Source organism: Microcoleus sp. AT8-B5 (assembly GCF_036705565.1).
In the GTDB taxonomy this organism is placed as follows: Bacteria; Cyanobacteriota; Cyanobacteriia; order Cyanobacteriales; family Microcoleaceae; genus Microcoleus.
This window is the reverse complement of sequence record NZ_JAUBUY010000030.1, coordinates 1-57,671: the sequence shown is the minus strand read 5'-3', so window position 1 is coordinate 57,671 and position 57,671 is coordinate 1. Positions and strand designations below refer to the sequence as shown.

The window sequence follows — 57,671 nt, the reverse complement described above, 5'->3', positions numbered from 1 at the left end:
GCCTCGCCATAACGATAAGTTTCCTCACCCAGCAAGGCTTCTTTTTTGCCCTGAATGACGATGCCGAGAATAGGTTGATAGACAGCGTGCTGTGCGGCGGAAACAGAAGATTCTCGCATAAATTCCAGTTTGTCTATGTCTGTTTTATGAAAACCGTTTCCTTTGCCGTCGGTGTGCCGAGTTAGCAAGGCCGCCAGTTCTTGACACTGATTGCCGATCGCATCTTGATTTATTACTTGGTTGATTATTTCAATCGCCATGTGGTTTTCTCGACTAATTTAATCATTATCTTTTAAGCATTATAGAACATCTTTATCCATTCATAAAATCTTGCTTTGGAGGATTAGGCAATAAATTGCGAGGTCTGTGTATTCAAAACCCATGCTTTTACTCATAGGATGAACACATCTGAATGAAACAGTAAAAGGATAAGGCAATGACGAAAGACAAGACAAAAATCGCATTGGTAACAGGGGCGAGCCGAGGACTTGGCAAAAATACCGCTTTGACCCTTGCCACAAAACGAGTCGATGTCATCGTGACATATCACAACAGCGAGGAGGATGCCCAAAATGTCGTATCTGCGATCGAAGCGATCGGGGCTAAAGCTGTTGCACTGCAATATGTTTCTTTAATTAAAATCAACCTCACTTCAAGGAAAATATTAGCAAATCTATAAGCGAGGCAAAATCATGAACAAGCAATTTTTAACTTTCACCGTAGCGGGAGCAATATTTATGGTTTCACCTACCCGATCGCCAGAAACAGTTCTACAACCTTCTGAAACAATGACACGCCAAGAGCGGGGCGAAAAAGTTCTGAATAGTTTGTCAGGTGGAAAAGGTTTGCCACCGCATTTTGTTCAGCTTCAAAAAGATTTCCCAGAACTTGCTGACATGACGCTCAAATACTCCCTAGGCGATATCTGGGCTCGTGAGGTGCTAGATAATAAAACCCGCCAGCTTATATCACTTGCAGGGTTTGCGGCACAAGGCACAATGCCGCAATTCAAAGTTCACGCTCAATATGCCTTGAATTACGGTGCTACGCCGGAAGAACTGATGGAAGTTATTTATATTACCACAGTGACTTCCGGCTTTCCCCGCGCCTTGATTGCAGCAGGAACTCTCAAAGAGTTGTTTCAGGAAAATAATATCAAGTTCCCAGTAACATCACAAAAATAGGAGATATCAATGTCAAACTTAAATGGAAAGGTTATTATCATCACTGGAGCGAGTAGCGGAATTGGTGAAGCCACTGCTAAATTGCTTGCTAAAAACGGCGCGCGAGTGGTTTTGGGTGCACGTCGCACCGATCGCCTAGAAGCGATCGCCAAGGACATTCGTGCGGAGGGTGGAACAGTCGAATACCAGGCTCTCGATGTCACGCAACGCAGTCAAATGGAGGATCTCGTTCAATTTGCCCAGAGCAAGTTCGATCGGGTAGATGTCCTGATTAACAATGCTGGCATCATGCCTCTATCCGCACTCGAACAACTGAAAGTTGAGGAATGGGATAAAATGATTGATGTCAATATCAAAGGTGTTTTGTACGGCATCGCGGCAGCACTTCCTGTCATGAAAGCACAAAAATCTGGTCAGATTATTAATCTTTCCTCGATCGGCGGACACGCGGTTTCTCCTACTGCTGCTGTTTACTGTGCTACTAAATTCGCCGTTAGAGCCATCTCAGAAGGCTTGAGACAAGAAATTGGAGGCGACATTCGGGTGACGGTGATTTCTCCTGGAGTAACGGAGTCTGAGTTAGCCGAGAGCATCACTGATGAAACTGCAAGATCGGGAATGCAAGAATTCCGCAAAATAGCTATTCCTGCTGCTGCGATCGCGCGATCGATTGTATTTGCGATCGAACAACCTGACGATGTTGATGTTAGCGAAATTATTGTCCGACCAACAGCCAGCCCTTACTAAGTAGGTCAATTTAATTAAATCTAAAAGGCGAGGGTTATTAGATACCCAACTTCTTTTAAAAGTCGGGTATCTGGGTATTCTGAGTTTTTATGAGGACTTAGTTAGCTTACCAATTCCCCTTGCCAATTCCCAATTTCGCCTTACACACTTCAAAACTATTTCCCGTATCTTTGCCGTAAAATAAATTCCGCTAGTGCTAAATCAACGGGCGTTGTGACTTTCAAATTCGTCTCTTCTCCCTCCACAATTTGCACTGGTAAACCGCATTTTTCAAACAAAGCCGCATCGTCGGTAACTTCCCAACCTTTGTGTCGCCCTTCTTCGTGACACTGCTTTAACAATTTCACTTCAAATCCTTGGGGAGTCTGGGCTGCCCACAAATTGCTTCTGTCTGGGGTGTCTCGCACGATCCGACGCTTATCTACGACCTTAATCGTATCCTTGACCGGGACGGCGACAATCAAGCCCGGACAGGTCAAGAGGGCCTCTGCAGATCGATCGAACAATTCAGCAGTTGCCAAACACCTCGCGCCGTCGTGAATCAACACTCGATCGGCATTGGGGGGCAAAGCCTGCAAACCGTTGTAAACTGACTCTTGCCTGGTGGCGCCTCCTTGAATCAGTTCCACGGGCTTAACCAAAGATAAATCGCTCAGAATTGCTTTAAAATCAGGAAAATCGTCTGGCTGGCCCATGATGCCAATCCAGCTAATGTGCTGCGAAGCTTCAGCCGCAGCCAAAGTCCAACTCAGCAAAGGTTTAGAGAGCAAAGTCAGCAGCAGTTTGTTCCGCTGACTGCCCATCCGTCGCCCCGAACCCGCTGCAGGAATTAATAAGTGCATTTACTAACCGTTTTTAACCCAACTAGATATATATAATAAGAGCGTCCTGTACTTTTGAGTCAGTTGTTTAGCTGTCAGCCAGTAGCTTTTAAGGTCTAGAAATACTATAAGCTGATAGTTGAGAGCCGATCTCTGAGAGCTACCTCGATCAATAATAGCCCGATCGTTTATGATGCGAATACTAGCACTTGTCCCTGGCGGGATTGGCGACCAAATTTTATTTTTCCCCACTCTTGATGACCTCAAGCAGTCCTATCCCGACGCGCAAATTGATGTCATCGTGGAACCGAGGGCAAAGGGTGCTTACCGAGTCTGCAAATCCGTCAAAGAAGTCTTGACGTACAATTTCAAAGACCGCAACGCTATGGCAGATTTGGGCAATTTACTGGGCGTAATTCGCGATCGCGAATACGAAGCAGTTATTTCCCTAGGCCAGCGGTGGACTGTAGGGCTGCTGCTGTGGCTGACCGGCATTCCGCAGAGAGTTGGCTATTCGGGAACCAACGGTGCTCGATTTCTCACCGCTGCAGTACCGCTGAAAACTGAACAGTACGCCGCTTCAATGTACCATGATTTGCTGCAAGGATTTAACATTACAAATCCTTGTCCGGCGATCGCAATTAATGTACCAAAACAGGACATTCAGTGGGCGGAAGCCGAACAGCAGCGGTTGGGCGTAAAAGAAAGCGGCTACATTTTGATTCACGGCGGTTCCAGTCAATTAGCTGTGTCTAAAGGTATTGACAAAATTTACCCTACAGACAACTGGAAGCAAATAATTGAAGATTGTCAGCAGCGGCAGCCGAATTTGCCCGTTGTTGTTGTGAAAGGCCCAGAAGATGCAGACTTCGTGACAAAGTTAGTCGAGTTATGTCCGAATGTAAAAGTTATCTCGCCGGATGATGTCGGCAAGTTGGCGGCGACAATTGCTGCTGCTAATTTGATGATATGTACTGACAGTGCGCCGATGCACTTAGCTGTGGCGGTTCAAACTTATACAATAGCTTTGTTTGGCCCGACTGAACCGGCGAAATTGTTGCCAAAGAGCGATCGATTTTTGGGCATTAAATCTCCTACTGGCAAAATGGCAGACATCTCTCCTCAAGATGTTTTGAAGAAGGTTTGGGGCGGCTAATAACTAGGATATCTAAGTCAGGACACGGCACTGCCGTGTCCCTACAATTTAGCTGCTTTCCAGGCCCGGGGGACGAGGAAAGAAGTGGGGGATTTAAAACTCGATGTTAGTCTTCCAAATCATCCATCATCTGCTGCAATTCCTTCTTCTTTTGCTTGGCAAACTCAATGCTGCCCAAACTTGTCAACAATCCGCCCGAAGCAGTGAGAGTAGCCTCTGAGATTTTCTCACAAAATAGAAGTCCGATCCCTCCGAAAGTAACCATTGCCGATGCGGCGGTAACAAAAAGGGCCAGATTGTAGCTTTGGCGAACTTGCCGCAATGATTCTCGCAGCATTTCTTTCTTAATTTCGCTATAATCTTCATCAGGTTGCGAGTTGCCGAATAAGTTAAAATTCATAACTGTTTTCTCTCCAAAATAGTGATAATTTTTTGTTTCTACAATTACTCTACCGAAGCAAACAGCGAGACTCAAGGGCAGATAGGGCGAGTTTTAATTTGCGATATGCCCTCATTTTTGGGGCAGATAGGGCAGGAGATTACAAACTATCTGCCCTAGACAGAGAGAAGTATTTAAATATAGAATGTGAGTGCGATCAGAGTTACGGATGAATAATCATGAAATCTCGCTCCCGCTAGCCCCCATGCTATTTCATTTCCCCGAAATCCGCCAGGGAATGAATTCCCTGGCTAATAGCAGAAGTCGCTTAAAACCGACTAAAATACTAATTTTCAGTCCTCTTAAGAGGACTTTCGCTATGAGACAGGGAATTCATTCCCCGTCGGACTGTCGGACTCTCCCAAAATCCGCCAGGGAATGAATTCCCTGGCTAATAGCAGAAGTCGGTTAAAACCGACTAAAATACTAATTTTCAGTCCTCTTAAGAGGACTTTCGCTATGAGACAGGGAATTCATTCCCTGTCGGACTGTCGGATGATGGAATTAACTGAAAAACCAATAACAATAGCTAACAAATTACTATGCGCGACTCCGATAAAGTTCAATCGAGTGCAAAGGGAAAAGAGTATCTCCGAGAACAAATTAAAGAAAAAGATTTTACTCAAGAAAAATTTGCCCAACTCGCCAAAGTTTCCACCGACACGATTAAGCGCTTACTCGGTACAAAAGACTGCCCCAATGGCGTAGAAAGATGGTCAGTTACCAACATCGCTAAAGCATTAGGAATAGAACCCACAGATATTGTTGACCCAAAAGATTGGAATGCCGACAATTCGCTGCCACCAGAGTTTCAATCACTTATAGCAGAAAAAATTAAAACCTTTTGCGGCCGCCGATTTGTTTTTGATAATTTTCAGCAATTTGTCAGCGAAAATCCTCACGGTTATTTTACAATCATCGGGGATGCGGGAATGGGCAAAAGTTCGATCGTTGCCAAATACGTCTCCGAACATAAATCTCCCTGCTATTTCAATATTCTCGTCGAACGCCGCAACAGACCAGAATTGTTTTTGAAGAGCATTCGCCAGCAATTAATTGACCGCTATCAATTGCCAAATTCAGAAAATGCCGATTTACCAACTTTACTGGCAAAGGTGGCGGGAAAACTCACTTTGGGCGAACGTTTGGTAATTGCGATAGATGCACTGGATGAAGTCGAACAAGAAGCGGGAGAAAATCTTTTACATTTACCGACTACTCTGCCAGATCGGGTTTATTTCTTGCTGACGAGGCGACCCTATAACCTCGGAAAAAAGCGGCTTTCCGTATCTCCTGGAGTTTTGGTAACCGAGTTAGATTTAAGAGATGAAAAGTATGCTAATTATAATCAAGATGATATCAAAGAATATATTAGATTTGTTATAAATACCGATTCTGAGTATAATAATGGGCTGAGGAACTGGATTCAAAGTCGCAGCATTGCCGATACAGCTTTTGTCGAACAATTGGCAGACAAGAGCGAAAACAATTTTATGTATTTGCGCTATGTTTTGCCAGCAATTGTTAAGGGCGATTACAATGACTTAAGTTTAAAGCAATTGCCAGACGGGCTGCAAGAGTATTATCAAAACCACTGGGTGCGGATGGGGCTGGAAGCTAATCCCGGGCAATTGATGGAGATTGTCTTGTATATTTTGTTAGAGATTGGCATACCGATTCCCTTCTATATAATTACTGAAATTATCAAGGTCGAAGATGAATGCGAGCTGAAAAAATTTTTAGAAGATGAGTGGGTTGAGTATTTGAAAAAGCAGAATGTAGACGGAAAAATCTGCTACAGCATCTATCATGCGAGTTTCCTTGACTTTCTGAAAGCCCAACGAGAGATGGATTCAAAGCGTAAAATTTTTCAGGAAGTATATCAACGGATTGCTGAGAATTTAGAAAAAGGGATGGCGTGAGATGGGAGAATTTGCTGAGAAGTTAGAGGCCAAACCACTTTTCTTTCAACGTGCTTATCTGGGCAGCTTACTGCCAAATTATATCAAGTCTGGAAAATTAGGAAAATATTATGAAAAGCTGACAGATTTTAACTTCCTGATGGCAAAAATTCAGCATCCTGAGTTTGGAGTGCAGGCACTGATTGATGATTTCCATTTAGTTGACGATTCAGAAGCATTAAGTAACCCAGAGTACAACCCAGAAAAAGCAAAAGCTCTGAACTTGATTCGATCGGTATTGTGGAGATCATCGGATATTTTAGAGCGAGACAAAACGCAACTAGCAGAGCAATTGTGGGGGCGATTGGTACACTTTAAAAAACCACAAATTTATACAATACTGGAGAAAGTAAAGCAACAGAAAATAGGATTTTGGTTGCGTCCTTTGACACCTTGTTTAACTCCCCCTAGCAGGGAAGTAATCCGTACCCTCAAAGGTCACAGACACTGGGTAAATGCAGTAGCCGTCACTGGTGATGGCAAGCAGGCGATTTCTGGTTCCAGAGACAACACCATTAAAATCTGGGATTTAACAACTGGAGAGGAACTGCTTACTCTTACTGGTCACAGAAAAGTGGTAAATGCAGTAGCCGTCATTACTGATGCTAAGCGGGCGATTTCTGGTTCAAGAGACAACACTATTAAAGTCTGGGATTTAACAACTGGAAAGGAACAGTTTACTCTTACTGGTCACAGCAAATCGGTAAATGCAGTAGCCGTCACCGCTGATGGCAAGCGAGCGATTTCTGGTTCCGATGATAAAACTCTCAAAGTCTGGGATTTACAAACAGGAGAAGGATTTTTTACTCTTACTGGTCACAGCAAATTGATAAATGCAATAGCCGTTACTGCGGATGGTAAGCAGGTGGTTTCTGGTTCGAGAGACAAAACCCTCAAAGTTTGGGATTTAACAACTGGAGAGGAACTGCTTACTCTTACTGGTCACAGTGACTGGATAAATGCAGTAGCAGTCACTGCTGATGGTAAGTGGGCGATTTCTGGTTCGAGAGACAAAACCCTCAAAGTCTGGGATTTAACAACTCGAAAGGAACTGTTTACTCTTACTGGTCACAGCAAATCGGTAACAGCAGTAGCCGTTACTGCTGATGGCAAGTGGGCGATTTCTGGTTCGAGAGACAACACCCTCAAAGTCTGGGATTTAACAACTCGAAAGGAACTGTTTACTCTTACTGGTCACAGGCAATCGGTAAAATCAATAGCCGTCACTACTGATGGCAAGCGGGCGATTTCTGGTTCAGATGACAAAACCCTCAAGGTATGGGATTTAACAACAGGAGAGGAACAGTTTACTCTTACGGATCACAGCTACTCGGTAACAGCAGTAGCCGTTACTGCTGATGGCAAGCGGGCGGTTTCTGGTTCGAGAGACAAAACCCTCAAAGTCTGGGATATAACCACTGGAAAGGAACAGTTTACTCTTACGGGTCACAGATACCCGGTAACAGCAGTAGCCGTCACTGCTGATGGCAAGCGGGCGATTTCTGATTCGTCGCGCAACCCCTGTGTTGGTGAAAAGCTGAATCTTTCTGATATAAACAGCACCATTAAAGTATGGGATTTAACAACTAAAAAGGAAATGTTTACTCGCGAAGATAGCCGATTCTTGGAAAATGCACTAGCATTTACTGCTGATGGCAAGCGGGTGCTTTCTCGTTATTTCAAAAGCATCAGAGTCTGGGATTTAACAACTGGAGAGAACCTGTTGATTCTTGCTAATGAGAGTTCCTTGGTAACACCAGTAGCTGTCACTGCTGATGGAAAGTGGGCGATTTCTGGTTCGTGGAACTACATCACAGTCTGGGATTTAAAAACTGGAGAGAAACTGTTTATTCTTGCTGGTCACAGCGACTGTGTAAACGCAGTCGCTGTCACTGCTGATGGCAAGCACGCAATTTCTGCTTCGAGAGACAACACCCTTAAAATCTGGGATTTAACGACTCGAAAGGAACTGTTTACTCTTACCGAACACAGCAAATCGGTAAATGTAGTAGCCGTCACTACTGATGGCAAGCGAGCGATTTCTGGTTCAGATGACAACACCATCAAACTATGGGATTTATCGACTGGAAATCTCATTGCTAGTTTCACCCTTGAAAATCCGATCGCCTCTTGCGCGATCGCCCCCGATGGAGTCACAATTGTCGCAGGCGACGAATCCGGCCGCGTATATTTCCTGCGCCTAGAAGGGATGGAGGAACTAACATGAATTCCTCACCTCTGTCAACTCCCATCTATACCGCTGCTTACCCAAAAGAATTTCAGCAACTCCTGCGAGAAAAAACTGAGAATTTTGCAGGCCGCAAGTTTGTTTTTTCTGCGATATCCGACTTTCTGAACTCCCACAGCCGCGGTTATTTCACAATTGTCGGCACTCCCGGCTGCGGCAAAAGTTCCATCCTCGCCCAATATGTCAGGGCCCATCCTCGCAGTATCTATTACAACGCTGCAGTTGAAGGCAAAAATCGAGCTGAAGATTTTCTCGCTTCTGTCTGCACTCAACTGATTGACAAATACCTTGCCGCCAATGGGGAAACATCGGAAATTCTCAAGCTCAAATCTCAACTTCAAAATCTCGAATCCCATGATGGGAGTTGGTTTCTGTCTTTGTTGCTTCAGCAAATTAGCGATAAATTAAACGATCGACAAAAGTTGATAATAGTCATTGATTCCGTAGACGCGATCGCCCGCACCAGTCAGCCTCCCAGCACAAATCTGTTTTATCTGCCGAGATATTTGGGCGATCGTACTTATTTTATCCTCGCCCGCCGCCCGTTTTTGAGAGAGAAATCCGGTTTGTTAATTGAAACTCCCTCCCAAACTCTCGATTTAAGAGATTATCCCGCCCAAAATCGCGAAGATGCCCTGAACTACATTCAGCAATACCTATCAACCGCACCGGATTTAACTCAACCCGAATTCTGCCAACAACTCGCCACTGTCAGCGAAAACAATTTCATGTATCTGAGTCAGATGTTAAGGGCGATCGCCGAGAATTCACGCCCCGATGCTAATCTGGGAGAGTCCTCACTTCTCTCTGAACTTCCTCCCGGTTTAGCAGCGTATTATCAAAACCACTGGCTGCGGATGACAGGTGATGGCTTATCGGCGATCGACTTGTCTGCGATCAATGTTTTGGTAAAATCCCCAACAGGTTTGTCTGTAAGTGCGATCGCCAATATAATTGATCGGGATGAATACGATGTTGAAAAAGTGTTAGACAATTGGATCGAGTTCTTAAATAAACAAGAAATTGGAGGAGAAATTTGCTATAGTTTGTATCATAATAGTTTCCGCGAATGGCTAGGCAAACAATCTATTTTAGAATGATGATGAGGACACGGCGCCGTGTCCATTGGAGTCAACAAACACGTTAAACCGATAGTCCGACAGGGGTTGAAACCCCTGCCTCAAAGCTGAACTCCTCTAAAAGAGGACTAATGAATGAGTCAGTCCTCTTTTAGAGGACTTTCGCTATTAGACAGGGAATTCATTCCCTGGCGGACTGGCGGGTAGGCGGGAGGACTAGCCGACGAAAAGCTTAAGTAATATCAATTCCGATGCCACCGAGTTTTATATTATATCAAAAACAATACAACAATGAAACGAGCAGTATTTCTTGACAGAGATGGCGTCCTCAATATCGAAGCTGGTTACATTCACAAAGTAGAAGATTTGCATTTAATCCCCGGAGTCGCCCAAGCTGTACGCCGTTTAAATGACCAACAAATATTTTGCTGTCTGGTTTCCAATCAATCCGGCCCAGCGAGGAATTATTATCCGGTTAGCCACGTAGAAGCTTTGCACAAACGCCTTTGTCAGCTATTAGAAAATGAAGCAGGAGCCAAGTTAAATGCTCTTTATTACTGTCCTTATTTAAGCGCAGCAGAAGGCGGAACCAACCCAGAATTTACGCGCTATACAACCTGGCGAAAACCCAATACGGGGATGTTGGTAGCGGCCGCTTGGGAACAGGATTTAGATTTGCGAAATAGTTTTATGGTGGGGGATAAAGCGACTGATGTTGATATGGCTCACAATGCCGGCTGTACTGGTATTTTGGTGCAGACTGGTTACGGGGAAAGCGTGTTGAGTGGGGAGTATCAGCACCATACTAAACCGGATTTTATTGCAGCAAATTTAGCGGTGGCGGTGGAGTGGATTTTGCAACAGTTTGATTAGTGTTTGTAGGGGCATTTAAGTTTTTTGCCGTTGAGTCGAACAGGAAAGTGCTACGTAAGGAAGGGCGACGGTGAAGGTTGTACCAACGCCGATTTTGCTTTCGCAGGCGATCGCCCCTCCTTGCAATTCCACAGCTTTTTTAACAATTGTTAATCCCAAACCATTACCTTTAATTTTCCCACTATTCTTGCAGCGGTAGAACATTTCAAATATTTTCCCTACTTCGGTTTCTGGGATGCCGATACCTTGGTCTCGGATACGTATAATTAGTGAGGGAGAGTTAATTTTTGTAAATTGGGAATTGGGAAACAAACACTGAGGAGACAAGCAGAAAATAGCTTCTTTGTCTCCTTCGCTTGCTGGACGGCATTCCAATTCCAAGGTGACTTGCCCGCCGTTGGGAGAATATTTGATGGCATTGACGATTAAGTTAGAAATAATGCCGTGCAGCAATTGTTGATCTAATATTGCACTGGTAACATCTGACGGGATTAATGTTAGTTTGTGCTTGGCTTCATTTCCTAACTGCAATTGAGCGAGCAAGTCTTGACAAAATTCGACTAAATTTATCGGTAATGGATTGCATTTGAGTTGGCCTGCTTCTGCTCGACCCATAAACAGCATATCATCGATTAGCTGGTTCATCTTTTGGGTAGCTGAGTGCACCAGCCGCAGGGTTCTAACTTGGGATTCGTCACTGCTGCGAGTTCGATCGAGAAGTTCCGCAGAGATTAAAATCGCGTTGAGGGGATTCCGCAATTCGTGAGCGGCCATTGAAATATACTGGTTTTGGCGGTGCGATTTTTCTTCCACCGACTCTCTGACTGCTTCCGCGGCTTTGAGAGATTCTCGCATCTTGGTTTCGATTTCGTGTCTGTGCAGGGCAATCTCGATCGCCACCCGCAAATCATTTTGTTGAAATGGTTTGATAATATAACCGAATGGATCTGTAAGTTTCGCTCTTTGCAGCGTTTGATCGTCGGCATAAGCTGTTAAAAATATTGTCGGCACATTCCTATTAGTTCGGATTTTCTCGGCTGCTGTTACCCCGTCCATGTCACCTTTAAGCACGATATCCATCAACACTAAGTCGGGCGGGTTTTCGATCGCTTTTTTAATTGCTTCTTCTCCTGAAGAAACTGTAGCTGTTACTACATATCCCAGTTTTTTTAATCGACCTGCTATGTCTTGGGCTACAATAACTTCGTCTTCTACAACCAAAATTTGTATAGGGTTCATTTTTCGTTAAATACGCTGCCGATAATTTAACTCTTGGAAAATCAGACTGTAGCAGGTTCCACGCTGACTGTCAATGGCAATACTCGCCTCTAATTGGTAAGCCAACATTTTTACTAATCGCAATCCTAATGTTTCAGTATTTTCCAAGTCAAAATTCGCCGAAAATCCGCGACCGTTATCTTGAATAGTTAAATGAAATTGGGAATTATTTATTTCATGAAAATTGATATATATTTCACCAGCAAGACTTGAGATAAAGGCATATTTTAAAGAGTTAGAAACCAGTTCGTTAATAATTAAACCGCACGGAATTGCTGTTTCTATGTTTAAATAAATGGGGTCAACTTTGAGATTAAATTTGATTGAAGTGTTGCCGCAACCAAAAGATTGATACAAATTAGCAACCAAGTTTTCGACGTAGGGGGAGAGGGCGATCCGATCGAGATGTTCGGATTGATAAAGTTGCTCGTGAATCAGAGCCATTGAATGGATGCGGGTCTGGCTTTCTTCAAATAAAGTTAGCGTCGCTTCGTCTTCAATGTATTGAGCTTGAAGTTGCAGCAAGCTGGAAATTACCTGCATATTATTTTTGACTCGGTGGTGAATTTCTTTGAGCAATACTTCTTTTTCGCGGAGTGCTGCTTGGATGCGGGCATCGGTCAATTTGCGATCGCTGATATCTTCGCAAATACCGGCGATGCGGTAAATTTTACCCGATTCGTCGTAAATGGGAAAAGCTCGATCGCACACCCAGCGAATTGTGCCCTCTGGCAAAAAAATCCGATATTCGGTATTGGTGGACTCGCCCTGCAACACTCGCCCCATTGCCTCTTCCAACAGGATTTTATCTTCTGGATGCACCCACTCCATCATTTTTAATGGATCAGCATACAATTCTTCGCGACTGCGCCCCCAGATTTGTTCGTAAGCTGGACTCAGATACAATAAATCGGTGAATTCTGCAGACATTAGCCAGACGGAATCTTGGATATTTTCTGCTAGCTGGCGGAAGCGTTCTTCACTTTCACGAATGGTTTTTTCTGCCTGTTTGCTTTCACTTATATCTTCTGCAATGCCAACGATGCGGTAAACTTGACCAGCTTGATTTCTAATCGGAAAAGCCCGAGCGCGAATCCAGCGAATTTGGCCGTCAGGTCTGAAAATTCGATATTCGATATCCTTTTCAGACTCCATTTGTTTCGTGAAGGTAGCAATAACGCGGTCGCGATCTTCTGGATGGAAAGACTCTGTAAAAAAGCGCCCGTAAGCATACAAATCAGCACAGCTTCTGCCCCATATTTTTGCATAAGCCGGACTAATATAAATAATTTCCTGGGGTTGAACGTTTACCATCCAAAACACGCTTTCAATGTTTTCTGCTAGCTGTCGGAACCTTTCTTCGCTCTCTTTCAGTGCTGCTTCGGTTTTTTTGCGATCGCTAATATCTTCTGTCACTACTACATTGTAAATTGCCCCACTCAGCGGTTCTTTGATTAGCGATACTGTAATATTTACCCAAACTACAGTGCCGTCTTTGTGCAGCAAGCGTTTTTCCATTTTAAAACTGTCAATTTTTCCGGCAAATAATTTCTTGTTTTGTTCTAAATCTGCATCTATATCTTCTGGGTAAGTAACGTCCATCCAAGTTCGCGACAGCAGTTCGCTCGCACTATATCCCACTATCTCGCAGAATTTTTGATTGACTCGCAAATAGCGGCCTGTTGCGTCAGGGTGCGTAATACCGACTGCCGCTTGTTCGACGGTGGCCCGAAAGCGTTCTTCGCTATCTCTGAGGGTTGCTTCTGCTTTTTTGCGATCGCTAATATCGCGCTGCACGCCAAAATAGCCCACGATTCTGCCGTGGGAATCGTAAATGCAAATATAGTCGCCTTCCACCCAAATTAGAGCCCCGTCAAACTTGCGATTGTCATTTTCGATGTGGATTCTGCCCGCATCAAAAAATTCCCTGATTATCTCTCTGCCACCAGTCAAGTTGTGCGATAACAAAGAGTAAAGCGTGCGACCAATAAACTCTTCCCTAGTACCCCCGTATTGAGCTATCAAAGCATCATTTGCCTTCGTTACCCGCCCGTTAGTAAATACATAATCCAAAACTTTTTCTTTGTCAACTGTATCGTCCCAGTGCACTGGTTCGTCCAGCATCATAAATAAAAAACCATCTAAAGATTGAGAGAAAAACAATTCTAGCTGTTCCTGGCTTTCTCGCAAAGCTTCTTCTGCCTGCCAGCGATAGATAATTTCTTCCCGCAATTGAGTGTTAGCTGTTTTTAAGTCTTCTGTGCGCTTTTGATATTTAATTTTTAGCTGATTTTTGATTTCTTGCAGCGCTATTTCTGCCTGTTTTTTTTCGGTGATATCATGAGTAACTACCATGCCGGCAAAAATTTCTTCTCGGTCGTTTTTGACGGGAACAGTTGTTGTTAAATAAACGCGATCGCCGTATTTATATTCAAAAGTATTCTCTTTTCCTGCCAAAGCAGCGCGATATGTAGTCTCAAAAAGTTGCCAATCTTCAGGTGGCGATGCTTCCCACAATGTTTTGCCTTCCAACAGTTCTTTGGACAAACCAACTACTGCCAAACCTTGGCCGTCAACCAGAGTATAGCGCAAATCGCGATCGAACAAAAACACCGACCCATTGGGATAATGTTTGATGAGAGTTCGGTACATTTCCTGGCTTTTTTCCAGAGATGTGATTAACCCAATGCGATCGTCCTCGATGATATCAAATTCTGTTGCCGAACCCGAAAAGCCAGCATTCTCGACTGCTTTGAGTTGTGCTTCTAATTTCTGGCACAATTCTCTCTGCTGCTGCAAATCCTCTTCTAGTTGTAGAATTTTTGCTTTTTGCTCTGCTACTAATGCTTCGCAGGTTTCCAGAGGTCGATCGATCTTGGTAGGATCAATACACATAATTGCTCTAGGTTTAGCAGTTGCGGACTTGAGCTTTTTCAAGTTAATACTAACTCACATTTTGCACCATTGTCAGCAACAGGCTTTCCGGCCTGTTTCACAAGAAAATTTATCTTTTGTGGAACAGGCCGGAAAGCCTGTTCATAAAAGGCTAATTGAGAAGGGTGCAATATCTCAATACTAACAAAGCTCAAGCCTTTACTGCCAACTTAATTAATCAATCTTTCTTGACTTATCCCCAAAGCCTTCTACTTTTCCTTTATTTAGGAACTCCCGCCGTCAAGACTTCATGACTTTCCAATGTCACCAAAACATCATCTTCAATTCTCACGCCAATACCGCGCCATTTTTCAGGAACCTCCGGCTGTCCTTCAACCGGTTTAATATAAGGAGAAATATAAATCCCCGGTTCCACCGTCAGCACTTGTCCTGCCTGCAAAACTTGCGGATTTTCGCCGTACTGATAAACGCCGACATCATGTACATCCAATCCCAGCCAATGACCAGTGCGGTGCATATAAAATGGCTTGTATTTCTCTTCTTTAATTATCTCTTCAATGTCCCCCACCAAAAGTTTTAAATCCATTAAACCTTCCACCAAAACGCGCACCGCTGTTTCATGAATTTTGCTGTAAGGATTTCCGGGATATACTTGACTAATTGCCTGCAATTGTGATTGCAAAACTAAGTCATAAATTATCTGTTGTTCAGTTGTAAATTTGCCACTAACAGGAAAGGTACGAGTAATATCAGCGTTGTAGTAGTCGCAAGCACAACCGGCATCTATTAGCAACAAATCGTTTTCCTGCATTTGGCGGTTGTTTTCGATGTAGTGGAGGACGCAGGAATTGTAGCCGGATGCAACAATTGAAGGGTAAGCGGGAGTGCAGCCATTTAAGCCGAAAGTATGTTCTATTTCAGCTTGAATTTCATATTCGTATCTGCCCGGTTTAGCGAATTCTTGGGCGCGGTTGTGCGCTGCAACTGAGATATTAGCGGCTTTTCGCATTAATGCTAATTCAGTTTCGCTTTTCACCAGCCGCATTGGGTGTAAAATGATGTTGGAATCTTCGATTGCTGTCGGGCCTGTGCCACGTTTGGGATAGGTTGCCATCAAGCGCTGCCAGTGATTGAGGACTGTTTGGTCGAAACTACGATCGCGCCCGAAGTGATAATATATGCGATCGGCTTTTTCTAAATATTTCGGCAATTTTTCCGCAAGTTCGGCGATGGGGAAAGCTTCATCCGCGCCGTACAATTCCTTAGCGCCTTCTACTCCGGCGCGATAACCGTGCCAAGTTTCTTTTTCCAAGTCTTTTGGCTGCACAAACAAGACAAATTTGTGTTCTTCGTGGTGCGGCGCGAGCACCGCTACCGCCGCAGCTTCGTTGAAACCGGTTAAATAGAAAAAATCGCTATCTTGTCGGTAGGCATATTCTACATCGTTGTGCATGACGGCAGCGGGGGCGCTGCGAAATATCGCCGTCCCGCTGCCAATTTTGGCCATTAATTGTTCGCGTCTTTGCCGATATTCGGTGGGGTTTGTCATCCGATTTTAGATTTTAGATTTTAGATTTTAGATTTTAGCCTAAGTCGCGATCGACATTTTAAGTTATTCGATTGGGGATTTTGGATTGCAGCCTAAGTCTCGATCGGCATTTTATGCTTATTCGATCGCCAATTTACAAGTATAGTCAACCAGCCGAGACAAAGATGAGTGGCCATCGACTAAAGTCCATTTCGGAGAGAAATTCGACCAATTTTCGCCATCTTGGCTAACTCTGACAGTTCTCAACTGTCGTTGCTGGCAGTCAACTTCCATTTGCGCCAACAATTTATCGTTACTAAACTCTTGAGTTACTAAAATAGTTCTGACTGGATAAGAGGGAGCACCGGGAATATCGGATTTGCTTAATTCAACGCTGCTGGAGTCGATGCAAATATCTACAAAACATCTTGATTTTTCGGCGCGGACGCTCAAAGTATTGACACCAACACAAATAAAAGCTGCTATAAAAAAAAATGACAAATTCTTAGTATGTAGGGCCAATGTAGTATTCATCTGCGTTAATTGGCGTTTAGGGGCGGTTTAATATTATTGACAGTTTAATAAAAAAGTAGGGACGTGGCAATAGTCTTGCGTCCCTACTTTTTAAAGACACGGCAATGCCGTGTCCCTAATGTTCAAACAAGTATTAAAGCTGAGGAACGTATTGTTCTTTTTCAGGAACAAAAGTGTATTCAGAGACGATTAGGCGCAACTCTTCGCCGTCGATGGTTTCTTTTTCGATCAACAAATCGACTAAGCGATCGATCACGGTGCGATTTTCGCGAATAATTCGGCGGGCGTCGTCGTAGCAGTGATCGACAATTGCTCGAACTTGTCCGTCAATCCGAGAGGCTATTTCTTCGGAATATTCCGATCGCGCTGTGTAGTCGCGGCCGAGGAAAATTTCGCTTTGCTGGGCTTCCAGGGCGATCGGGCCCAAGGTAGACATCCCGTAGCGAGTTACCATTTGGCGCGCCATACCGCTGACTTGCTGCAAGTCGTTGCCGGCACCGGTGGTTACTTCGGCATCGCCGAAAACTACTTCTTCGGCTGCGCGGCCACCTAAAGCACCGCTAATCCGGGCTAAAATTTGCGATCTTGAAATCAAACCTTGGTCTTCGCTGGGCATGAACCAAGTCAAGCCCCGGGCCTGTCCGCGAGGAACTAAGGTAACTTTTTGAACGGGATCGTGGGCTTGAATGATTGTACCGACGATCGCGTGGCCGATTTCGTGGTATGCAATCAAGCGCTTGCTCTTGCTGTCCACCAAAGGAGTGCCTTCCATACCTGCTACCACGCGATCGACTGCATCGTCAATTTCGAGCATCGTAATCGCTTCTTTGCGGCGGCGTGCGGTTAAAATCGCAGCTTCGTTGAGCAAGTTAGCCAAATCAGCGCCGGTAAAACCCGGAGTGCGGCGGGCGATGGCGTCCAGAGAAATCTCTGGAGACAGCTTCTTGTTGCGCGCGTGAACTTCCAAAATTTCCAAGCGGCCTTTGATATCCGGCGTATCTACGGTAACTTGGCGGTCAAAACGTCCCGGACGCAGCAGCGCTGAGTCGAGCACGTCGGGGCGGTTCGTAGCAGCAATGATGATAATGCCAGTATTGCCCTCAAAACCGTCCATTTCGGTCAGCAACTGGTTCAGGGTTTGTTCCCGTTCGTCGTTACCGCCACCGATACCGGCGCCGCGCTGGCGGCCGACTGCATCGATTTCATCGATAAATATGATGCAAGGAGCATTTTCTTTAGCTTTCTTGAACAAGTCCCGAACGCGGGAAGCGCCGACACCGACGAACATTTCGACAAATTCTGAACCGGAGATGCTGAAGAAAGGCACGCCGGCTTCGCCTGCGATCGCTTTTGCCAAGAGGGTTTTACCGGTTCCGGGAGGGCCCACTAGCAGCACGCCTTTGGGAATCTTCGCCCCGACTGCGGTGAAGCGTTCGGGTTTTTTGAGGAATGTCACTACTTCTTGTAGTTCTTCTTTGGCTTCCTCAACGCCTGCTACGTCGTCGAACAGTACGCCTGTTTTAGCTTCCATTTGAAAGCGAGCTTTGGACTTGCCAAAGTTCATGGCTTGGCCAGGGCCCCCTGGCACGTTGCCACCGCGGCGGAAGAGGAAAAACAGCCCTCCTACTAACAAGAGGGGAAATACTAGATTGCCTAAAAGTCCCCAGACAGCGCCGTCGTTGCGTAGTGGGTGAGTGTCGAAGCTGATTTTGGAGTCTCTGAGCCTAGAAACCAGTTCCGGGGCATTTGATGGCAAGTCTACCCGCCACCGCTGCTCGTGATTGTCCAGTTCGGGATCGACTGCTAGGACAATAGCCGTCCGACCTCCGTCGTAAAGGTCAACGCTGGTCACTCGACCGGCGTTTAAGTAATCTAAGAATCGACCGTAGCTCAGGCGGGTGCTGGCGGTGTTCTTGCTCATTTCTGCCGGGGATGGCGCAAAGGCCCCCTGCCACAAGAAAAAGCCGATGACTAAGGCGGGTAAAGTCCAAAGTAGTATAGTTCGCCAAGAAATTTTCATAAACGCGGATGCCTTGAATTGGGGACAGATCGGGTAAGATCGCGGTGTGGGAGAAGTGCGACAAAAGTTTACACTCAGAATCTTAACTAAATTTAACTTAACAATGCACTCTCAGGCAACAGGCCGTATTGCCGCGATCGATCGAGAATACTCCTCGACCGAAACCATCCAGGGTACAAGCCCCCGGACCGCGGCCCCTGTTGTCGCCTCTAAAATCTAAAATCTAAAATCTAAAATCTAAAATCTATTAAGGGCGATCGTCCCGAATATAATGTTTGGTGCTGATTTCGATACCGATCTAGGTAGAGTTAGAAGAATCGCCGCAAAACCCACTGTCTTTAAGCGTGGCAGTGTCAAGGGATAAGGCATGATAATGGTGAGGCTCAGTGAGGTAACACATTTCAATGACAACTAGACAGCTTGTTCCTAATTCGGCTATGCTGACCCAGCAGACTAAAGTCGCTTCTAACAAATCGATTATTAGTGCTGATTTGGGTCGGACGGCAACTAAAGCTTGCGTGAGTCGCAACCCGAGTAGCGTTGTTTTCATCCCTGCCAACGTGGCTACTATGCCCGTAGAAAAGGTGCGGGGCGGCAGCTTTGAGTCCAAAGCAACAGACCCTCTGTTGGATATGTGGCTGGAGTACCAGGGCAAGGGCTACGCGATCGGTCAATTGGCAGCAGATTTTGGCGCTAATCTCGGTGGCGCTGACCAATCGAAAGTAGTAGATGCTTTGGTTAAGGTCTTTTCCTGTGCTGGATATTTCCAGATGAAAGGCGAAATAGCAGTTGTGCTGGGTTTGCCGTTTTATTCGCAGGATCAGTTTGAGAAGGAAAAGGAAGAGATTATCAGCCAACTGCGCTCTCCCCACGTTGTGGTGTACCGGGGCGAGCGGGTGGATATTAACATCAGTCACGTTTGGGTGATGCCGGAAGGGTTCGGCAGCCTGATTTGGTGCGAGGCTCAAGATAACAAGGAGTTTACGCCGGAGTTGCCGGAACTGTCGGTGGCTGTGGTTGATATCGGACACCAAACTACCGATTTGTTAATGGTCGATCGTTTCCGTTTCGCCCGGGCGGCTTCAAAGAGCGATTCCTTCGCAATGAACAAGTTCTACGAACAAGTTGCCTCAAAGATTCCGGGGGCAGACCCTCAATCTCTGTCTTTACTGGAAGCGGTGAATAAACCCGAAGGCCAGCGTTTCTACCGTCCCAGAGGAGCGACTAAGCCGACTAATTTAGATCCGATTATTAAGGACTTGCGGGAGGCTTTCGCTAACGAACTGTCCGAACGTTTGGTGCAGTGGCTGCCGGAACGTGTGACGGATGTGGTTCTGACTGGCGGTGGCGGCGAGTTTTTCTGGGAGGTTTTGCAACCTTTGCTTAAAGACGCCAATCTTAAGGCTCACTTGGCTCAGCCTTCCCGGAAAGCTAATGCTTTGGGACAGTTTATTTATGCTGAGGCTCAGCTAGCCACGATAAAGTAACGCATTAAGGCTTGAACCCTATGGCACTGTGGGCAAAAAATAAGGCGAATTTCTCGGTGGCGTTTACGGAAGATGCTGCGGATCAAACTTTGCTGGCCGCTATTGAAAAAGAGTTGGCTTTCACGAAGTATCAGACTTTCAGCAATCTCTGCAAGCAAGCTTTGTGGCAGTTTTTGTCTGTATCTGAGTCTGCTAGCTCTACACAGAACTTTCAGCGGTTGGAACAGCGTATTGCTGAACTTGTGGTGAAATTTGCTGAGTTTGAGCACAATGTTTCGGCAGAGGAATTAAGCCGTTTGGAGGGACTGGAACATCAACTGAGTCAACTCAGCGCGCAGTTGGATCAGTTGCAGGGGAGTGTTAACAGTAAGTTTGCTCAAGTTTCTTTTGCCCCAGTTTCAAAAGTAGTAGAGCCTGGCCCGATTGAGTCTGACTCTGTGGCGGATGATAATGTAGTGCCTGATGCTGAAGTTGCTCCTCCTCGGAATTCCGATCCTTTGTTGGAGCGTTTAAGTTCTTTGTTACCCCAAGATTTCTAAAATGAGGTAGACCCAGGCTAAAAAGCCTTGAGATGTAATGTTAGTGGCCCGCTGTTAGCAGCCGGTACTGAATACAGAAACAAAGCGATCGCTCTTTTGAAAAAAAAGGGCGATCGTTTTGTTATTGCCGATTTTAGATTTTAGATTTTAGATTTACTCATTTTTGTCTATACCATTCCCATTATTCGATTAATCCTAATTTTTGTAATCGCGAACGAATGGCACTAGGCTGTCGCTGAAATCTCTGAGCTAATTCGTCAATTTGTTGACCGCTAGCGTATTCTTGCTTCAAATTTTCGTCTTCATCCTGACTCCACTTGACATAAGCTCTGGGATATTTCTGGCGAATTTTCTCATTCTGGGTTTTAGGTCGATAACCATTCTTTTGCTCGGCATTCAAACCAGAACCCAACTGTGGGTTAATTTCCCCACCGCGACTAGCTAGCGCCTCTTGCACGCGGTTGGGAATCACAGCAATTTCTTCTGAGAGTTCCGCTAAAGCATTGTCTACTTTTTGCTGAAGTTCTGTTAGCTGCCGCTGCTGCAAATTGCCCCACTGTGGCAGTTCGTTGATAAACTGCTGCAAGTCCAGAATTATTGTGGTCAAAGTTTCGACTTGTTGCAATTCCGGTCGCTGTTTGAATTGGCGGCTGGTGAGTTCGATCTCGCTTTGAATCATTTTAATAGTTTTTTCTAAAATTATTAGTCGCTGGCGCAGGTTCTCAATTGCTGAAATGAGAGAGTGTACGTTTTCTCCAGGCCCAACATTGAGATTTTCGCGAGATGTTTGAGCAACAGCTTCGTCTAAAGCATTTACAGCAAGTTGCAATTGCTCGATCGCGCGATCGGTAGTAGCTGCTTGTTGATTTACGCGATCGAACGTGGCCGCCGTACTTGCTTTAACTTGCTTGTGCAGCTTCTGTCGGTTCACAAAATTCAACACCAACGCAATCACGATCGCGCCTTGAGCATAAACGCTCTGTTCCCAAACCAAACTAGCAGCCAATCCCACAGCAGAGGCAGCAATAAAAACCACTTCAGCAGTTTCTAACAAATTGCTGGACGTGGGATTTTGGATTTTCGTTGGTGAATTGGATGATGACATAGGCTAATACCATTTTAGATTTTAGATTTTAGATTGTAGATTTTAGATTGGGAATGACTGAGGAAGCTCGGAGTTTGGAGCACGGGCCTATAGTTGCATTCTTTTTTTCAACTGGTGCAAGTATGCGGATAAAAATAAAGTACGCGCGACGGCAGATATCCGGTATGTAATCGCACGTAAACCCCGAATTTAGCAGTGGTGAAAAACAGATTAAGTTTTTTATTCACAGCCATGTAATTAAATATATTAAAGCTGCAAAATTTGTCGAGCTAAAGTGAAATAAATCAAGACCCCGAGGACATCAACTGCGGTGGTAATAAAAGGAGCAGACATTAAAGCCGGGTCTAAACCCAAAGAACGAAATAGAAACGGCAGAGCTGAACCGGCAAGAGAAGCTAAAATTGCGATCGCAAACAAACTCACTCCCACCGCGAGTGCCACTGCTAAACTCCCTTGCAAAGTATAAGCCCAGCCCGTCGCTACAGTCCCCAATATAGCTCCTAGCAGCGCTCCCGCCATCCCCTCGCGAACAATTACTTGAAACGGCCCCATTGCTGTAATTTCATCAGTGTTCAAACCGCGAATTACAACTGTTGAGGACTGAGCTCCGACATTGCCTCCAGTGCCAGTCAGCAGGGGAATAAAAGCTGCTAAGGCGACTACTTGGTTCAAAATATCTTCTTGAGCTCTAATAATTGCGCCGGTGACAGTATTAGTTAAAAGCAGAACAAACAGCCACACGACCCTTTTCCGGGCAACAGTGATTAAATCGGTCTGAAAATAATTGTCGCCGCCGGACTGGACGCCGCCCAAGGTATAAATATCTTTGGCTGCTTCTTGTTCTAAAATGTCGATCGCATCGTCAACTGTAATGATGCCGACCAAACGCTGTTCGCGGTCTACAACGGGCACAGCTAAAAAATCGTAACGCTGGATCAGCCTAGCTACTTCTTCTTGATCCGTTCCTGTTTGAACAGAAACTACGTCGCGGGTCATAATTTCGCCGACGGTTTTGTCGAGGGGCGAAGTGACTAAATCCCGCAGGGATAAAATACCTGTCAAGCTGCGTCCGGCGTCAGTGACGTAAAGAGAATAAATTGTTTCGGTAGTTTTAGCCAAAGAGCGAATTCGGTCTAAAGCTTGGGCGACGGTAAAGCTTTCTTTGAGAGAAATGTATTCCGGGGTCATGATCCGACCGGCGGTACTGGCTTCGTAACCCAAAAGTTGAGCCGTAGCTTCCCGTTCCGTTGGGCTCAATTCACCCAACAGGCGACGGACTAATATTGCCGGCAGTTCGTCAAACAGTTTAGCTCGATCGTCCGGGGACATTTTGTCTACAATGTCAATGACTTCTTGGCGTTTGAATTTTTCGCAGAGGGACTGCTGAACGCTGGAGTCGAGATATTCGTAGACTGCGATTGCTTCGTCTTTGGAAAGCAAGCGGAAAGCTATTACTTGCATGGTTTCTGGCAGGCCTTCGATAGCTTCAGCTATGTCTGCTTCCTGCACCGGGTGCAAAATCGCTTTTGCTCCTTTAAAGTCTCCTTCTTCCAACAGGGCCCTTAACTGCGATCGAACTAATTCCCGCAGTTCTTTTCGCGCGTAGGTTGGTAGAGAAGACGATTGATAACTTTTTTCTGTCACTGATGACCCTCCTAAACCTGTGCTGCGCGCCTTCCTGAATCCAGTTTAGAGCCTATTGACGCCACTGGTTACAGCGATCGGACTTGCCCTGACAAGATCCGCACCTGACCACGAATTTCAAAGGTAGTACCCGCCACGTGATTTATCCGTGGAATCAATCCCAAATCGAAAATCGAAAATCACTTATTGCCCCCGCATTGATCCGTGGGGTCGCCTCTAAAATCTAAAATCTAAAATCTAAAATCGCGCAATCGATTGACCCCTATTCTTCTGGTGCGCGCCGACCACCTTGCCCGATTTGGGTTCAAATACATTTATCTTGAGCGGCAACACTCATCGGTAGGAAAGGAGAATTGCGCCCCAGCACTTTTTCCAACAGGTTTGTCGAACTTTGATTGCGAATATAATTATTGACTGTTTCTTGCCATTCAGTGTCACTTGCTGGCAATATCATGCCGTAAGAAATGCAGGTTAAAGGCTGCTCCGGTATCACAGAATATTGGCTTGGACTTAAACCCTGTCTCAGCGTTTCTCCTACTAACAGCATTCCGTCGCTAGCGAAGGCATCGATTGTTCCTGATACCGCATCTTTTACACCAGACTGTCGGCCCGCGATACCTTCATACAAAGGTGTAGGGCTAGGATTTAGACTCTCATATCAAATCAAGGAACAGGGAACAGGAAAATTCTTTGATGTAGGAATGAGTCTCAAAAGCTGCATCTGAATAGTATATAATTATCACACAACAGATGTGATATTACAAGGTGCGTATGGTGGGATAAAAATTCTCTGCGGTCTTAATTTTATTACGGAATGTTTAAACTTGTATCTTTTCCTTAACCCTTTTATATTCTTTACCAAATCTTTATTTTTTTTGTATAGGGTCTTGTTATCGTTGCTTCAAGCGAGCTTACAGCATTTTGCAACAACAGTGAAATAGCCTTTAGTTAAAAAAGAGGTCTTTATGACACAGTGCCCCTGCTGCTCGAATCAAATGCTCCGTCACGTTCGCCAGCATCAAATCTACTGGTTTTGTCGCCAATGTTGGCAAACAACACCTATTTACAATCTGAACAGATGTTGCTCATCGCCCTCTATAAATCTAGTTAAAGGGCTAGGGATTAAGGAACAACATTCTTTACCGGTGGAATCTAATAGCTCATTTGAGGGGGTATAAAGTTTAGATATTGCCTTATAACTAACGGGTTTTCCGGCTCAATACTTAGCTCTCTTGCCTCAGTAAATTACCCAATTATAGCCCAATCAATCGAAAACCGCTCTATTCATCTATCGCTTAATTTATGGTGATACATCGACGCAAAGTCATTATAAGTTTAGACCAAACACCAATTAAACGATTGCTACCTCTTTTGCTTGGTGTGGTGGCTTCTTTTGCTGTTTTATTTACGTGGCAACAGCTAACCATCAATGCACAAATTCACATTGAGCAGTTAATTCAGCAGGAAGCCAATGCGATTCAGTCACAACTAACCGAAGGATTATCCATTCGAGTGTTGACGCTTCGGCAAATGGCGAGTCGCTGGCAAGCCAATGGCGGTACACCAAAGGCTCTTTGGGAAGCCGATGCTGAGGCTTATGTAAAGGATTTTTACGGTTATCAGGCGATCGCATTAGTCGATCCATCATTTAAAGTGCGATGGGTTGCACCACTGGCAGGGAATGAGGCAGCGCAAAACCTAGATTTGAATGGGGAACTACGTCGGAAAATTACTTTGCAAGTAGCTCGTGATTTGCGTCAACCTATCTTAAGTGGCAATATTTCACTTGTTCAAGGGGGTAAAGGATTTTTAGCAAGTTTTCCTTTGTTTGTAGGTGAACGGTTTGATGGGTTTATTGTCGGAGTTTTTCAATTTAAAACTCTATTTGAGAGTATTTTAAAAGTGTCATCTGGGTACAATGTGGCTATATATGATGGCCCAAATTTGATCTACGGTCAAAAGTATTTGCCTCAAAAACCCGAGGATAAAACAGTTGTAGTGAAAGCCTATGGTGTAGACTGGAGGATAGAGGTTTTTCCAACTTCATATCTACTAAATAATGTCAAATTTTATTGGCCAAGAGTTGTATTAATTGGTGGTTTAGTTTTAGTTTTGATCCTGATGTGGGTCGTGTATCTCGCACAAATTAGTTATGGCAAAGTCGATAAATTCAAAAAAGCTAATCGCCAGTTGCAATGGGAAATTCACCAGCGAGAACAGGCAGAAATTGCGATCGCCCGACTAGCTGCGATCGTTGAATCTTCGGAAGATGCCATTCTTAGTAAAGATTTAGAGGGTGTAGTTACAAGTTGGAATGTAGGAGCCGAAACAATTTTTGGTTATACAGCGGCCGAAATAGTAGGGCAATCAGGGAGAAAGCTGATTCCCGAAGAATATCGAGAGGAGGAAAACGAAATTCTCGCCAAAATCCAGCGAGGAGAACGCATCAAACACTACGATACCAAGAGGCGGAGGAAAGATGGAACATTAATCGATGTCTCGATGAGTGTCTCCCCCATTAAAGACCAAGCAGGGAATATAATTGGAGCCTCAAAGATTGGCAGGAATATTGCCGATCGCAAACAAGCAGAAGCAGCACTACGTGAAAGTGAAGAACGCTGGGAACTTTCTGTACGCGGGAATAATGACGGCATTTGGGATTGGAATGTTCAAACCAACGAGGTCTTCTTTTCTAGTCGTTGGAAGGAAATGCTGGGCTATGAAGACCATGAAATCCAAAACATTCTAGACGAATGGGCTAATCTGGTACATCCCGATGATTTGGGATGGGTGATGCAAGCCGTTCAAGATCATTTTGCCAAGAAAACTCCTTTCTATATCACAGAACATCGCATTCGCTGCAAAGATGGTTCCTACAAATGGATTTTGGATCGTGGTCAAGCACTTTGGGATGATGCAGGTAACGTAATTCGGATGGCTGGCTCTCACACCGACATTACGGAGCGCAAGCAAGCTGAAGTTGCTTTACAGGTAAGCGAAGCCAGATATCGGCAATTGATCGATAACTTAAATGCGGGTTTTGTGATTCATGGGACAGATACCTGCCTCCAATTATGTAATGAAACAGCCGCTGAATTACTAGGGTTTTCAATTGACCAAATGCTGGGAAAAACAGTGAGCGAGTCGGCATTGCAGTTGGTGCGGGAAGATGGCAGCGTTATCCCCCTAGAACAATATCCCGTGAATCAGGTTTTATCCACTGGAAATTCCATCAAAAATTATGTTTTAGGAATTAAAAAAAGAAGTGATTGTTGTATTTGGGTATTAGTTAATGCCTACCCTGAGTTAAATCAAACTGGTCAAATCCAACGAGTTGTAGTTACGTTTATTGATATTAGCCAGCGCAAAAAAGTAGAACTGGAAATCCAAAAAACGCGCAATTTCTTACAAGCACTGCTGGATAATTTACCGATCGCAATTTTTGTTAAGGACGCACAGCCTAAACGATTTGGGGTATTTCAGTTTTGGAATAAAACCAGCGAACGGTTATTTGGCATTTCAGCGGAACAAGCGATCGGCAAAAGTGGCTATGATTTTTTCCCAACAGAACAGGCTATCTTTTTTGACCAGAAGGATAGAGAAGCCTTTGAGAAAGGTAAGAGTGAGGATATTGCTGAAGAAATCATTGACAGTCATAGTCTCGGAAAACGTTGGCTGCATACGGTGAAGATTCCCATTTACGACGAGCAGCATCAGCCCCAGTACCTACTTTGTTTTTCAGAAGATATCACCGATCGCAAACACGCAGAAGCAGAGCTTAGAGAACTGAGTGAGGTGATGAAAAATGCGCTGTCCGGCATTTCCAAACTGGATGTACAAGGGCGTTACATCTATGTCAATAAAGCATATTCTGACGTGACAGGCTATCAGCCAGAAGAAATGATCGGGATGTCCTGGGAAAAAACCGTAGATCCCGATGAGTTGAAAAAACTCGTTGCAGCCTATGAGCTGATGGTGCAAGAGGGCAGAGTTGAAGTAGAAACCAGAGGGGTTCGTAAAGACGGTTCGGTTTTTTATAAGCAATTGGTGATGATTTCAACTTACGACGAACAGCATCAATTTTTGGGGCATTACTGCTTCATGAAAGATATTAGCGATCGCAAAAAAGCCGAACTTGCACTAGAACAGGAACTCCTGCGGAGTAAAGCCTTCTTCAACACTTCAATGGACGGTGTTGTTGTCATGGATTGGGTCGGAAAAGTTGTCGAAGCTAGTCCCAGTTTTGCTCAAATGCTGGGCTACACCCTAGAAGAAACCCTGAATCTGAGTGTGTTTGATTGGGATGCTGAATGGACGAAGGAAGAACTACAACTTATGCTCCAGAGAGAGGAGGTTATTCCGCTGTTTGAAACGCGACATCGCCGCCCGGATGGTTCTGTATATGACGTGGAAATTAGCTGGAACCGGGTGGAATTACAAGATGAGATGATGAACTTCTGTATCTGCCGGGATATTAGCGATCGCAAACGCAACGAAGCGGAACGCCAACAAGCAGAACAGGCACTCCGAGAGAGTGAAACTCGCTTCCAAGCCTTCATGAATCACAGCCCTGCCCTTGCCTGGATTACCGATGAAAATGGTGTAATGCTCTATGCCAGCCAGACTTATCTCAATACCTTGGAGTTACCCAGTGAGGATGTGATTGGAAAATCCATTTTTGAACTTTACCCTGCCGCCTTCGCCCAACAATATCTAGACAATATCCAAACGGTTGTTGAAACCAACGAGCTAATTGAAACGATTGAGATGGCGTCCCGTCGAGATGGGACTCTGGGTGAGTTTTTGGTTTACAAATTTCTCATCCCCGACTTACCTGGGCAAATGCTAGTAGGTGGTGTGGCGATCGATGTGACACGACAACATCAAGCGGAAACCGCTTTACAACTGAGTGAAGAACGCTTAATGCTGGCACTAGAAGCTTCGGGAGATGGATTATGGGATTGGAAAATTGCAACTGGAGAAGTTTACATTAATTCCTACTACCAGGAGATGCTGGGCTACAAGCCCGGTGAGTTGGTGATGGATGTGAAAGTCTGGGAACAGATGATTCACCCTGATGATAAATGCTGGGTTTTTGAGACTCTCAATAGTAACTTGCAAGATAGCTCTCTCAAATATGCCTTTGACTATCGTGTGCGTTGCAAGTCAGGTGAGTGGAAGTGGATCGCTAACTACGGGAAAATCGTTGCCTACGATGAAGAGGGTAAGCCTTTACGGATGATTGGAACGCATAAAGATATCAGCGATCGCAAACAAAAAGAACTGGCACTGCTGCACGCCATGGAAGCAGCAGAAGCAGCGAATTTGGCAAAAAGTACCTTCCTAGCCAATATGAGCCACGAATTACGCACTCCTCTCAACGTAATTCTAGGATTTGCTCAGGTAATGACCCATGACATCTCTTTAACTCCCAACCAAAAACAAGACCTGCAAACAATTCGACGGAGTGGGGATCACCTCTTGAGTTTGATTAACGATGTGCTGGATCTCTCGAAAATTGAATCGGGACACTGCACAGTTGAACAAAGCGGATTGGACTTAATTGCGCTGCTGCATTCCCTCCGAAATATGTTGGCGGAACGAGCAAGTTCTAAAGGACTTGACTTTTGTTTCGAGATTGCGCCAGAAGTTCCCCAATTTATGATTGTCGATGCTCAAAAACTGCGCCAGGTTTTGCTCAATTTGCTGAGTAATGCCATCAAATTTACCGAGAGGGGAAGCATTACTTTGCAAGTCAGCATTGAGGCGGACGGTACAGGGGCATTAACCACAACTCGGCAGATTCTCCAGTGTGTAGTCGCTGACACAGGTGTAGGGATTGCATCGGTCGAACTCGATACTATCTTCGATGCGTTTGTGCAAGCCCAAGCTGGGAAGCGATCGATCGCCGGTACTGGTCTAGGTCTCACTATTAGCCGCAAATTGTTGGAACTCATGGGCGGAAAAATTTCTGTCAGCAGCACTCTGGGAGAGGGGAGTACCTTCACCTTTACCCTTCCCGTCAGCCCCATCAGTGGAGTTAATGTTACACCGGAAGAGAATAATCGCCTCGTGATTGGGCTGGCTCCCAGTGAACGGGATCGTCGCATTTTGGTGGTTGACGATCAAGCAGAAAATCGCTTGCTAATGGTCAGATTACTGACACAATTAGGATTAGAGGTAAAAGAAGCTACCAACGGACAGCAAGCTGTGCAGATTTGGCAACAATGGCAACCCGACCTAACCTGGATGGACATTCGGATGCCCGTGTTAGATGGATACGAGGCTACGAAGCAAATTCGGGCAATGGAAGACGGACAGAACAGTATCATTATTGCACTTACGGCCCAAGCTTCCCAGAGCGATCGCGCCCTAGCCTTGGCTGCTGGCTGCAACGACTACATCAGCAAGCCCTTCCGGGAACAGACCCTATTTCTCAAGATGGCCGAATACCTGGGGTTAGAGTATGTATATGAGGAAGAGGAAACAGAAAAGGGGGAACGGGGAACAGATTGTTTTCCTTCTAACCTCTGTTCTGTTGCCTCTTCCGTTTCAGATTCCTTCGATCCAATGCTTTTGGCGACATTACCAAAAGAATGGGTGGTTGAGCTGGAAGATGCTGCTTTATGTGGGGATGATTTTGCGATCGTTGAACTGGTAGCTGAACTTTCATCAGACCTGGCTCAATTCGGTACTCATCTGACGGAACTCGCCCACCAGTATCAATTTGAGAAAATCCTTAATCTAATTCAAGGTAATTTCCCAAGTGGAATTCCTCCATTGGATTTATAAGCTGTTGTGCAGTTAAACGTTTGATTAGGACTAAGCTGTGGAGCATTTAACCAGTAACGAGGCTAGTAGGGTGCGTCATTCGCGAACCCTTACGCTGAAACGGAAAACCTTAGATGCTGACGCACCTTACGCAAGTCCTTTAAATGCCGAACAGCTTAGGAAATTAGGCACAGCCAACAATAATTCAATTTGATTGTTGGTAAAGTTTTCCAAAAAACATCCTTGATTTTTATTGATAACTACTGCTCTAAAATGCCTCATAAAGTACCAAAGATTTCGGAAATTACTCCTTTAGATTTAACAAATTTAGAGGACTGCAGTGAAGAATCAGTATATGCTCCCGGTCATATTCAGCCCCACGGAATACTTTTATTGTTGCAAGAAAAAACGCTCAATATTTTACAAGTAAGTGACAATGTAGAAGTGTTTTTTGGCATTGCTGTCGCAGAATTGCTAGGTCAGCCATTGCCATGGCTATTTGGTCACGAGCAAGTACAAGAAATGGTCAGGTATCTCAATCAAGAAAAGCTCAAGATTCATAATAGTTTTAATCTGAAAATACCTCTAAAAGACGGAAAAATTCAAAGTTTTAGAAGCACAGTGCATCAGCGACCCGATGAGTTGATTCTGGAACTAGAGCCCCAATTGACTATTGAAAATAATCATGCAATGGATTTTTATCAGCGTCTGCAAACAGTTATCCTCAACTTTCGCACTGCGCTCGGTCTTTCTGATTTAGCTCAAACCATTGCTAGAGAAGTAAAAGCCATGACAGGGTTCGATCGCGTTATGATTTATCGGTTTGAAGCCGATGAGCATGGGGTGGTGATTGCTGAAGAGAAAGAAAGCTATCTAGAAAGCTACTTGGGATTGCATTACCCGGCGATCGATATTCCCGTACCCGCCCGCAAATTGTTTTACAGCAATTGGGTGCGCCAAATTCCCAATATCAATTACACCCCGGCCCGCCTAATTCCCACCAACCATCCCCTAACCAATACACCCCAGGATCTCAGTGCTTGTGTGTTAAGGGGAGTATCTCCCTACCACATTGAATATTTGCAGAATATGGGAGTGGCTGGGACACTGACGATTTCGTTAATTGACGATCGGCGTCTCTGGGGATTAATTGCCTGTCACCATTACAGCCCGCGATTGGTAGATTACGAAACTCGCAAAAGCTGTGAATTTTTAGGACAATTTGCCTCGATCGAACTGGTGCATCAGCAAGAGCGAGAATTGAACGTTTACCGATCGCAGGCGAAAACTATTCAGGATAAACTTCAGCAGGCATTCCGGCGGGATTCTAATTTTATCGAACAGGTATTGACCGAAAATGCTTCTCAATTGCTAGATTTAGTTCATGCTCAGGGAGCTGCAATTGAGCTCGATGGTCGTCTGACATTGGTGGGTGAAACACCATCTGAAGCTGAGGTAGACGAACTCGTGCAGTGGTTGCTGCAACAGAACAAAGAACGAGTGTTTGCAACAGCTTCTTTGTCTCAGTTGTATCCCCAAGCCAAGCAATTCAAAGAGCGAGCTAGCGGTGTTTTAGCAATCTCAATCTTCCTATGCTATGCCAAACAAAAGTCATATCATATCCTTTGGTTCCGACCCGAACAAATTCAAACGATAAACTGGGCAGGTAATCCACAGGATGCTGTGTCGATCGACGAAATTGGAAAAATGCACCTGTGTCCCCGCAGATCCTTTGAACGGTGGCAAGAGACAGTGCGCCAGATGTCTTATCCGTGGCAGATTGCAGAGTTAGAAGCTGCTGCCGAAATGAGACATATCCTCATGCTGGCGGTGTTAGAATTTTCGCAAGCAGCCCTAGAACACGCTGCTGAAAGGGCCGCTATAGCCAACCGTGCCAAAAGCCAGTTCCTTGCCAACATGAGCCACGAGCTCAGAACGCCACTCAACGCGATTCTGGGATTTACCCAGCTTATGAACCGCAGCCCCTATATCCCAGAAGAATTTCAAGAGCATTTAGGGATCATTACCCGTAGTGGAGAACACTTGCTGACATTGATCGACGATGTTTTGCAAATGTCTAGGATTGAAGCAGGGCAATTGGTACTGAGTAAAAGCTGTTTTAATCTGCATCGACTGCTAGGTTCTATTAACGAGATGTTTACCATCAAAGCGCCTGAGAAAGGGTTACATCTGAGCAGCGAGTGGGATGCTACTGTCCCCCGTTATGTGTGTGGCGATCAAGCAAAACTTCGCCAAATCTTGATTAATCTGCTGGGGAACGCGCTCAAATTTACAACAACAGGAAGCATAGCCCTACGTGGACGAGCTTTTTCATTAGATGATATGCCATCCGGTACAAATTGCGATCGCGCCACTAATCCACCCGATATTAAACCAACTATTACCTTGTGTCTCGAAGTTGAGGATACCGGGCCTGGCATTTCTCCCTCAGATTTAGAATCAATTTTTGAGGCTTTCATGCAAACCAATCGCGGTTGCCACGATCGAGGAACAGGTTTAGGACTGTCTATCAGTCGTGAGTTTGCGCGTCTGATGGGAGGGGATATCACCGTGCGAAGCACCCTGAATCGAGGCTCGACTTTTACCTGCCAAGTCGTTTTGGAACTACCAGAGTCGGTTGATTTAGATGAACCTGAAATTAGCGATCGGATTATCGGGATCGAACCTGGGCAACCTATCTACCGAATTCTAGTAGTAGAAGATGTTCTAGAAAATCGGCAACTGCTGGTGACGCTGCTGGAGTCAGTTGGGTTTGATGTGTGTGCGGTGGAAAATGGGGTAGAGGCGATCGATCGTTGGCAAACATGGCACCCTGACTTGATTTTGATGGACATTCAAATGCCTGTCATGGATGGTTATGAAGCGACGAGACAGATTCGAGCACAACAGTCATTAGTCATGAGTCATGAGTCATCAGCAGATAACTCAGGGCAAATGTCACAGGACAGAAGACAAATTACACGCATAATTGCCCTCACTGCCTATGCTTTTGAGGACGATCGCACCGCCAGCCTGGAAGTCGGTTGCGATGACTACATTGCCAAGCCGTTTACTGAAGACACACTTTTCGACAAGATAGCTCATCACTTGGGCGTCCGCTACTGCTACGCCGAAAAAGTTCAGTCAGACTCATCAGCTTCGCCACCAAAGATATTGACTCCAGACTTGAAAACCATGCCCCCCAAGTGGATTGCAGAAGTTCATGAAGCAGCACTCGATCTTAGTGATAATAAGCTTTATGAACTTATCGCTCAAATTCCCAAGGAGAAACAAGATTTCATCGCGGCGATGACATCTCTGGTAGATAACTTTCAGCTTGAAGCGATCGCAACTCTCACCCAGATTTAGGAATAAGAACATGACAGCTTTATTCAAACTTGCGGCCCAAACGAATATTCTCATCGTGGATGATACCCCAGACAATCTACGCTTGTTAGCCAAAATTCTAGAGTCACAGGGCTATATTGTGCGTAAAGCCCTCAACGGCAGAATGGCACTCCAAGGTGTTCATCGCGACCCACCGAGTCTAATTTTACTTGACATCAATATGCCGGAAATGAATGGGTATGAAGTCTGCCAAAAGTTAAAAGCATCGGAAGCGAGTGCTCAGATACCGGTTATTTTTATCAGTGCCCTCGAACGACTAGAAAACAAGGTACGAGCCTTTGAACTCGGTGGCGTAGACTATATTACCAAACCCTTTCAAGAACAGGAAGTGCTGATGCGAGTAAAAAATCAATTACTCATCCAACAGCAACGCCAACAACTGCTAGAACAAAATCAACGTTTAGAACATGAAATCCAAGAACGTCTGAGGGCAGAAGCAGAAGTAAGACAGCTATCCGTGACCGATGAATTAACGGGATTATATAACCGACGGGGCTTTTTTTTACTAGCAGAGCAACAACTAAAAATTGCGAGGCGCACGCAAACATCTTATTTTATTTTGTTCGCTGACTTAGATGGTTTGAAAAAAATTAACGACACTTTAGGACACGAAATGGGAGACCGAGTAATCGTGGACGCAGCTCAAATATTGAAACAAACCTTTCGTGAGGCGGATATTGTAGCTCGACTGGGAGGAGATGAATTTGCTTTATTCATTCCTAACTTTTCGGGGGATTCATCTACTAATTTCCATGCTCGGCTGCAAGAAAATATAGATCGCTTTAATCAACAGTCCGAGCGAGCTTATATATCAATAAGTCTTGGTGTGCAGTTTGGGGATTTAAATAATGAAGTTTTATTAGAACAATTGCTGGCAAAGGCTGATAAACTGATGTACGAGCATAAACGCACCAAACGCTGTTTCAATCCTCAACCTTTCTTTTGAGAACACCGATATCGGAGCGTCATAAGCAGTATTTATTAAACGTGAGTTCAACCGAGAAAGAGTAAACTGAAAACAAGATCGGGAAACAGCTTGCAGACTTTAGCCCCTGGGCCAGAAAACACGATGCAGTACAGCTCATCACACCTAAAACTGAGAGGGTGACAACCGCGTTAAAAGCTCTCTCTGTATTAGGTTAAGGGTGTGTGCGAGCAAAAAATTTCGTAGCTATTGAACATTTGCTAGTTGAAATTGAGATGAATTTTAGATTCAGCGGACTTATGTAAAGTATTGTAGGATTAAATTGGCGATCGTTCTGGCTGTTCGCCATTAAAATTAAGAGAGAGTATTTATGCAAATTGTGCTGGCTGCCTTAGACGATAGTTTAGTTAGAGCCTGGGAAAGCACTTGCGGCAGTATGGAAAATGTAAAGATACATCACGGTTCAATATTTGATGTGAAATGCGATGCTATTGTTAGTCCGGGGAATAGTTTTGGTTTCATGGACGACGGCTTAGAGTTAGAAATTTCGGAATATTTTGGAGGGCAGGTTCTTGAACGCTTGCAAAAAATAATTCAATCTCGACATCACGGCGAACTCTTAGTAGGCATGGCAGAAATTGTAGACACGGATCATGCAGAAATTCCCTATTTAATAGCTGCCCCAATTATGCGCGTTCCCACAGTTTTAAGAGAAACAGTAAATGTTTATCTAGCAACCCGCGCTATTTTGACTCTCGTAAAATTTGGCTCAGTCGCAGATGGAACTCCTGTCAAACATATAATTGAAACTATCGCTATTCCCGGCATGGGTACGGGAATGGGCAAAATGCCACCACATATCTGTGCCAATCAAATGAAAGTTGCGCTGGAAGATATCCTCTTATCTCAGTACGAATTTCCTCAATCTTTACTGCACGCTCAAAGATGTCACCATTTGTTATATACCGACGATCGCGAAGATTTGCAGTTGGCAAATTGAAATTATAAAATTTGCCCGTTTTATTGGGTTGAGAAACCAAGTTGATTGGTGTGTGTTGTTTTAGGTAGAGAGACTTATCATAAATTTAAGGAATGAGAATTAACAATACTTCGGACAGTTTTGGAACAGCGGCGCTCCGCGAGCAGAGCCAAAAACTCCCTGAGATTTTAACCGATAATCAAAAAAAAGGCACTTTTTACGTTAAGCTCAAAAAACACACGAACTTAAAAAAATGCCCGATGAATATTATAGAATCTATCTTACAACAAATGTCAGGGATTAGTCAATCCCAAAAAAAGTTTATGGTAATTTTATTTTCCACCATATTACTTGTTTATGGCAAAGTGAATTTTACCAATCTGAGCCGTTATAGTTCCTTGAGTGAAAAAACTTATCGTCGTCATTTTTTGAAAAAATTTAGTTTTAGTGAATTCCATCAATGTTTTATCAAGAAAGCATTGAATTCTGAGCGAACAATTATTGCTGCAATCGATTGTTCATTTATTAACAAAAGTGGCAAAAAGACTGAAGGTAAAGCTACATTTTATAATGGTGTAGCTGGCAGACCTGAAGAGGGATTAGAAATTTCTGTCATTTCTCTTGTCGAAGTTGAAACTCATTTATCTTATAGTGTGAGCGTACAACAAACGCCCTGGCGTCCTCCTACAGAACTACCCAAAAGTCCCCTAACTACTAAAGGGAAAAAAACTTCAAAAAAACAGACAAAAAAAGAGGCAGTTAAAAGCTCAACGCCTGAATTAACAAGAGTTGACGACTATGCCAAACATTTAAAAGAAACTCGTTTTATCTTGCCAGAATCTGTACGTTATTTGGTAGCTGACGGTTATTATTGTCGCGCCAAGTTCTGGGATGCTGTACGGGATTCAAATTTACATTTGATTAGCAAATTACGGTCTGATGCCAACTTGAATTACATCTATACAGGTGAAAAAAACAAAATAGGTGCCCCTCGCAAATATGATGGAAAAGTAGACTGTAACAAATTAAAAAACTTAACTTTTATCAAAGAAATCAAGCCGGGGGTTAAGCTTTATTCATTAGTAGTATGGAGTGTTTGTTTAAAATGTCAAATACGTTTAGCTTGTCTTCAAGAAGTTCAACCTAACGGTAAAATTAAAAATATTTTATTGTTCAGCACTGCTCTCGATCTGACAGGTGAGCAAATACTTGAGTATTATCGGGCTCGTTTTCAAATTGAATTTATTTTTCGTGATGCCAAACAATTTACAGGTTTATCCGATTGCCAATCTTGTAGTGGTCAACGCCTGGATTTTCATTTTAATGCCAGTCTGACTGCTTTAAACTTAGCCAAATATGAAGCTTATAATCGTCATTCATCTCCCGCTCCATTCGTGTTTTCGATGGCTTCTTATAAACGCCTTGAATTCAATAGGCATATACTTTACACCTTTATTGAGAAGTTAGATTTAGACCAGAATTTAATTTTAAATCACCCTAACCTTCCGTCAGTCCTATCCTATGGTACTCTCGCTGCTTAAAAACTGTCCGGAGTATTGAATTAAATAACTTCCACTCTTGAAAGTGGGATGGGCTCTTATAGCCCGTCATGAGTGGACGGGCTATAAGAGCCCATCCCACAATAACAATTAAAATTGTAAGTTATTTAATTCGCGATCCTAAGTGCGCTAAACCGTACCTGCAAGTTGGCGGTATCCTACAGACAAGAGAAACTTTGGTAGATATAATGTAATAGAACTGAGGTCATTCCAACTAGGTAAGCGCGGATACAAAAGTTGAGCGAGCTGGAACAAGAATTGCCTAGTTCTTATTAAATGCCAGAATTACTTCTGGCGCTAAACGTACAAAGTCTGTATAAAAAACCACAATTCAATCGGGCGCTACACATACAAAGTCTGCGTCCGGGGACTGTTAGTTTTGTGCAAAATGTTTGCTACCAAAGGAGAAGATTGATATGACAGATCCAAAAGTAACTGAGGAACCAGTTTTAGAGGCAACTCTCGAAACGACGGAGCTCGTCAAAAAAGAGATGCCCGACGCGACTGATGAGGCGATCGCAGAAACTGCGGCGCTGTTTGAAGCAATTAAAAAACGCGCCACCGCCGAAGTGCAAGCAGCGGGCGAACTCACCCGCGAAGCTTATTTAAAAGCTGTGAATAAGGCCTCCGGGGCGATCGAAGAAAATAAGGATCTCGCCCACGAGAGATTCACAGAAGCAGTCAAGCTGATTAAACAAGAAACTGAGAAAAATTGGCTGGTGGTAGATGCGATTAAAACGCGGGCGCAAGCGCAGGTGCAAGATGCAGGTGTTGTCAGTCGCGAAGCTTATTTGAAAGCAGTGCGACAAGCGCGAGAAGCGGTGGAACAAAATAAATTGATCGAACGCGATCGCATCGAACAAGCTGTTGACCACATTCACACGGAAGCTGAAAAGAATTGGCACCTTATTGTGAAGCAAATTGAGTCGATCGGCACTCGCTTGACGGATGCGGCTAAGTCTGCATGGAACTCGCTGACGGTGTTTTTTGACAAGAAGGATTAAACTCAGATATGAGACCATTTTAAAGAACAGGCAAGATGCCTGTTCCACAAAGATTGAATTTTCTTGTGGAACAGGCATCTTGGCTGTTCATAAAAGGTTTTGACACTAAGCGCTATAATCAAAAAGCATTATTTTTAGTCCATAACCCCCAACCATGAGAAGTTACTACTGCGGCGAACTGCGAAGCGAACACATCGGAGAGACTGTCACCCTTTACGGCTGGGTGGATCGCCGCCGCGATCATGGCGGGGTGATTTTTCTGGATGTGCGCGATCGATCGGGTATTGTGCAAATTGTTAGCGATCCTGAACGCACCCCCGATTCCTATCACGGGGCTGAGGCTTTACGCAGCGAATACGTGCTTAAAATTACGGGTAGAGTCAGCAGCCGCCCCGAAGATTCCCTCAACCCGAAATTGCCTACGGGTGAGGTGGAAATTTATGCTGACGAAATTGAGTTGTTGAATGCGGTTCGCAAACAGTTACCCTTTCAGGTGGCGACGGCGGATACCGAAAGCGTGCGGGAAGATTTGCGTCTGAAATATCGCTATTTGGACTTGCGGCGCGCTCGCATGAGTAGCAATTTGCAGCTTCGCCACCAAGTAGTCAAAGCGATGCGCCGCCACCTGGAAGATGTGGGAGGTTTTATTGAAGTTGAAACACCAATTTTAACGCGATCGACTCCTGAAGGTGCGAGAGATTATTTAGTGCCCAGCCGCGTCAATTTGGGCGAATGGTACGCTTTGCCGCAGTCGCCGCAGTTGTTCAAACAATTGTTAATGGTTTCGGGTTTGGACAGATATTATCAAATTGCCCGCTGTTTCCGCGATGAAGATTTGCGCGCCGACAGACAGCCGGAATTCACACAATTAGACATGGAAATGAGTTTCATGTCTTTAGAAGAAGTTATCGAATTAAACGAAGGTTTAGTCTGCCATATTTTCCAAAGTGTCAAAGGGGTAGAATTGCCTCGTCCTTTCCCGCGCTTGACTTACGCTGAAGCAATGGATCGCTACGGTAGCGATAAACCGGATACTCGCTTCGGTATGGAATTAGTCGATGTTTCCGATTTGATGAAAGATTCGGGATTTAAGGTATTTTCCGGGGCGGTTGCTGCGGGCGGAATTGTGAAAGTTTTGCCGATTCCGGGCGGGAATGATGCGATTTCTAACGTGCGGATTAAACCGGGCCCGAAAGGCGATTTGTTTAAGGAAGCCAGCGAAGCGGGTGCGAAGGGATTGGCTTACATCCGGGTGCGGGATAATGGCGAAATTGATACGATCGGCGCAATTAAGGATAATTTGACGGAAGCACAAAAACAGCAATTGCTCGATCGCACGGGCGCGCAACCAGGTCATTTGTTGTTATTCGCAGCCGCCGATGTGACAACTGTCAATAAGACTTTGGATAGATTGCGTTTGTTCGTGGGTAACGAATTGGGATTGATTGACAAAGATAAGATGAATCTGCTGTGGGTGACAGATTTCCCGATGTTTGAATGGAACGCTGATGAGAAGCGTTTGGAAGCATTGCATCACCCGTTTACTGCGCCGCATCCTGACGATATTAATGATTTGAAAACTGCGAGAGCTCAAGCTTACGATTTGGTGTTAAACGGTACAGAAATCGGCGGCGGTTCCCTGCGGATTTATCAGCGGGAAGTTCAGGAAAAGGTGTTTGAGGCGATCGGCTTATCGACTGAGGAAGCTTACAATAAGTTTGGCTTTTTGTTGGATGCGTTTGAGTATGGAACTCCGCCCCACGGAGGCATTGCTTACGGTTTGGATCGGTTGGTGATGCTGTTGGCTGGTGAGGAATCGATTCGGGATGTGATTGCGTTTCCGAAGACGCAGCAGGCGGGTTGTTTGCTGACGAATGCGCCGGCTGGGGTGGATGAGAAGCAGTTGAAGGAGTTGCAAGTGCGATCGACTTATACGCCGAAGTCATAAGGGCGATCGGGACTTAGGCAAAGCCGATGTGTCATGCTGAGAGAAGCGAAGCTTCACTAGACTGCGTTTTGTTCAGCATGACAGACACGATTCTGCGTCCAGGACTGTCATTGAGTCAAAACTTTGGCTGATACTGTATGCTAGAGTTACATTCCAGGTCTTTAGACTAAAAACGCTATAATTAGCATAATCGAAAATAGGTAAAAACGATGTCAACAGTTTATCGTTTAAAAGCCAGCGAAATCAATCATCATTTTTTAGAACAAATCAAGGCGACTTTTGGAGATAAAGAGATTGAAATAATTGTTTCTGAGTGTGATGAAACAGAATATCTTTTGAAATCCGAAGTCAACAAAAATAGACTTTTAAAAGCTATTGAAAATGTTAACGAGCGGCAAAATTTAGTTGAAGTTAACTTACAGAATTTGCAATGAGCAGAAGAATTGTTTTTGAATCTTCTGCTTTTGCAGATTTTAATGAATGGGCAAAATTAGACAAAAAGATTTATCGCAAAATTGTAGAATTGATTAAAGATATAGACCGCTCACCGTTTGAAGGATTGGGAAAACCTGAACCTCTGAAATACGAGTTAAGTGGTTTTTGGTCTAGGCGCATTGATAACGAACATCGTTTAGTTTACCAAGTTACAGATCGAGAAATTGCGATCGCGGCTTGTAAGTATCATTACACTGAATAGATGTGATTGCGTTTCCGAAGAGGCAGCAGGCGGGTTGTTTGCTGACAAATGCGCCGTCTGGTGTGGATGAGAAGCAGTTGAAGGAGTTGCAAGTGCGATCGACTTATACGCCCAAGTCATAAGGCGATCGGGACTTAGGCAAAGCCGATGTGTCATGCTGAGAGAAACGAAGCATCTCAGTTGAAATGCCTAAATCATAATTATGAAACACCTTGACAATTTAACCATTCATCGGTTCCGAGGCCTGCGAGATTTAACCTTGCAGGACTTGGGTCAAATCAACATATTGGTTGGTGGAAATAACTCAGGTAAAACCAGTGTTTTAGAGGCGATATCAACCTATTGTCGCCCCTTAGATCCCCTGGAATGGCTGAACACATCGTGGCGGCGAGAAATCAAATATTCTCGCAAGCCAAGACTGGAGGCACTACAATGGCTGTTTCCTCAAAATAAAGAAGAAGAACAATTGGATTTTTACCCAATGGAAACTCGTGTTTCTGGTAATGGTAAGTTTTTAGTGAGAGAGTCGAGGGCAATTTACCAAGAAATTGAGGGAGTGGAATTATCGGAAGATGACGAAAGTCAATCCTCAGACGATCTTGGATTTGATAATACTCTGCGAGGTGCAGAAATAGAGCTAAAAGCTATTATATCGGATTCACCAAATGAATTATCTGAATTTTTTGAAATTTGGGAAAATGAGCGTTTAACTAATCGGCGAATTCGCTCAGATGCAATGCTGTCAGTTGATACTGTGACACCTTTTTCTCACCGCATAGAACAGTCACAAGTTGGCTTGCTGTCAGAAGCTATTTTTCAGCGTTTTAAGCCGGAAGTGATTAATCTATTGCAAGTGATGGATTCAGGAATTATTGATTTAGTGATTCTCTCGCATGGCGGCAATCGTAGCAGTCTCTATATTGACCACAAACAAGTGGGAATTTCACCATTAAGTTCTTTTGGTGATGGAGTACGTCGCTTGCTCTTTATTGCTCTAACGCTGACAAAAGTCAGAGGTGGAGTTTTGCTAATTGATGAGATAGAAACAGCAATTCATACTGAAGCACTTCGCAGTTCATTTGCGTGGATTGTGCAGTGGTGCAAGCAAATGAATGTTCAGTTATTTGCAACTACTCACAGTTTAGAAACAGTTGATGCGATGTTGGATGCTAGCGATACGGAGACGGACTTAGTTCTTTATCGTTTAGAGAAACACGAGTCACAAACTAAAGCAGTTAGAATTGAACGGGAAAGATTGCAAAGATTGCGGGAGGATTTGGGTCAGGAGGTGCGCGTGTGAAATACGCCATTATTGGAGTAGAAGGGCCACACGATCAGGCCTTTACAGGCAAGGTTCTCAAGCTTTTGAATTTCAAAGATTTGCGGGAAGAGTTGAAAGGATTAGAGTCTCAGTTAGACCCCTTCTGGCGCAAGTTTATTCCCGTTTATCCCAAGAAAGGAAACTTGTACAAACGTCTTGATATGCCTTCTATTCTGTTTAATGATACTATCTCTGTAGCAATTTATGCAGGTGAAGGAAGCAATCTTGTGACTAATTTGGATGACATTTTATTCACAAATTATGAGTATCAGACAAACTTGGCAGCCTTCGGGATAGTTGCCGATTGCGACAAATCAACTCCCGATCGCATTGCGGAACCATATGCTAACAAATTCCGAAGTTATTTTCCTAATTTTCCCGCTCGCCCTGGTGTTGTAAATACTAATAGCCCGCGTACAGGAGTCTATGTTTTGCCAGATAACGCTTCGCCCGGTGTGTTGGATACTTTGCTGTGTGAGTGCGGACAGATAGCTTATCCCGCGTACATGGAGAAAGCTAGTTCTTATCTAAATGAGTTTTCTGAGTCAGATAGAAAATCTTTAAAGTGGAAAAATTTCGATCCCGAAAAAGCTTTAGTTGCTACTGTTGTCAGCGTTCTCAAACCTGGGAAGACTAATACAACAAGTATTGCTGATAATAATTGGGTCAGCGAACAGACAAAGCAGCAGGTTCCTGCTTTGGCAAATTTTATTGAGTTTTTGAGCCAACTTTTGGAATTGAGTTAAGGGACGATCGCACTTCTGGAATTCGTGCGATCGCCCTCAACAATTACTCTTTCCAGTAACGGGTTAAAATCCGAATTACCTCACCCGCGATAGGCGATGGTAGAGGCGGGCTCCATTCCCCAACTTCTGCAAAACCTAAAACGTGCAACAGATTAACAATGCTGTCTACCGCTTTGGGAACGCCACACAACAGCAAACGAATCGGTTGCTTACCTTGAGGTACGTCAGGAATTTCTTCCCGGAGTAGTTCGGGAACTGACTTTGGCTGTGATATCATAGACTTTGAATTACACGAATAGTGGAATTGCGATCGCCCTCAAGTTTTCCAGGCCAGGGGCGATCGCTTTTCCGTTTGTACATCCTGAGTCTAGTTCATTTTCTGCAATTAGTCAACTGTTCCAGATAAATAATTAACCGCAGCGGTTAATTAGCGGGTAGTGAAGGTTACGGAATGCTAACATCAGCTTGCAATATCATGGCTAGCAGTTGAGAGTCAGTAGTGATCCGTTGGAAATTGGCAGTTGTGATGGCCGAGCGTAATATCAGCAATAAAGAGTTGGCTGCTTTAATTGGAATGCACCCAACTTCCTTTTCTAGACTCAAAACCCGCCGCCGACTCACGAGAATTGACGAAGCCACTCTCAGCGCTTTGTGCAGAGCACTGAACTGTCAGCCTGGGGACTTAATGGTTTACGAGGAGGACAATCCCGATGGCTTAAAATGACATAATTAACACATTAGAGCGCAGCAGGAATGGAGGTTCATGAATCCAAATACGATTAAGCCACTAACTCTACCCTCACTGCCATTGGCCGATCGCTCTCAACTTCCAGCCTGTCCTGCCGTATACTTCGTTTTAGACGGTGACGCGGTTTTGTATATTGGCAGGACTAGGAACCTTCAACAGCGTTGGCTAGCACATCATCGCTGGTATCAGCTAAAGGTAATGAGCGGTAATATTCGGATTGCTTGGCTCGAATGCAGCGATGCTAGTCTGCTGGTAGCTATTGAAAAAGCCTTGATTGAACACTTCCAGCCATCTCTTAACCAAACAAGGGTTGGAGGCGAAGAAGACACCATCAAACTTGTAATTCCCAAGGCATTGAAGATCAGGTTCAAAGCCTTGTGCGTTCGTGCGGAAAGGGATATGAGCAGCGTCGGAGGTCAACTAATAGAAAACTGGTGTCAAGAGCAAGAGCAAGCCCAGGCGAAACGGGATGAGTCAAACACCTGAAGGGGCGACACCAAAGAGGCGTACAAAGAAAGTACGATCGATGTATGAAGTAAATTCCCAGTTGCCTAACTTGCCAGCAAAAAACCTAAAACGAGTCACCAGCTACGTTCCTCCAAACGCCTACAACGTCTTGGAAGATTGGGCCAAGAAAGAAGACCGGACAGTCAGCAATCTCGTAAGTCGGATTGTCTCTGAAGCTGTAGATGCTTACTTGGCTAAACAGACTACAGAAGATGAACCCAGCAGCAATTAACCTTTGATCTCTACGCTGATGGGTCATTCTCAACTGCCAACCTGTCGGGCCGTTGATTTTGTGTTGGAGTGGGGTTGGGTTTTTGGGTCTTTAGATTACTATAGCCTAAACTAGATTGTGGTGTGCTACCTTGGCTTAAAAAATCTCTAAAAAATTTCCAGTCAGGTAAAATGACATCGTGAACACGCTACCCCCAAACAATGTGAGTCCTGCAAAATCTCCCAGAGTTGCCTTTTACCCGCCGCCCGAAATTAAGGAGAAGTTAGAAAAACTGGCGAGTATTGAGCGTCGTTCGATTTCCCAAATGGCATTACTTTTGGTGGAAGAAGGACTCGAAAGAGCGCTGAAGGAAGGCAAGTTTAATGAATCCAAAGACGATTAAACTAGCAACTACCACTGCGCGCGATCGCTCTCAACTGCCTGCGTGTCCTGCCGTGTACTTTGTTTTGGACGGTGACGGGGTAAGGTACAATAGGGCAGTAAAAGCACAAACAACAGCCTTGCCAGCAAAACTCCCCAGAATAGTTGTATATCTTCCAGAAGAACTTAAAGCAGACCTAGAGCGGTTAGCCAAATCGCATTATCGGCCGGTCTCGAATATGGTGTTGACATTAATTCAAGAAGCAGTAGATGAGGCTAAATCTGAGGGGAGAATTCAAAGCGAAGAGCGATCGCAGCAACAGAAAAGCGACAGCGACGAGTAATATCATTTAAGGTTGTTTCTGGATTATTTAACCGCAGAGGACGCAGAGAGCACAGAGGAAGAGAAGAGAGAAATGTCTACTTCCTGCTTCAGCTCGGTTGGTCAAATTCAGCAACCTGTTTTTGACGAAGAGAGGTAATTGCTAAGACTAAAACACTTAACGTAAGACCTAAAATCGCATAACTCGGTAGTGAAAAAATAGTTACTTTAAACAAATAAGGCAATTCCCCCCCCTTCCAGTTCCACCGCTTTCCTAGAAACACCAACAGCCCGCCATGAATCACTGCGGTTTGCACCATGACACAGCCAACGCCCAATAACCAAACCGACATTCTTTGCCTAGAGAAGGCACAATTTTTAATCTGAAAACATAAATCATTCAGCAAAAAAACCACCGCCGGTGCTAACATCACAGAACTGGTGGGCTGAGAATAGTTGATAGCAATACTCAAAGTAGAAATTAGCACCATTTCAGATAAGTCAACCTTTTTTGACCAAGCATTGCGAGATTGTTTTTTGTAAAAATACCAACACACTAAACCAACTAGCACCAGAACAATCAAGTCAGAAAATAGCTTCGCCACGAAGGGACTATCGGGGAAAAATCTCGGCCCCATAACCCTTAAATCAAGGCGACTCATAGAAATATAAGCATTATTCGATGGATCGTTGAGCCAGAGTGGAAATCCACGAGTCGCATCCTGTATAAATCCTGTTAAAGAATTGCCCGTTACAGCTAGACCTATAACTGCCAAAACAGTTACCGTGACTATAGATATAAAAACTAGCTGAAACCGTCTTTTGATTAAAAAATAAGGAAGAAACAATATAACTAAAGTTGGTTTAAAAAGGGCAATTCCTAAGAAAAGTCCTGCAATTATATCCCGATCATTTCTAGCATAAATAAACATCCATAACAGCAGAACCGCAATAAAAGTTGCCACATTGCCAACTTGAAGATCGAAGACAAAACCGTAGAGGAATGCAACTGATATACTACAAATAGTCCTAAAAGCTCGTGAGTGGGACTCCAACAAAATATTCGCTCCCCATAAAACAAAACCTGTGGCAATAAGATGCAGCCAAATCCAGATTGTGAATGCAGTCTTCATCGGGAAATAGCCCAAAAACCACAGCGGAGGAATGATATTAGGTGGATAAACAAAAGAAGGAATAAACCCACACACTTTTGTGATGCTACAGAAACCGCTGTTAAACACCTCGACATTAAAGGGACTCAAATGCTGATGGGCTAATCTACTCGCTACATAAAACCACTTAAAATCCCAGTAAGGCGGATCGGGCCGAGTAGTCAGATTGTAAACCAACCAACCGGTATAACAGAGAAATCGGGTGAGAACTAATACAATAACTGCTTGCAAAATAAAGTTAACGATAGGTTGACGAAAAAACTGAGTCAACCTTTGGCTCGAAGGATGTTTGAAAAACAAAGAATCTTGCCATGCTGTTTTTTCGGTATCTAATCGCCAATTAAATTTGAGGAACAAAGCGACGGTAATTATAATAATTATATTCCAGAATCCCAAGCTAATCATAGGTCATAATTTTGATCAAATTACTATTTGATGATATCACAACCAGAAATTATCTCATGTCCGATCCATCGACCCTAATATCCCGGTCGGGGCGGGTTTTTGAGATAGTAAATTATTAACAGGTATTGTTGGTGAACCCGCCCCTACAAAAATCGCGGTTGCTCGACCGGACATCATATTATTAACTAAAAATCAGCCTTTGAACCTAGAATATAGACGTTTATTCCTGGTTTCAACCTAACTCTCTTTCCTCTCTATTCTCTGCGTCCTCTGCGCCCTCTGCGGTTAAAAAAAAAATCCTATTCACAAACGAAATAGCATTGCCATCCAAAAGCCCGATCGCACTTTAGCCCCTTATAACCCTGTTCACCCCCAAACATATGCGTTAACCTAGTTGACTACAACTTGTACCGCACTCCCCAACAAAATTCATGCTTCCCCGCATCCAAGAATTAGCCGCCACCCTAGCACCCCGCTTAATCGAAATACGCCGCCACATCCACTCCCACCCCGAACTCAGCGGCCAAGAATATCAAACCGCCGCCTACGTAGCCGGAGTTCTCGCATCCAGCGGAGTCCGCGCCATCGAAGGAATCGGCAAAACAGGAGTGCTCGGCGAACTCAAAGGCAACAGCAGCGAGTCCCGGTGGCTGGCAATTCGCACCGATATGGACGCTTTGCCGATTCAAGAACGCACTAACTTAGAATTTGCCTCCCGCAACGAGGGAGTCATGCACGCCTGCGGCCACGACATCCACACCACCGTCGGTTTGGGCGCAGCAATGATATTGTCTCAGCTAGAGGAAAAATTGCCCGGTAACGTCCGCTTCTTGTTTCAGCCGGCGGAAGAGATTGCCCAAGGTGCTCAATGGATGATTAAAGACGGGGCGATGCAAGATGTTGACGGCATCCTCGGAGTGCACGTTTTTCCGACGATTCCCGGCGGTTGCGTCGGTATCCGCCACGGGGCCCTGACGGCGGCGGCAGATGACCTAGAATTGATTGTGATGGGCGAATCCGGCCACGGTGCGCGTCCCCACGAGGCGATCGACGCAATTTGGATTGCTTCTCAGATAATTACCACTTTGCAGCAGGCAATTAGCCGCACGCAAAATCCTTTGAGGCCACTGGTTTTGACGATCGGGCAAATTAACGGCGGACGAGCGCCGAACGTGATTGCCGATCGAGTAAAATTGCTGGGAACCGTGCGATCGCTGCATCCAGAAACCCACGAAAAACTGCCGGCTTGGATCGAACAAATTGTTTCCAGCGTTTGCGCGACTTACGGCGCTAAGTACGAACTCACCTACAAGCGCGGCGTGCCCGGAGTCCAAAACGACCCCAAACTCACGCAATTAGTCGAAACTGCGGCTTTAGAAGCTTTAGGTCGATCGCGCGTCCAGATTTTACCAGAACCATCCCTCGGCGCGGAAGATTTTTCGATGTACTTAGAACACGCACCGGGAACCATGTTTCGCTTAGGAGTGGGACTGACTGACAAACCGAACTATCCCCTCCATCACCCGCAATTTGAGGTTGATGAAGCGGCTATTGTCACCGGCGCTGTCACCTTGGCCTATGCCGCCTACCAATATTGGAAACAGCAAGCAAGTAGGTAAACTCGCTTTCATTGAATTACCCGTAATAAGATTGTGGGGTGGGTAATAGCTCAAAATTGCTTGATGTAAAGTTTATTTGCGCCTAGCTGCTTAACAGAATTCTGGCAACCAAACCACCTTATCTTCCGCAATTCCCCTATAGCAGTCGCTAAATGTGCTAACCTACAATCAAAAATCCCCCAATTTCAACTATCGCGAGACAGATAACCGTGTTCGCTCAAGCACCTCCAACTCCCAATTACAAATGGTTTAGCTGCATTTCTAGGACTGTTTTCACCGCATTGTGCCTGTTACCTCTTTTCAGCGCTGCGGGATACGCCCAAAGTCCCCAAAATAGACCCATCAAAATCGGCGTGGTGCAGCGGTTTGGCACCAAAGCAACCGACAAACTGACGCTGAAAGCATTACCGGGCGACAGCTTAACTTTGCGTTACAAAACTCCTCAAGGCATAGAAACCAAAACTGCTGCTAGCGTCAAGTTAGAAATAGCCCCGAAACCGCTGGAAACGCCCTTAGTAGAAGAACGAGTGGTACTAAGTTCTCACCGCAGTTTCGAGAGTGCGGAAGACAGCGCTAATCAGTGGCGCGCCCAGGGAATTGAGGTAGAAATTGCTCAACCTTTTCGCTGGCAAGTTTGGGCAAAAAGAGATATTTACAACTCTCCTTTGGTGCGGCGCTGGCTGTTGCAAAGTTTGCAAGCTCAAGGGAACACAACAGCTTTTTTGGATTCCAAAGTTTTGAAGCAAATACCCCAGGCTTTTTGGGTTTTAAACGGCTTTCGTTTCAACCGCAATGAGTTGGATGTGACGGCCGGTAAAAATGTGATTGAGGTATTGGAACAAACTACCCAAGAGGCGACAGCTATTGAACCAGAAAAAGCTATTCAACAAACTCGCCGTTATGGTGGGAATTTGCGCCTGCAAAAAAATGCTTACGGCACTTATACTTTGGTGAATGAAGTGCTGACGGAAACTTATTTGCGGGGTGTTGTTCCTCACGAAATTGGGGCTTTTTCGCCTTACGCTTCGATTGTCGCTCAAACTATTTTGGCGAGAACCTACGCCCTGAGAAATTTGCGCCGGTTTGCTGTGGATAATTATGAGTTGTGCGCTGATGTTAACTGTCAAGTTTATAAGGGTTTGACGGAGGTTTACCCGCAAAGTGATAAGGCGATCGCCCAAACGATCGGTTTGGTGCTAACTTACGAAAATCAGCTAGTAGACGCGCTCTATTCCGCGTCTAGCGGCGGCGTGACAGCCTCTTTTAACGATGTGTGGCAGGGCGCGGAACGTCCATATTTGCGATCGATCGTCGATTCCCCTAATAAGGTGTGGGATTTGTCCAAGCAGAGTTTGTCTGACGAAAACAATTTCCGCCGCTTTATCAGTTTGGAAAAAGGGTTTAATGAGGAAAAAGAAGACACATTTCGGTGGCGCGAACCCGCTTCTTTGACCGCGATTGCTGGATTTCTCAAACAGTATCTTCAGAAGAAACAGCACCCGATGGCTAATTTGAAAACTGTCACTCAGGTGGAAGTGGTAGAAAGGTCGCCCGCAGGTCGAGTTTTGAAAATGAAGGTTCAAACTGACTTGGGCCCGATTGATATCGACAAAGACGAGATTCGCAATGCTTTTTACCCGCCGATTAGCACGCTTTTTTACCTAGAACCAATTTACAATCCAGACAAAACTCTCAATGGTTATGCTTTTGTCGGAGGCGGTTTTGGACACGGCGTGGGAATGAGTCAGACTGGTTCTTACAATTTGGCTAATTTGGGCTGGAATGGATCTCAAATTCTGGGCTTTTATTTTCCCGGCGCCCAAGTTGTCCCGCTTAGCGATAACATTACATTTTGGCGCGAATAGGCGATCGAAGTCTGCCTAAGAGTCGGCGAGTTAAATCGCCACTACACAAATAAATTTCGCGCCACGCCAGACTAAATATTAGCCGTAAAACTTTTAGATTTTAGACTTTGGATTCTAGATTGGTTTCACAGTTAATCTAAAATCGGCCATCTAAAATCTAAAATTATTGGGCCAGCTATCTGCTCAAACAGCTACGAATTCATAGATGGGAGTGAGAGACTGCTGGCGGCTTTGTTGCAGTGTTAGACACCGAAACCCGGTTTCTTAAAATAATTGCCGTATTTCAGCTTCTTAATTCTGGAAACGAGCAACCGGGTTTCTTAGGGTATCACGCAGAGCGTCCTTTCTTAGTAGAGCTCTTCTTCTTTGTGAGTTTCGATCGTACAGTCAGACTTGGGATAGGCGACGCAGGTGAGGACAAATCCAGCTTCGATTTGGTCGTCGTCCAAGAAAGATTGGTCGGATTGGTCAACTTCGCCTTTGGTAATTTTGCCGGCGCAGGTGGAGCAAGCTCCAGCGCGGCAAGAGTAGGGGAGGTCGAGTCCTGCTTCTTCAGCAGCATCAAGAATGTAAGTATCGTCATCAACGTCAATGGTCTGGTTAATTCCTTCGGCTTCGCTGATGAGGGTAACTTTATAAGTTGCCATGCACTAAATCCTCTCAAAAATTCAACAAGATTGATAATTTTTCCTAATGCAACCTTCAAGGCTCTATTAGCTTTGAGGTTAGGTATTAGGTTCGTTCCCTCTATGATATTAGGGGATATAAGGGAGGTTGACACACTTATTTACAAAATATTTGAATGGGATTAGTTATAACTTTTTCTAATTTCATCTTGATTACTTATACCTATCTTGGGTTCAGCCTTGTGATACTGTTGCCGCAAGACTTGCGCGAATTAATCCGGTTTCTAGGAAAAATCCTGTTTTGAGCCCTACAGCACAAAAACCGGGTTGTGGGTATGCGCTGTGTCGATCGAGTTTCAGCAAGACTTGCTGCAAGGCAAGTCCCTGCCGGCGGTGAAATGTATAGTTAGATCGACATCAAGACTTGGGTGTTGAAGGCTCGATCCCATAAATCGCACCACAACCACAGGTTAAAATCGGGGCCATAGAACCCCTAAACCCCTGCAGCGCAAGTCTGTAACTATCTAAAATCTTAAATCTCAAATCCCATGACTAATATTGATACTCGCTTTGGTTTTTCAGTTAATTCTCCAATTCGCGTGGGGATTGTGGGTACTGGTTTTGCCGCTAAGTTGAGGGCCCAGACAATTCAAGCTGATGGGCGATCGCACTTGGTAGCGCTTGCGGGCCACTCCCCGGAGAAAACCGCAGAATTTTGTCAAGGGTTCGGGGCAGAAGCTGCGGTTTCCTGGCGCAAGCTGGTAGAAAGAGACGATTTAGATTTGGTGATTGTCTGTACGGTGAACCGGGATCACGGGGCGATCGTCCTGGCAGCCCTAGAAAATAACAAGCACGTTGTGGTGGAATATCCTCTATCTTTAGACGTATCTGAAGCAGAAAGGGCGATCGAACTTGCAGCCCAAAAGCAAAAACTCCTCCACATCGAACACATCGAACTCTTAGGCGGTTTGCACTCCTCAATCAAAGAATCTTTGCCCTTAATCGGTAAAGTTTTTTACGCCCGCTACATTACTATTACTCCTCAACATCCAGCGCCGCAGCGGTGGACTTATCAACATTCCCTCTTTGGCTTTCCGTTAGTTGGTGCAATTTCGCGACTGCACCGATTTACTGATTTGTTCGGGGAAGTGGCAAGCGTTAACTGTCAAGCTCAATTTTGGGACAGTCAGCCGGATTTCTACAAAGCTTGTTTGTGCAACGCACAGTTGCGCTTTGCCAATGGCGTTGTCGCTGAAGCTGTTTATGGAAAAGGAGAGACTTTTTGGCAGTCGGAAAACATTTTTACTATCTACGGTGAAGCAGGAACGCTGGTTTTCACTCCTGAATCCGGTCAATTTATTCAGGGAGAAAATCGGCGCAACCTCAAAGTAGGAACGCGGCGCGGCTTGTTTGCCAAAGACACCGATATGGTGTTGGAATATTTGTCAAACGGTACGCCTTTGTACGTGAATAATGCCAGTAGTTTGTACGCTTTGAAGGTGGCAGATGCTGCGAGGCGATCGAGCGAAACTCGACAAACTATCGCACTTATAAATTAATAAAAAGCTAGGAAAAAGAAGGTTATTTAATTTGGGTAAAAATCCAATATAACTGAGATATTGCACCCTTCTCAATTACCTATAGCAATCCTCGCATCATTTGTGTAATTCTTGTAGGGATCGCGAATTAAATAATTTACACTCTTGAAAGTGGGTTGGGCTCTTATAGCCCGCCCTTTCTGGACGGGCGGGACGCCCATCCCACAAGAACCATCAAAATTCTAAGTTATTTAATTCTCATTCCTAGAGGCAAACCCCTCGTGGTTGCCCCCATGATGCCGGGTAGGCAAAGAAAGGCATTACCCCTAAATTTTTGTACGACTCCTGGAAGGATTGCTATAGCAATCCTTCCAGGAGCTGAGCTAGTTTCCATCCCAAAAAGATGGATTCAAACTGTCGAAGTTTATGAACAAGGATAGGCATTCCGGGAGGCACGGAAATGGAATATCAGCTTCAATAGTGGTATAAAAGTAATGATGGCGATGGAGCTCGCCGAAACCGCCCTTCGTTATTAATAATCTTCATAACGTTTAAAAGGCTGATGGCTCCTACTGTTCCGACTTGTGGCGGAAGGGTAGGATGGTGCGGATGCCTCGATCGATCTTTCCCCTACAAGTCACCTTCATCGATTCAAATTTAAGGTGGCGTGATGTTAGAAAGTATAATCTGGATTTTATTAATGGGCTTTTTTGTCGGGCAGATTGCTCGACGGCTGAAAGCTCCAGCACTCGTAGGTATGGTGCTGGTGGGCATTTTATTAGGCCCGCAACTGGGGAATGTCATTAGCCCAGAGGTTTTGGGCGCAGCGAATTCTCTTCGCACCATAGCCGTGATGGTGATTTTGATGAAGGCGGGGTTAGGACTCGATCGCGAAAAGCTATCCCAACAGGGAACCGTGGCGCTGCGATTAGGCTTTCTGCCTGCTGCTTGCGAGGCTATCTCTATTGCTGTCGCTGCGATGTGGCTACTTCAGTTTGATTTTTTGACGGGGCTACTGCTAGGCTGCATCATTGGCGCAGAATCTCCAGCAGTAATTGTTCCCGGAATGCTGCGGTTAAAAAGTCTTGGTTGGGGAGTAAAAAAAGGAATTCCCGATGCAATTCTGACGGGAAGTGCCTTGTCAGATGTATTGCTGTTGCTGGTGTTTAGCCTACTGCTAGCTTTTCTGTCCCAAGGGAAAGCTACAGCCATTACCTTACTCGGAGGAATCACCCTCAGCCCTCTGCAATTACTGCCATTTCAAATCATCATCCAAATTACCTTGGGGGTGCTGTTGGGATGGGTGAGTGCTCGAATTTTGGTGGCACTATTAGTCAAGCAAAACTGGACTCAAACTGCGGTTCAGGACTCCCTAGTGGCTGCTGGCTTTGCCCTAGGGCTGGTAGTATCAGCCGAACATATTCCGGTTTTCTCTGGCTATTTAGCTGTCATGGGGGCGGGGTTTTTCCTGATTGAGTTGGATGCGCCTTTAGCACGAAGATTACGGGGTGGGTTTGATAGTTTGTGGACGATCGCGGAAATTATTTTGTTTGTGCTGCTGGGAGCAAGTATTCAACTTAATGTATTAGGCAATACCTTGCTGGTTGGTTTGTTGGTGTTGGCGATTGGGACTCTGATTGGGCGATCGCTCGGTTGGTATCTTTCCACCTTGGGTAGTAATTGGACTGGGAAAGAACGGCTGTTTCTGCTAGCAGGAAATTCGGCTAAGGCAACGGTACAGGCGGCAATTGGGGCGATTCCCCTAGCTCAGGGCATTGCTGGTGGCGAGACGATTTTGGCGATCGCAGCCCTCTCAATTTTAGTAACGGCTCCCTTGGGTGCTTGGGCAATTCCTACCTTTGCTCCCAAACTATTAGAAAAAGGCGAAGTTGACCCGACCAAAGTAGCGATTTCCGGCCGTCCAGTTTTTCTCGCCGCCGTAGACAATTCTCCCCTAACAACAGATGTTTTAACTAAGGCGGCAGACTTAGCTCGGCGCAGTGACGGGGATGTGATTGTTTTGTATGTGGATAACCTGGGAGATAAAAAGGCGATCGCCCAATTACAACAACAAGCACAACGAATCTTATCAGATATTCGCTATGAGTTCCTGAGTCTTTCTGGTACAGTGCCAGAGGAGATTATCCGCGTGGCGCAAGCTCGGCAAGTGACATATATTGCGATCGGAAAACGAGGGCATCAACCTTGGGAACAAGTGCTAGTAGGTTCAGTTTCTCAAGCCGTATTAGAAACCAGTCCTCTTCCTGTCATCTTGGTAGAATCTAGTTACAAGTAATCCCAAATATGGGTTTTATATCCCCTCGATCCTCTTCTCCCCTCTCTGTGTCCTCTGCGCCCTCTGCGGTTCATAATCAAGGCGTTATTTAACCCCGATTTAGGCTCGATCGCAGCGAGCCTAAATTTATTCAAAAGAATTTTTTATTATCAAACCTCTCCTTCAATTTGAGCAGTTCACAGTCATTCCGCAACTGGGCAAGTGGTTCATTGTCAGTCTAGGCAGACCAAGCTTCGCGAAAGTCAGCATAGAGGGTCAATCCACCATCAATATAGAGCGTTTGTCCCGTAATGTAAGCCGCTTCATCTGATACGAGAAACGCAACAGATGCTGCCATTTCCTCCGATGTGCCTGCCCGTCCCATTGGGATATGGCTTTCCACTACTGCCTTTTGTTCTGGATTGTCCGTCCAGCTTTCATTAATCGGTGTAATCGTCGCACCGGGCGCAATAGCATTGACACGGATGCCTCGGTTTGCGTATTCCAACGCTAGGGTTTTAGTCAGATTTCCCATGCCGCCTTTGCTGATGGAATAGCTAATATACATCGGGCGGGGAATGATTTCATGCACACTCGAAATGTTGATAATCACGCCAGGGCGCTGCTGCTCTAACAGATGCTTAATGGTTTCCCGCGCACAGAGATATGCACCTCGCAAATTTACTGCAATCACACGATCGAATTCATCGGTTGGCACTTCATGGGATGCGCTTTCTGTTTGAATCCCAGCATTATTAATCAGGATATCGAGACTACCAAATTTATCAATGACAGTATTCACCATACGAAGGATGTCGTCTTCTTTGGAGACATCTCCCTGAACTAATAGGGTTTCAACCCCGCATTCCGATGCTTGTCCACAGGCTTTTTGCAGAGCTATTTCTTCCGTATCTTCTGCCTCTTCTAAGCTTTTGCGATAGTTAACGGCAATGTTGCAACCTTCTTGGGCGAGACGAATGGCGATCGCCTGCCCAATGCCTGAACTCGCTCCAGTAATTAGTGCGTTTTTTCCCTTTAAACCTTTCATAATTGCTCTCCCAGAGATTCACAACAAAATATCTTAACCGAAACCTTAAGCCAACTGGCTTCTACATCAACCAGAAGGTTGTTCTGTCTTTTCCCCACGCATTTCATCAATATCCAGGATGCCGATCGCCACCCCCGCGATCGTCCGGGAGCATCTCATATTTGTAAAAACACTTATTCGGGATCCTTCCTTCTTCCTCTTTCCCCGCAGCAAGAGAGCCTCAAAATTCCTGCCTCAAAACTCCAATTTTGGGCTGGGCTGCTTTCATTGAGATGCTCCCAGTGCTAAGCTGTTGTGCATTTAAACTGAATGTCACAAAACAATCCCCTTGGGGTGGGGTGGGCCTAATATCCCGCCCAGAATATGCAATTTAAATGCGTGACAGCTTATATACCTTCTTGATTTGATTTATGCTGACCTAATTATTGAAGTTTCCCCGCAATTAGACCAAGCAGCACAATCAGACCTAATGCTCTACGAAAGTAATTAACGCCTTGAAACAATTCTTCCCAAGCCCAAGTAAACAAAGAGCCAAAGGCTACTATATCCAACCCTAGATTAACTTTTCCTGTTGTAACAATGAGCGTTAATAAACTAGCTATAATCCCGACACTCAGTGGTAGATTTGGCATCTGAGCTATAACAATTTGACCTTCGCTGTCGCGGAATGTGCGATCGAACAATGTGTTTTCCATGAGTTTCTCGTGTCAATGTAATAAATAGAATCAGGTTAACATTCAATACAGTTGGTTTTTTGGGGATGATACTACAAGCTTTAGATGGCAAGGAACATAAGAAAGTCGAATTAAATGCAAGTCAGGAGTGGAGATGACATTGATTTAATTATCCACCGGGGCTCAAAGTCATAGAAAATTAGCCATTGGGTCCTAGAAAAATAGTCCGCACTATTGAACAGTGCAATATAGGATTTATCCTGAATCAAGTTTTTTGGGATTCCCTGTCATGAATTTATTCGGCTTGTTTTTTCCCTTATTTTAAGTAGTTTTATGTGAGTGGGTAGAGGGTATTGTTATAGTAAATTTCCCAAAATCAAAAATCATCTATCGCTTGGAAGAGTTTAGAGTAAAAGGTGATCTATAATTGGACAGACATCATCGATTCTATAGTATCGCATCGAGAGCGATCGACTTCATGCTCAAATCCAAGGTTAGCAATTCACAAGTCTAAACCTTTTCGTCAAGCAGGATTGAACCTTGGCAGTGCAGTAATTTCGGTTGACACTGCTTGAATTGATTGTGTAGCCGCTATTTCTGATCGATCGCTCTCAGCATCCTGACTCACAAAAAATGTAGGCAGCGTTGCTGTCAAATAACCGCATAGGGCGATCGATTAGGAAGTTCGCGCTCAAACGCATAAATTCCAGCCGCGCCAATTAGAGTGACGATCGCTATCACATTACGCAAGAGGAGCAAACCGCTTTAAAAACAGAGCAGGCACAATGACTGGAATCCCTGCACCGATACAAATGAGAGCTTGAATAAAACTAAGCGGTTGGGTAGCAAATAGCGGGTTTATGAAAGTCAACTGGCTAAAGAAAACTTGAAATATAAACACACAAGCCACACCGATCGCAGGAATCAAGGCAATTTCTGGAGTGCGATATTTAAAATACGCAAACAGAGATGGAATACATTGGCTAATACTCAATAAGTAAAAGGTTTCTGCGGAAACGATGGTATGGACTGCCATTGTCCGAGCCAAATTGATATTACCTGTGGCTTGCGAAGCCAATTCAAAAATTCCAAGTACAGCAATGAGATTGAAGATGGAAATAATCAGGATGCGCCACAGCAATTTTTTCGTTAATAGGGGTTCATTGGGACGGCGGGGCGATCGCTGCATAGTCTCAGGTAACGAGAATTTACGGCCTCTAGGCTCCCGTGCAAACACAGTGTGGTGTCGGTAAGTACGGGTAAGGCAAGCTAGTTCAACAGTTGTAATGCTTTATATACAGTTGTGGTATATAGCAATCCTAAATGATTATCAAGACTATGATACTATTATATGCAATACTCGATCGTGAATAAAAAGATGAAT

The 57,671-nt window shown here is 44.7% G+C and carries 47 protein-coding genes and 1 riboswitch (1 of these 48 running past the window's edge); of the genes, 30 read left to right on the top strand and 17 right to left on the bottom strand.

The window, feature by feature from the left end:
• Positions 1 to 260 carry the beginning of an AraC family transcriptional regulator gene (locus tag QUB39_RS19835; protein WP_333056922.1) on the bottom strand. The gene continues 676 nt to the left of window position 1, outside the view, so the window shows 260 of its 936 coding nt (coding positions 1-260); the start codon lies at positions 258 to 260; its stop codon lies off the left edge, out of view.
• Between the two features lie 176 nt (positions 261 to 436).
• Between QUB39_RS19835 and QUB39_RS19830 the strand changes: the two genes are divergently transcribed.
• The 3 genes from QUB39_RS19830 to QUB39_RS19820 are packed head-to-tail and all read left to right on the top strand — an operon-like array spanning position 437 to position 1,931.
• Positions 437 to 679, top strand: coding sequence for an SDR family NAD(P)-dependent oxidoreductase (locus QUB39_RS19830; protein ID WP_333485138.1), 243 nt, complete (start codon positions 437 to 439; stop codon positions 677 to 679).
• Positions 680 to 692: 13 nt separating this feature from the next.
• A complete protein-coding gene (locus QUB39_RS19825) occupies positions 693 to 1,184 on the top strand; it encodes a carboxymuconolactone decarboxylase family protein (protein ID WP_333056926.1) in 492 nt (163 codons plus the stop codon).
• Positions 1,185 to 1,193: 9 nt separating this feature from the next.
• Positions 1,194 to 1,931, top strand: coding sequence for an SDR family oxidoreductase (locus QUB39_RS19820; protein ID WP_333056927.1), 738 nt, complete (start codon positions 1,194 to 1,196; stop codon positions 1,929 to 1,931).
• Positions 1,932 to 2,086: 155 nt separating this feature from the next.
• Here QUB39_RS19820 and ispD read toward each other — a convergent pair whose 3' ends face one another.
• Entirely contained in the window at positions 2,087 to 2,773 is a 687-nt protein-coding gene (gene ispD, locus QUB39_RS19815; RefSeq protein ID WP_333211517.1) for a 2-C-methyl-D-erythritol 4-phosphate cytidylyltransferase, read from the bottom strand.
• A 172-nt stretch (positions 2,774 to 2,945) separates the two neighbouring features.
• Here ispD and QUB39_RS19810 point away from each other — a divergent pair, with 172 nt between their 5' ends.
• A complete protein-coding gene (locus tag QUB39_RS19810; RefSeq protein WP_333056982.1) occupies positions 2,946 to 3,908 on the top strand; it encodes a glycosyltransferase family 9 protein in 963 nt (320 codons plus the stop codon).
• Positions 3,909 to 4,014: 106 nt separating this feature from the next.
• Here the strand turns inward: QUB39_RS19810 and QUB39_RS19805 are convergent, their stop codons facing one another.
• On the bottom strand, positions 4,015 to 4,308 hold the full coding sequence (locus tag QUB39_RS19805; protein WP_333142214.1) for a TRADD-N-associated membrane domain-containing protein: 294 nt from the start codon (positions 4,306 to 4,308) through the stop codon (positions 4,015 to 4,017).
• A 581-nt stretch (positions 4,309 to 4,889) separates the two neighbouring features.
• Between QUB39_RS19805 and QUB39_RS19800 the strand changes: the two genes are divergently transcribed.
• The 4 genes from QUB39_RS19800 to QUB39_RS19785 all read left to right on the top strand — a co-directional run bounded on the left by QUB39_RS19800 (position 4,890) and on the right by QUB39_RS19785 (position 10,508).
• Complete coding sequence (locus QUB39_RS19800; protein WP_333262538.1) at positions 4,890 to 6,269, top strand: AAA family ATPase; 1,380 nt, start codon at positions 4,890 to 4,892, stop codon at positions 6,267 to 6,269.
• Position 6,270: 1 nt separating this feature from the next.
• Positions 6,271 to 8,535, top strand: a complete 2,265-nt coding sequence (locus tag QUB39_RS19795; RefSeq protein WP_333262536.1) for a WD40 repeat domain-containing protein — start codon at positions 6,271 to 6,273, stop codon at positions 8,533 to 8,535.
• A complete protein-coding gene (locus QUB39_RS19790; RefSeq protein ID WP_333233400.1) occupies positions 8,532 to 9,656 on the top strand; it encodes an ATP-binding protein in 1,125 nt (374 codons plus the stop codon). The genes QUB39_RS19795 and QUB39_RS19790 overlap by 4 nt, the downstream gene beginning before the upstream one ends.
• Before the next feature lie 270 nt (positions 9,657 to 9,926).
• Positions 9,927 to 10,508: an HAD family hydrolase gene (locus tag QUB39_RS19785; protein WP_333056940.1), complete on the top strand. Its 582-nt coding sequence runs from the start codon at positions 9,927 to 9,929 to the stop codon at positions 10,506 to 10,508.
• 15 nt (positions 10,509 to 10,523) lie between these two features.
• On the opposite strand, the gene QUB39_RS19780 is transcribed toward QUB39_RS19785, so the two are convergent.
• From QUB39_RS19780 to ftsH2, 5 genes are all read right to left on the bottom strand, one after another.
• Positions 10,524 to 11,747, bottom strand: a complete 1,224-nt coding sequence (locus QUB39_RS19780; RefSeq protein ID WP_333056942.1) for an ATP-binding protein — start codon at positions 11,745 to 11,747, stop codon at positions 10,524 to 10,526.
• Between the two features lie 6 nt (positions 11,748 to 11,753).
• Positions 11,754 to 14,681, bottom strand: a complete 2,928-nt coding sequence (locus QUB39_RS19775; protein WP_333211527.1) for a PAS domain S-box protein — start codon at positions 14,679 to 14,681, stop codon at positions 11,754 to 11,756.
• 259 nt (positions 14,682 to 14,940) lie between these two features.
• Positions 14,941 to 16,230 (bottom strand): aminopeptidase P N-terminal domain-containing protein, encoded by a 1,290-nt coding sequence (locus tag QUB39_RS19770; protein WP_333211529.1) that lies wholly within the window; start codon positions 16,228 to 16,230, stop codon positions 14,941 to 14,943.
• 117 nt (positions 16,231 to 16,347) lie between these two features.
• A complete protein-coding gene (locus QUB39_RS19765; protein WP_333211531.1) occupies positions 16,348 to 16,743 on the bottom strand; it encodes a hypothetical protein in 396 nt (131 codons plus the stop codon).
• A gap of 133 nt (positions 16,744 to 16,876) precedes the next feature.
• Positions 16,877 to 18,763 (bottom strand): ATP-dependent zinc metalloprotease FtsH2, encoded by a 1,887-nt coding sequence (ftsH2, locus tag QUB39_RS19760; RefSeq protein WP_333056949.1) that lies wholly within the window; start codon positions 18,761 to 18,763, stop codon positions 16,877 to 16,879.
• A 404-nt stretch (positions 18,764 to 19,167) separates the two neighbouring features.
• Between ftsH2 and QUB39_RS19755 the strand changes: the two genes are divergently transcribed.
• Together QUB39_RS19755 and QUB39_RS19750 are read left to right on the top strand one after the other, a co-directional pair.
• Entirely contained in the window at positions 19,168 to 20,250 is a 1,083-nt protein-coding gene (locus QUB39_RS19755) for a ParM/StbA family protein (RefSeq protein ID WP_333041971.1), read from the top strand.
• Positions 20,251 to 20,270: 20 nt separating this feature from the next.
• Positions 20,271 to 20,789, top strand: coding sequence for a hypothetical protein (locus QUB39_RS19750; RefSeq protein WP_333056950.1), 519 nt, complete (start codon positions 20,271 to 20,273; stop codon positions 20,787 to 20,789).
• Positions 20,790 to 20,970: 181 nt separating this feature from the next.
• Here the strand turns inward: QUB39_RS19750 and QUB39_RS19745 are convergent, their stop codons facing one another.
• From QUB39_RS19745 to QUB39_RS19735, 3 genes are all read right to left on the bottom strand, one after another.
• Complete coding sequence (locus QUB39_RS19745) at positions 20,971 to 21,894, bottom strand: hypothetical protein (protein ID WP_333211533.1); 924 nt, start codon at positions 21,892 to 21,894, stop codon at positions 20,971 to 20,973.
• 246 nt (positions 21,895 to 22,140) lie between these two features.
• Positions 22,141 to 23,538: a magnesium transporter gene (gene mgtE, locus QUB39_RS19740; protein ID WP_333211535.1), complete on the bottom strand. Its 1,398-nt coding sequence runs from the start codon at positions 23,536 to 23,538 to the stop codon at positions 22,141 to 22,143.
• 304 nt (positions 23,539 to 23,842) lie between these two features.
• On the bottom strand, positions 23,843 to 24,166 hold the full coding sequence (locus tag QUB39_RS19735; RefSeq protein ID WP_333211537.1) for a hypothetical protein: 324 nt from the start codon (positions 24,164 to 24,166) through the stop codon (positions 23,843 to 23,845).
• A 674-nt stretch (positions 24,167 to 24,840) separates the two neighbouring features.
• Between QUB39_RS19735 and QUB39_RS19730 the strand changes: the two genes are divergently transcribed.
• From QUB39_RS19730 to QUB39_RS19680, 11 genes are all read left to right on the top strand, one after another.
• Entirely contained in the window at positions 24,841 to 30,330 is a 5,490-nt protein-coding gene (locus tag QUB39_RS19730) for a PAS domain S-box protein (protein WP_333211539.1), read from the top strand.
• A 252-nt stretch (positions 30,331 to 30,582) separates the two neighbouring features.
• Positions 30,583 to 33,678: a response regulator gene (locus QUB39_RS19725; protein ID WP_333211541.1), complete on the top strand. Its 3,096-nt coding sequence runs from the start codon at positions 30,583 to 30,585 to the stop codon at positions 33,676 to 33,678.
• A gap of 10 nt (positions 33,679 to 33,688) precedes the next feature.
• The gene (locus QUB39_RS19720) at positions 33,689 to 34,663 is read left to right on the top strand and encodes a diguanylate cyclase (RefSeq protein WP_333211543.1); all 975 of its coding nucleotides are present in this window, start codon (positions 33,689 to 33,691) and stop codon (positions 34,661 to 34,663) included.
• A gap of 349 nt (positions 34,664 to 35,012) precedes the next feature.
• Positions 35,013 to 35,642, top strand: coding sequence for a macro domain-containing protein (locus QUB39_RS19715; protein ID WP_333056959.1), 630 nt, complete (start codon positions 35,013 to 35,015; stop codon positions 35,640 to 35,642).
• A 92-nt stretch (positions 35,643 to 35,734) separates the two neighbouring features.
• Positions 35,735 to 37,162 (top strand): transposase, encoded by a 1,428-nt coding sequence (locus QUB39_RS19710; protein WP_333485137.1) that lies wholly within the window; start codon positions 35,735 to 35,737, stop codon positions 37,160 to 37,162.
• 434 nt (positions 37,163 to 37,596) lie between these two features.
• A complete protein-coding gene (locus QUB39_RS19705; RefSeq protein ID WP_333056960.1) occupies positions 37,597 to 38,184 on the top strand; it encodes a hypothetical protein in 588 nt (195 codons plus the stop codon).
• A gap of 154 nt (positions 38,185 to 38,338) precedes the next feature.
• On the top strand, positions 38,339 to 40,132 hold the full coding sequence (gene aspS / locus QUB39_RS19700) for an aspartate--tRNA ligase (protein ID WP_333212608.1): 1,794 nt from the start codon (positions 38,339 to 38,341) through the stop codon (positions 40,130 to 40,132).
• Positions 40,133 to 40,341: 209 nt separating this feature from the next.
• Positions 40,342 to 40,566 (top strand): hypothetical protein, encoded by a 225-nt coding sequence (locus QUB39_RS19695; RefSeq protein WP_333056962.1) that lies wholly within the window; start codon positions 40,342 to 40,344, stop codon positions 40,564 to 40,566.
• Positions 40,563 to 40,829 (top strand): Txe/YoeB family addiction module toxin, encoded by a 267-nt coding sequence (locus QUB39_RS19690; protein WP_333056963.1) that lies wholly within the window; start codon positions 40,563 to 40,565, stop codon positions 40,827 to 40,829. The genes QUB39_RS19695 and QUB39_RS19690 overlap by 4 nt, the downstream gene beginning before the upstream one ends.
• A gap of 202 nt (positions 40,830 to 41,031) precedes the next feature.
• Positions 41,032 to 42,129 (top strand): AAA family ATPase, encoded by a 1,098-nt coding sequence (locus tag QUB39_RS19685; RefSeq protein WP_333056965.1) that lies wholly within the window; start codon positions 41,032 to 41,034, stop codon positions 42,127 to 42,129.
• Positions 42,126 to 42,896, top strand: coding sequence for a DUF3226 domain-containing protein (locus tag QUB39_RS19680; RefSeq protein ID WP_333056966.1), 771 nt, complete (start codon positions 42,126 to 42,128; stop codon positions 42,894 to 42,896). Before QUB39_RS19685 ends, QUB39_RS19680 begins: the two co-directional genes overlap by 4 nt.
• 43 nt (positions 42,897 to 42,939) lie before the next feature.
• Here the strand turns inward: QUB39_RS19680 and QUB39_RS19675 are convergent, their stop codons facing one another.
• A complete protein-coding gene (locus QUB39_RS19675) occupies positions 42,940 to 43,173 on the bottom strand; it encodes a hypothetical protein (protein WP_190663608.1) in 234 nt (77 codons plus the stop codon).
• Between the two features lie 222 nt (positions 43,174 to 43,395).
• Between QUB39_RS19675 and QUB39_RS19670 the strand changes: the two genes are divergently transcribed.
• From QUB39_RS19670 to QUB39_RS19650, 5 genes are all read left to right on the top strand, one after another.
• Positions 43,396 to 43,620, top strand: coding sequence for a helix-turn-helix transcriptional regulator (locus QUB39_RS19670; RefSeq protein WP_333056967.1), 225 nt, complete (start codon positions 43,396 to 43,398; stop codon positions 43,618 to 43,620).
• Between the two features lie 39 nt (positions 43,621 to 43,659).
• Complete coding sequence (locus tag QUB39_RS19665; RefSeq protein WP_333056968.1) at positions 43,660 to 44,130, top strand: GIY-YIG nuclease family protein; 471 nt, start codon at positions 43,660 to 43,662, stop codon at positions 44,128 to 44,130.
• Positions 44,114 to 44,383 (top strand): ribbon-helix-helix domain-containing protein, encoded by a 270-nt coding sequence (locus tag QUB39_RS19660; RefSeq protein WP_333212612.1) that lies wholly within the window; start codon positions 44,114 to 44,116, stop codon positions 44,381 to 44,383. Before QUB39_RS19665 ends, QUB39_RS19660 begins: the two co-directional genes overlap by 17 nt.
• A 202-nt stretch (positions 44,384 to 44,585) precedes the next feature.
• Positions 44,586 to 44,765, top strand: a complete 180-nt coding sequence (locus QUB39_RS19655) for a ribbon-helix-helix domain-containing protein (protein ID WP_333212614.1) — start codon at positions 44,586 to 44,588, stop codon at positions 44,763 to 44,765.
• Positions 44,746 to 45,087 carry a ribbon-helix-helix domain-containing protein gene (locus tag QUB39_RS19650; protein WP_333212616.1) on the top strand — a complete coding sequence of 114 codons (342 nt, stop codon included), beginning with the start codon at positions 44,746 to 44,748 and terminating at the stop codon, positions 45,085 to 45,087. The genes QUB39_RS19655 and QUB39_RS19650 overlap by 20 nt, the downstream gene beginning before the upstream one ends.
• A gap of 88 nt (positions 45,088 to 45,175) precedes the next feature.
• On the opposite strand, the gene QUB39_RS19645 is transcribed toward QUB39_RS19650, so the two are convergent.
• Positions 45,176 to 46,642, bottom strand: a complete 1,467-nt coding sequence (locus tag QUB39_RS19645) for a glycosyltransferase family 87 protein (RefSeq protein ID WP_333212618.1) — start codon at positions 46,640 to 46,642, stop codon at positions 45,176 to 45,178.
• Positions 46,643 to 47,073: 431 nt separating this feature from the next.
• On the opposite strand from QUB39_RS19645, the gene QUB39_RS19640 reads away from it, so the two are divergent.
• Positions 47,074 to 48,261 carry a M20 family metallopeptidase gene (locus QUB39_RS19640; RefSeq protein WP_333212620.1) on the top strand — a complete coding sequence of 396 codons (1,188 nt, stop codon included), beginning with the start codon at positions 47,074 to 47,076 and terminating at the stop codon, positions 48,259 to 48,261.
• Between the two features lie 209 nt (positions 48,262 to 48,470).
• Entirely contained in the window at positions 48,471 to 50,126 is a 1,656-nt protein-coding gene (locus tag QUB39_RS19635) for a SpoIID/LytB domain-containing protein (protein WP_333212621.1), read from the top strand.
• A gap of 347 nt (positions 50,127 to 50,473) precedes the next feature.
• Here QUB39_RS19635 and QUB39_RS19630 read toward each other — a convergent pair whose 3' ends face one another.
• Complete coding sequence (locus tag QUB39_RS19630; RefSeq protein ID WP_333056974.1) at positions 50,474 to 50,773, bottom strand: ferredoxin; 300 nt, start codon at positions 50,771 to 50,773, stop codon at positions 50,474 to 50,476.
• A 527-nt stretch (positions 50,774 to 51,300) separates the two neighbouring features.
• On the opposite strand from QUB39_RS19630, the gene QUB39_RS19625 reads away from it, so the two are divergent.
• The gene (locus QUB39_RS19625) at positions 51,301 to 52,311 is read left to right on the top strand and encodes a Gfo/Idh/MocA family oxidoreductase (protein WP_333056975.1); all 1,011 of its coding nucleotides are present in this window, start codon (positions 51,301 to 51,303) and stop codon (positions 52,309 to 52,311) included.
• Between the two features lie 469 nt (positions 52,312 to 52,780).
• A riboswitch (Fluoride riboswitch) is annotated at positions 52,781 to 52,869 on the top strand.
• Between the two features lie 91 nt (positions 52,870 to 52,960).
• A complete protein-coding gene (locus QUB39_RS19620) occupies positions 52,961 to 54,586 on the top strand; it encodes a cation:proton antiporter (protein WP_333056976.1) in 1,626 nt (541 codons plus the stop codon).
• 217 nt (positions 54,587 to 54,803) lie between these two features.
• Here the strand turns inward: QUB39_RS19620 and QUB39_RS19615 are convergent, their stop codons facing one another.
• From QUB39_RS19615 to QUB39_RS19605, 3 genes are all read right to left on the bottom strand, one after another.
• Positions 54,804 to 55,613: a glucose 1-dehydrogenase gene (locus QUB39_RS19615; RefSeq protein ID WP_333056977.1), complete on the bottom strand. Its 810-nt coding sequence runs from the start codon at positions 55,611 to 55,613 to the stop codon at positions 54,804 to 54,806.
• 422 nt (positions 55,614 to 56,035) lie between these two features.
• Positions 56,036 to 56,308: a hypothetical protein gene (locus QUB39_RS19610; RefSeq protein ID WP_333056978.1), complete on the bottom strand. Its 273-nt coding sequence runs from the start codon at positions 56,306 to 56,308 to the stop codon at positions 56,036 to 56,038.
• 721 nt (positions 56,309 to 57,029) lie between these two features.
• Positions 57,030 to 57,476 carry a cation transporting ATPase C-terminal domain-containing protein gene (locus tag QUB39_RS19605; RefSeq protein WP_333056979.1) on the bottom strand — a complete coding sequence of 149 codons (447 nt, stop codon included), beginning with the start codon at positions 57,474 to 57,476 and terminating at the stop codon, positions 57,030 to 57,032.
• Positions 57,477 to 57,671 lie beyond the last annotated feature (195 nt).

Coding starts and splice junctions, on each gene's coding strand:
- QUB39_RS19830 (WP_333485138.1), top strand. CDS start 437: ATGACGAAAGACAAGACAAAAATCGCATTGGTAACAGGGGCGAGCCGA.
- QUB39_RS19825 (WP_333056926.1), top strand. CDS start 693: ATGAACAAGCAATTTTTAACTTTCACCGTAGCGGGAGCAATATTTATG.
- QUB39_RS19820 (WP_333056927.1), top strand. CDS start 1,194: ATGTCAAACTTAAATGGAAAGGTTATTATCATCACTGGAGCGAGTAGC.
- ispD (WP_333211517.1), bottom strand. CDS start 2,773: ATGCACTTATTAATTCCTGCAGCGGGTTCGGGGCGACGGATGGGCAGT.
- QUB39_RS19810 (WP_333056982.1), top strand. CDS start 2,946: ATGCGAATACTAGCACTTGTCCCTGGCGGGATTGGCGACCAAATTTTA.
- QUB39_RS19805 (WP_333142214.1), bottom strand. CDS start 4,308: ATGAATTTTAACTTATTCGGCAACTCGCAACCTGATGAAGATTATAGC.
- QUB39_RS19800 (WP_333262538.1), top strand. CDS start 4,890: ATGCGCGACTCCGATAAAGTTCAATCGAGTGCAAAGGGAAAAGAGTAT.
- QUB39_RS19795 (WP_333262536.1), top strand. CDS start 6,271: ATGGGAGAATTTGCTGAGAAGTTAGAGGCCAAACCACTTTTCTTTCAA.
- QUB39_RS19790 (WP_333233400.1), top strand. CDS start 8,532: ATGAATTCCTCACCTCTGTCAACTCCCATCTATACCGCTGCTTACCCA.
- QUB39_RS19785 (WP_333056940.1), top strand. CDS start 9,927: ATGAAACGAGCAGTATTTCTTGACAGAGATGGCGTCCTCAATATCGAA.
- QUB39_RS19780 (WP_333056942.1), bottom strand. CDS start 11,747: ATGAACCCTATACAAATTTTGGTTGTAGAAGACGAAGTTATTGTAGCC.
- QUB39_RS19775 (WP_333211527.1), bottom strand. CDS start 14,681: ATGTGTATTGATCCTACCAAGATCGATCGACCTCTGGAAACCTGCGAA.
- QUB39_RS19770 (WP_333211529.1), bottom strand. CDS start 16,230: ATGACAAACCCCACCGAATATCGGCAAAGACGCGAACAATTAATGGCC.
- QUB39_RS19765 (WP_333211531.1), bottom strand. CDS start 16,743: ATGAATACTACATTGGCCCTACATACTAAGAATTTGTCATTTTTTTTT.
- ftsH2 (WP_333056949.1), bottom strand. CDS start 18,763: ATGAAAATTTCTTGGCGAACTATACTACTTTGGACTTTACCCGCCTTA.
- QUB39_RS19755 (WP_333041971.1), top strand. CDS start 19,168: ATGACAACTAGACAGCTTGTTCCTAATTCGGCTATGCTGACCCAGCAG.
- QUB39_RS19750 (WP_333056950.1), top strand. CDS start 20,271: ATGGCACTGTGGGCAAAAAATAAGGCGAATTTCTCGGTGGCGTTTACG.
- QUB39_RS19745 (WP_333211533.1), bottom strand. CDS start 21,894: ATGTCATCATCCAATTCACCAACGAAAATCCAAAATCCCACGTCCAGC.
- QUB39_RS19730 (WP_333211539.1), top strand. CDS start 24,841: ATGGTGATACATCGACGCAAAGTCATTATAAGTTTAGACCAAACACCA.
- QUB39_RS19725 (WP_333211541.1), top strand. CDS start 30,583: ATGCCTCATAAAGTACCAAAGATTTCGGAAATTACTCCTTTAGATTTA.
- QUB39_RS19720 (WP_333211543.1), top strand. CDS start 33,689: ATGACAGCTTTATTCAAACTTGCGGCCCAAACGAATATTCTCATCGTG.
- QUB39_RS19715 (WP_333056959.1), top strand. CDS start 35,013: ATGCAAATTGTGCTGGCTGCCTTAGACGATAGTTTAGTTAGAGCCTGG.
- QUB39_RS19710 (WP_333485137.1), top strand. CDS start 35,735: ATGAGAATTAACAATACTTCGGACAGTTTTGGAACAGCGGCGCTCCGC.
- QUB39_RS19705 (WP_333056960.1), top strand. CDS start 37,597: ATGACAGATCCAAAAGTAACTGAGGAACCAGTTTTAGAGGCAACTCTC.
- aspS (WP_333212608.1), top strand. CDS start 38,339: ATGAGAAGTTACTACTGCGGCGAACTGCGAAGCGAACACATCGGAGAG.
- QUB39_RS19695 (WP_333056962.1), top strand. CDS start 40,342: ATGTCAACAGTTTATCGTTTAAAAGCCAGCGAAATCAATCATCATTTT.
- QUB39_RS19690 (WP_333056963.1), top strand. CDS start 40,563: ATGAGCAGAAGAATTGTTTTTGAATCTTCTGCTTTTGCAGATTTTAAT.
- QUB39_RS19685 (WP_333056965.1), top strand. CDS start 41,032: ATGAAACACCTTGACAATTTAACCATTCATCGGTTCCGAGGCCTGCGA.
- QUB39_RS19675 (WP_190663608.1), bottom strand. CDS start 43,173: ATGATATCACAGCCAAAGTCAGTTCCCGAACTACTCCGGGAAGAAATT.
- QUB39_RS19665 (WP_333056968.1), top strand. CDS start 43,660: ATGAATCCAAATACGATTAAGCCACTAACTCTACCCTCACTGCCATTG.
- QUB39_RS19660 (WP_333212612.1), top strand. CDS start 44,114: ATGAGTCAAACACCTGAAGGGGCGACACCAAAGAGGCGTACAAAGAAA.
- QUB39_RS19650 (WP_333212616.1), top strand. CDS start 44,746: ATGAATCCAAAGACGATTAAACTAGCAACTACCACTGCGCGCGATCGC.
- QUB39_RS19645 (WP_333212618.1), bottom strand. CDS start 46,642: ATGATTAGCTTGGGATTCTGGAATATAATTATTATAATTACCGTCGCT.
- QUB39_RS19640 (WP_333212620.1), top strand. CDS start 47,074: ATGCTTCCCCGCATCCAAGAATTAGCCGCCACCCTAGCACCCCGCTTA.
- QUB39_RS19630 (WP_333056974.1), bottom strand. CDS start 50,773: ATGGCAACTTATAAAGTTACCCTCATCAGCGAAGCCGAAGGAATTAAC.
- QUB39_RS19625 (WP_333056975.1), top strand. CDS start 51,301: ATGACTAATATTGATACTCGCTTTGGTTTTTCAGTTAATTCTCCAATT.
- QUB39_RS19620 (WP_333056976.1), top strand. CDS start 52,961: ATGTTAGAAAGTATAATCTGGATTTTATTAATGGGCTTTTTTGTCGGG.
- QUB39_RS19615 (WP_333056977.1), bottom strand. CDS start 55,613: ATGAAAGGTTTAAAGGGAAAAAACGCACTAATTACTGGAGCGAGTTCA.
- QUB39_RS19610 (WP_333056978.1), bottom strand. CDS start 56,308: ATGGAAAACACATTGTTCGATCGCACATTCCGCGACAGCGAAGGTCAA.
- QUB39_RS19605 (WP_333056979.1), bottom strand. CDS start 57,476: ATGCAGCGATCGCCCCGCCGTCCCAATGAACCCCTATTAACGAAAAAA.